We start from the raw sequence: 56691 nt of genomic DNA, 5'->3' as shown, positions 1-56691 counted from the left end.
ATCCAGCTCCAATCCCTTGAATCATGTGCGGGCCCGGTTTTTCTCCACTAATCACCGCCGAATCCGCTGGCTCCACAGCCACTATCTCTATCTCATCGATCTCTTCTTTTAAGACTTCGCCTACCCCAGTAATAGTTCCGCCAGTTCCTACTCCAGCTACAAAAGCAGCTAATTTATCTGAGCTAGCTTCCAAAATCTCTTGAGCTGTACTACGCCGATGTATCTCCGGATTAGCCTGATTCATAAACTGCTGTGGTAAAAAGTAGTCTTCATTTTCAGCGACCAACTCTTCGGCCTTCTCAATAGCTCCCAGCATTCCTTCTTCACCAGGTGTTAATATAATCTCAGCTCCGTAAGCCTTAAGTAACTTTCGCCGCTCTATACTCATAGTATCAGGCATGATAATCAGTACCTGATAACCCTTAACTGCTCCTACAAAGGCCAAGCCCACTCCAGTATTACCGCTAGTAGGCTCTACAATAGTCCCTCCCGGCTCTAAAGCACCTTCTGCTTCAGCCGCTTCAATCATGCTTAAAGCTATTCTATCCTTAACACTGCCTCCGGGATTATAAGACTCTAGCTTCAGATAAACAGTAGCACCTTCTTCAGCCACTAGTCGATTTAACTTCACCAAAGGAGTCTCCCCAATCAATTCAGCTACATCATCAACCTTCCTCATTTTATTACCTCCTCAGTAATCAACACCTAGTAAATCGCTTGATTTATATAGTCTTTATATTTTATCAAGAATTAAAGTTACTGTCAATTAGGCTCCAGCAGTTGCTAAAGCCTTAATTGCTAAGTAAAACCCACCTTGTCAATCACCTTACTTAAAGGTAGCTGAAACCTTTTGGTAGGTATCACCTCGAAAGTCACTATATAGTCTTCTCCTAAACGCTGCTTAATCCTCTCTTCCAATAAACGAAAAAAGTATTCATCGGTTCCTTCAGGAGTATAAATAAATAACTCCACCTCTATCCCGCTAGCTCTAACAGCTAATAAATCACTTTCCAAATCATCGCCCACAGTTTCTCGATAAACCTGGCGGACAATATCTTCAGGTCTTTCCTGAATCATCCGTTCATAAGTTAACCAAGACAGAGGTAAGGTCAAAAAAATCACTGCTACTATAATTATAGCTAAGCTCTTTTTAACTACTCGTTGTGCTTTAAACTTGTACCAAATCTGCGGCTTTAATCCTTTAAAATAAAAAATAGTTACAATAGCCAACATTAAAGCTAAGTAGTTACCTAATAAAAGTAGCACAGCTCCTTTAACCATAGTGAAATTACTTAAAGCAAAACCAATACCGATAGTAGCCATTACCGGAATCAAGGCCGCAGCAATAACTACTCCCACTAACTGAGCCTTTACTCCCGAAATTAAGGAGTAGGCACCAGCTCCTCCAGCAGCTAAACCTACAAATAAATCAGCTACTGTAGGAAACATTCGTACCTTAAGAGCAGAATTAACGGCCACGTTAGGAACAACCCAGCCCATTACTAAGCCTATCAAAACCCCAATCAATAGGACTACCGTTTCAGCCACAGCTCCCTTAGCTATTAGTTTAAAATCCCCCAAAACAATCCCCGTAGCCATCGCCACAATAGGGCCAAAAACAGGAGCAATTATCATCGAACCCACTATTACTGCCGTATTATCAAGAATCAAACCTAAAGAGGCAATGATAGCGGCCATAACAGCCAGAAATATAAAATGATCATTAAGTTGAGAGTTATTTTGAGCATAGGTTACTAAGGACTCTCGATTAGCTTTAAAGCTCTCTCTTGACTCCTCAGCTTTATCCCGAGGAATCACTGTCTCAGGAGTAAAAATAGCTAAACTTCGGTTTTCATTATCTTGAAAATTAAAATGTTCCTTTAAATTATCTAAAATACGATCACTATTGCCAGCTAACAAATTGATAATTAGTAAGTCCCCAGTAGGTGAAGATATTAATTTATACTCCTCTTCAGCCAAACCTAAAGTAGTTAATAACTCTACTGCTGCTTCTCCTTCGCCAGACTTAAATGTAGCTTGAACTACCTGCATAAAAAAACCTCCCTAAGCAAAAATACTAAGTCCAAGCTTAGTATACTGAATTAGGGAGAAATTTATAGCTTTTTAATCCACATCTAATTTATCAAAAACTAATTGATAACCTCCAGCTCCATAGTTCAAAAAACGCTTTACTCTACTAATAGTAGCCGTGCTAGCTCCAGTAGCTTTACCTATTTCTTCATAAGTAGCACCTTCATTAAGCAGTCTAGCTACCTCCAAACGTTGGCTTAAAGCCTTTACTTCATTAATAGTACAGACATCTTCAAAAAATTTATAAGCTTCTTCAAGGGATTCCAAAGACAGAACTGCTTTAAAAAACTGTTCAGTAAACTTATTCTGTAAATTCGAATCCACAGCAAACACCCCCTGCTTTAAACTGCTATCTATATCTATTATAAAGGATTAGCAGAGGAAATTCTAGTCCTTTAAAGCATTAAAGTAAATTAAACTACCTAGCACAGTCTTCCACTTCATCCTTAAGCAACTCTACTGCATGAGGTAAGGCCGGTAAAATAACCTCTAGACATTCTGACACAGCTTTAGGACTACCGGGTAGATTAACAATCAAAGTCTCTTCAACAACTCCGGCTACTGCTCGAGATAACATAGCTCGATTAGTAACCTTTAAACTCTCCATCCGCATCGCTTCAGCTAAACCGGGCACTTCCTTATCTATTACTTCCAAAGTAGCATCAGGAGTTACATCTCTAGGCCCTAAACCAGTACCACCAGTAGTCAAAATTAAGTCTACTCCTTGGCTGACCATTGCTAAAATTTCGGACTTAATTATTAGCTTCACATCAGGCACCACCTGATAAGCTGCTATTTCACCATCTATCTGCGCTACTAATTCTTTAATCACTTCGCCGCTCTTGTCTTCACGTTCCCCTTTAGCTCCTCTATCGCTGGCAGTAATAACTCCTACCTTAATCATCGCTACCTATCACCTCAATAGCATCGCCAGGCTTTATTTGTCCACCTTCGATCACCTTAGCAAACACTCCCTCCCGTGGCATTACACAGTCTCCAGCTTGATAGTAGATAGCACAACGGTCGTGACATTCCTTGCCGATCTGGGTTAGCTCTAAAACTACCTCCGGGCCCACTTTAAAACGAGCTCCTATCTCTAATTCTAAAAGATCTATCCCCTCAGTAGTTAAGTTTTCAGCAAAATCACCAGCCGAAACATCCAAACCCTGCTCCTTCATCTTCTGGATACTCTCTTTAGCTAATAAACTAACCTGTCGATGCCAATCGTCAGCATGAGCATCACCTACTATCCCGTGGTCTTCTTGTAAAGTAACCTGCTCTACATTCTCTTTTTGCTCCCCTTTATTTTCACTAACCGATACCGCAAATACCTTAGCCATTTTCAACACCTCTTTCTTTGGAATCACGTATAAAGTCACCGCTCTGTCCGCCACTCTTTTTAACCAATCTAATCTCCCCTAATTCCATAGCTTTATCTACGGATTTACACATATCATAAATAGTCAAAGCTGCCGTGGAAACAGCCGTTAAAGCCTCCATCTCTACTCCCGTCTGCGAGCTAATTCCTACTTCAGCTTCAATATGAATATAGTTTTGCTCTTGATTAATCTTAAAATCTAAATCTACACTAGTAATATTCAAAGGATGACACATAGGAACAATTTCACTAGTTCGTTTAGCATTCATTATCCCAGCTATTTGGGCTACTCCTAATACATCACCCTTTTTAATCCGTTGTTCCTGAATTCTGGCAATAGTTTCAGCACTGGTATAAACCTTAGCTTCAGCTACAGCTCGGCGGTGAGTAACCGGTTTTTCTCCCACATCAACCATTTTGGCCCGTCCTTTTTCATTAAAATGAGTAAACTCCTGCTGATCTTTTTTAGACATTAATTAACCTCCTATCTGTGACATCTGCCTTTGATTGAGCTCTAAATTAGTCTTAGCTTCTTGGCTTAACCCTTGCTCCGGTTTAGCCAGAATAGCCATCTCTAAAGCTTCCTTTAATTCAGCATCATTAGCTCCCGTTCGCAAAACTTCTTTTAAATTATGCTCACTATCGGCATGCAAGCAAGGCTTTACAAAGCCATCAGCCGTTAATCTAACTCGATTACAGTTACTACAAAAATGATCAGAAATAAAGCTAATAAAACCTAATTTGCCTTTAGCTCCTGCTAAGCGATAGTATTTAGCCGGGCCATTACCTTGGGGCTTATTAACCGGATTTAAAGCTGCTAACTTTCTTAAGCGCTCTTTTATTTCAAAAATAGATATATATCTATCCTGGGCCCAATCATAGCTTTCCCCTAAAGGCATTAACTCTATAAAACGCACACTAAGTTGATTATCATAAGTCAACTTAGCAAAATCCTCAATCTCCTCGTCATTAATCCCTTTAATCAAAACTACATTCAACTTTAGAGGCTCTAAACCTGCTAAGCGAGCTTCCTTAATTCCCAACAATACCTGAGATAAGGGCAGCTTAGCTCGACTAATTTCAGCAAACTTTTCTGCCTGCAAGGTATCTAAACTAATATTAACTCGATCCAAACCAGCCGCCTTTAAATCAGCAGCATACTTAGGTAATAAAGTACCATTAGTAGTTAAAGATAGATCTTTAATTCCTAAAGCCTTAATCCTTTCAATAAAATCTAGCACTCCTTTACGCACTAAAGGCTCTCCCCCGGTTAAACGTACTTTATCAATCCCCAGTTCAGTAGCTGCCTTAATTATTCTATACAACTCTTCGTAGCGTAAAATTTCTTGACAGTCCTTAGTCTGTACTCCATCTTCAGGCATACAATAAAAACAGCGAAGATTACAACGATCAGTAATCGAAACCCTTAAATAATCTATCTGCCGCCCCACTTCATCCTTCATTAATTAACACCTACTTTCTAAGTTCTGCAAATAAACTCCCATCTAGCTAAGTCCCAACTCCAACTCTATTAGCTAAGATAGCTTTTAAATCTTGACTAATTAAAAGCTCCTTTAACTTAGTTAATCTTTCTTCTTCCTGAGCAGGTATCACTAACTTATAGTCCACTTCTGCTAAAGGAATAAAGTCCAAAGCTAAAAGTTGAGCTGCTTCAGCAGTTACTAGACCTACCTGAACTAAGCCTTCTTTAATTAAATTAACCACTTCCAGTTCATTTCTAGCCTGACGAGCATAACCTTCTATTGAAGAACTATCAATCTGCAACTCCTGTAGTCTATTATCCAATAAACGACGACTACTGCTGCTTTCAGCTTGATTAATAAATGAAATATCACTTCTAAGCAGGTCTTCTAATGAAGTAATCCCCTGCGGATTATCAGCTTCCACTACTAAACCCAAACTTGAAGTTACTAACTCAACCACTGTTGCCTCTGCATAATACTCCTCAACTGCGCAAGAGGCTCCTTCTACTTGAGCTAATAAGGCTAGATTAGCAGCTTGAGAGCCTAAGTATTCTAAAGCAGCCTCCGGGCCCGCACTATGCAAATAAACATCTAAAGCAAGCCTATTAGCCTGATTCTCTAAACACTGTCCCACTACTCCCTGCTCACCAGCAACAATTAGATTCTGTTGATACTTACTCTCCTTAATCAGTTCTACTTCTACCTCTTCGCCAGCCTCTAATCCTTGGCTTAAAGCTGGAATTCTGGCAAAGCCATCCGCTTTAGCAACCGAATTAATCACCCCTGCTCCCCGTTTTAAAGAAAGAGCTCTCAACTCCCCAGCAATTTCAGCCAGCTTAACTCGTACAAACTCCTCTTGTCCTAATTTAGAAAGTAAGTTCTGCACTAATTTAGCCTTAACTGTAGAGCTTTGATTTTCATTAGCAGCTAATCCAGATAAAGCAGTAACTAAAGGCTGTGCAAAAAGCCTGCTACCTAAATAGGCAGAAACGGGATAACCGGGAACTCCAATTACCAGCTTCTCTTTAATTAAACCGACCATCAACGGTTTAGCAGGTTTAATAGCCACTCCGTGAAACAGCAGCTCTCCTAAGTCCTCTATCACCTGCGCTGTATAGTCCTCAGCTCCAGCCGAAGAACCAGCAATAATCAAAACTAAATCATGCTGAGAGCACAACTGCTCCACCTGTTGTTTAATCAACTGATAGTCATCAACTACCTTTTCTGCCTTGATAGGACGACCGCCCCACTGTTTAACCTGACTCTTAAGCACTCGTGAATTATATTCCACAATTTTACCCGGAGCTAACTTCTCCTCCGGCTCTATTAACTCAGTCCCAGTAGGCAAGATTGCTACCTCCGGCTGCTTAATGACCTCCACTTCAGTAACTCCAGCGGCCAAAAGACTGCCGATTTCAGCCGGGCCCAATTCCTGTCGAGCAGTTAAAACTAACTCCCTCGCTAAAATATCTTCACCAATCGGCCTAATATGCTGACCTGGAGTAGCAGCTTCAGTAATCTCTAAAGTCTCTTCATCGAGCTCATTTACATCCTCAATCATAATTACCCCATTACAGCCTTCAGGAATCGGCTCTCCGGTATCTACATAAAAAACCTCTTCATTTACCTTCAGTCTGTTAGGACTTCTAGAGCTAGCTCCAAAGGTCACTTCAACATCAACGGCTACTCCATCCATAGCCGAAGCATAGTAATGAGGGGTAGACTGTTGAGCATAAATCGCTTCTGCATTAACTCTACCCAAAGCTTCCTCAACAGCTACTGTTTCTGTAGCTAATTGATCATAATTACTCTCTAACTGCTGTAATACTATCTGTCGAGCTTCATTCAAAGGTACTTTATCTAAGTAAACCTTTCTCTTTCCCATACTTTCACCTCGTCAAATCATAATAATGAACCATCTTTATTAAGCTATATCGCTCTAATGTTTCAGAGGACAGATGATAGATGATAGAGGCGACGCAGAGCTAGTGCCAATGGTGATAAATTAAGATCAAAAGATAAAGTTCAAGACCTATTTGACACAGTGCCCCGTAGCGACGCCATTATTTTGGCTAGTCATTACTCTGGGAAGTGCCCTTGGGGTGACTAAGTTCTGACTAAAATCTGACTAGACCTTAAAAATCTTTAAAATCCATTGAAAACACTAATGAACATAAATTAACACTAATAAAAACATTTAAATAATTTTTTGAAATTATGTTTTAATGTTTAGTCAGAACTTAGTCAGATTTTAGTCTGCGTCAAACTGGTTTTGACTTTGAACTTTATCTATCCTCTATCATTTATCCTTTATCAACTGAACTTTATACCAATATTGCTTTAAAATCTACTCTGAAAACAAAAATAGATTAAAACAACTCAACTCTCACTACTTCCCCAGCCGCCAGTCCCTCTTTACTCCAAGGCACTTTAACTAGTCCATCGGCAGCCACCATAGTCATCATTAAGCTAGACTCTCCCTGTACCGGCTTAGCTACCCAACCTGTAGCTTCCTTCTTTAATTTAACCCTAATATAGTCCTCTCGGCCGGGATCTGAACTCAAGTTCTGGCTAAATTCAGCCTCTATATGTCTCTTTTCCTGCTCTCCCCCCATTACTGCTTCGATATAAGGAGCTACAAACTTTTTAAAGACTACCATAGCCGAAACTGGATGTCCTGGCAAACCATAAGCAGGCACTCCTTCTACTAAGTTGAAAATGGTAGGCTTGCCCGGCTTAATGGCGATCCCATGAATTAAAACTTCACTATCACCTAGTTCATTTAAAACAGTATAAGTGACATCCTTAACTCCAACTGAACTACCACCCGAAACTACAATAAAGTCTACCTGATCAACTAAATTAATTACAGCCTCTTTTAAGCTTTCCTCATTATCTTCGATAATCCCTCCGGGAACGGCAATAGCTCCTAACTCCTCTACTAAAGAGCATAGAGAGTAGGTATTGATATCTCTAGTCTGACCTAAGTGTCGCTCCTCATTTAAAGAGATAAGTTCATTACCAGTAGAAATAACTCCTACCTTGGGGCGACGATAAACACTGACTTCAGCAATTCCTAAACCAGCTAACATTCCTATATCCTGGGCCCGCAAACGATGCTCTGATGCCAATACCACCTGTCCAGTCTCAATATCACTACCTTGAGCTACTATATTCTCTCCGGGAGAAATCGAATTATAAATAGTCAACTTATCTCCTTTAAGCGCCGTCTCTTCAATCATAATTACTCCCTCAGCACCAGCAGGCAGCATTCCTCCGGTGGGAATCTTCACAGCCTGTCCGCTCTCCACTGTCACTTTCGGCTCAGCTCCCATTTCCACTTCGCCTACTAATTCTAATGTCTTGGGTTTTTCTTCACTGGCTCCAAAGCTATCTTCAGCCCGCAAAGCATACCCATCCATCACCGACTTAGTAAACGCCGGCAAATCTTCACTAGCTAAAATATCTTCAGCAGTTACTCTCCCTAAGGCTTCTGTAACCTTTATTCCTTCTGTCTTTTGTAAAGATTTAATATTAGACTTGATTATCTCCCTAGCCTTTAGCGGAGTAATCAGTTCAAAAAAAGCCATATCAATAACTCCTTCTTCTTTAATTATTAAAAACAGCCAAGTTGACAGTTCTTCAGCTTAACATCTAGCTGATTAGCAAGCTTACCTACTACTTTATTTTCAACCTCTAAATCCTCAGCAATCTGCTGAGCTACCTCACACTCTAAGGCTCCATCTTCCAGCTGCTTTTTAATTTCTGCTTTAATCTTTTCCTTTAACTCCTTCTCCACTTTAATTCCCCCTTTTTTCGATATTAACTTAAAAACAAAATTTATACCAATAATTAAAATAGCCCCCTGAAAAGGGGGGCCAGAAAACATTAAGTGCTTCTGGAAAGAAGCACTTAAAAACTATATCAGGCAATTCCTTTCCACATTGGGAGACCATAATGTTTCCATCATAATCCTATCGGCTAACAATCCCTGGGCCTAAACCTGTAGAACTGCCAGCTCGGAATTATTGAATTTTAATGATATTATGTATCTTTCATTATATAAAACATTAATAATATTGTCAAATTTACTAATACTACCAAATGGTTATTCATTATATAGCTCAAAACGTTCAACTAAATTAGCCAAATCAGCTACTAAAGCATCTAGTTCATCAGCTAAAGCCGAACTTTCTTGAGCTCCTGCTGACTGTTCTTCACTAATAGCCGAAACCTCCTCTGCCGAAGCTGAAACTTCTTCCGTAAAGCTAGCTATCTCTTCAGTAAAGTCCACCAGCTCATCTAAAGTTATTTCTAGACTATTCACCTTATCATCAATGCTCTTAAACATCTGACTAGCTTGATTAATAACTTCCAATCCTTCTTTAGCCTGACTTTGACCGGACTCCATAGTCTCAACTGTCTCCGCTGACTGCTTACGCATCTCCTTAACCAAGCCCACAATATCGCTAGCTGCTTCATTAGACTCTTCAGCTAACTCTCTAATCTCTTCAGCTACCACTGCAAAGCCCTGTCCGTGTTCCCCGGCTCTAGCCGCTTCAATACTAGCATTTAAAGCTAGCAAATTAGTCTGCTCAGCTATATCAGTAATTACACTTACAAACTCTCCAATTTTTTGAGTAAATTCATTCATCTGAGCTACTGTATCAGCAGACTGGTTAATATGCTGATTCAATTTTTCCATTTTAGTTACTGTCTGATCTAAAGTCTTCCTTCCTTCATCAGCCGATTGAGAAATCTCTGTAATTGAAGTCTGCTCACCATTTTCTACTTTCCCCCCCACAACTTGAATACTATTATTCAAGTCCTGTACTAAACTTACCTGTCGCTCAGAGCTATCAGCTACTTCTTGAATAGCCATTGCTGCCTGCTCTGCCATCTGTCCAGTTTCAGCCGAACTTTTAGCTAAATCTTTACTAATTTTATCCGTTTTTTCAGTAGTATTATTGATTCCAACTAACATTTCATTCATACTTTTCATCATCTCATTAACAGAGTTTTTCAGCTGACCAATCTCATCGCTGCGCTTTATTTCTAAGGTTTCAACATCCAGCTCTCCCTTACTTAACTTATCAGTTAAATCGATTAGCTTCTCCAAAGGCCCTATAATCAATTTAGTAGTTAAAAATAGAATCACCGCTGTAACTACAAATAGATTAATAACTGTAGCAATCCAGGCTGAAAAATCCCCCTGATAAACATAAGTATTAATTAAATCGTTCAGCCAATTAGCAATTACCGGGCTTAATAACTGTGAAAACACCACCGCTACTATAAACTTAAATTTCAAACCAAAATTTATACCTTTTAATTTTGCCTTCAACTATAACTCCTCCTTTAAAAATTCTTATCCTATTTGTTCTTATCCTATTTATATACTTATTAGTGCTCTGATTAAAAGTTCCTCCCTTAAAAAAAGATTATAATAAATTTAAAAAGAAATCATAACAAATCTATCAAAGAAAAAGAAGATACCACTTTAAAAGTGATATCTTCCCAGTTCAAAAAATATTATTCTTTAGCAAGTCAAGTTTCTTTAAAGCATGAATGCATAGCGAAGTATAAATAAAACACCTAAAATATAAATCAACGGATGAACCTTATCCCCTTTGCCAGCTACTAATTTCACTAGAGGATAAGCAATTAAACCAGCTGCAATCCCTTCGGCAATACTGAAAGCAAAAGGCATCATGGCAATAGTCATAAAGGCTGGAAAAGCTTCAGTAAAGTCCTCAAAGTCTATATCGGTAATTGCTCCCATCATCAAAACACCTACAACTACTAAAGCTGGAGCCGTAGCTGCTTCAGGAACTAAAAGCACTAAAGGAGATATCAACAAGGAAGCCAGAAATAAAATAGCAACTACTACTGCTGTTAAACCAGTTCTCCCGCCTTCTACTATTCCAGCCGTACTCTCCACATAAGTAGTTACCGTACTAGTACCCAGGATAGAACCAAAGGTAGTTCCTAAAGAGTCAGCCATTAAGGCCTGACCCGCCTTAGGTAAGTTGCCATCTTCATCTAACATTCCGGCTCGAGCTCCTGTCCCAATTAAAGTACCAATAGTGTCGAATAAATCCACAAAGGTAAAAGCAATAATAATATTCAACATGCCAAAGTTAAATAATTCAGGTATGCCCTCAGTAAAAGCACCAAAGGTCTGTAAATCAACGGTTAAGCTAAAGGGAGAAAATCCTTCCTGAATTTCAACTACTCCCATCGGAATCCCAATAATAGTGGTAATTATAATTCCGATTAAAATAGAGCCCTTAACCTTTTTAGCCATTAAAATGCCCATAATAAGTAATCCAATTAAAGCTAATAATACATTCGGATCTCCTAAGTTTTCATTTAAAGCAATTAGAGTTCCCTCATCAGCTACGATAATTTCTGCATTCTTCAAGCCGATCAGAGCTATAAAAAGACCAATTCCAGCACTAACTGCCATCTTCAAAGAAGTAGGTATCGCATTGACTATCATAGTCCTTAAGCCAGTCACAGTAATCAAAATAAAGATCAGTCCGGAAACAAAGACTGCTGCTAAAGCCGCCTGCCAACTTAAACCCATTCCGATCACAACTGTATAAGCAAAAAAAGCATTTAAGCCCATCCCCGGAGCCAGTCCAAAGGGATAGTTAGCAGAAAAAGCCATTATTAGCGTAGCAAAGGCAGCAGAAATAACTGTAGCCGCCATTACTGCTTCAAAAGGCATTCCTGCATCCTGCAAAATCATCGGATTAACAATAATAATATAGGCCATAGTCATAAAGGTAGTTAAGCCAGCAATTACTTCAGTTTTTACTGTAGTTCCGTGTTCTTCTAACTTGAATGTTCTCTCCAATATTCCTTTGTCCATGTCAAATTTCCTCCTTGATTTATTATTTTAAATATGTGTAAATGATAACATATTTATTGTAGCTTATCAAGAAAACAAATTAACTTATTCCCATTCAATAGTAGCTGGTGGTTTGGAAGTAATATCATAAACTACTCTATTTACTTCCTTGACTTCATTGGTAATTCTAGTAGAAATCTTCTCTAATATCTCTAAAGGAATTTTAGCCCAGTCGGCTGTCATGGCATCTTTGCTTTTTACGGCTCTTAAAGCAATTGTATAACTATAAGTTCGTTCATCGCCCATTACTCCTACACTGCGCATTGGCGGTAGTACCGCAAAAAACTGCCAGATTTCTCGACCTAAACCGGCTTCTTTGATCTCTTCTCTAAAGATAGCATCGGCTGCCTGTAGAACCTTAACTTTCTCCGGAGTAACCTCTCCTAAGACTCTAATCCCTAGACCCGGGCCCGGAAAAGGCTGTCGCCAAACTACTTCTTCCGGCAAACCTAACTCAGCTCCTACTTCCCTTACCTCATCCTTAAATATCTCCCGCAAGGGCTCAATTAAGCCTAGCTCCATCTCCTCCGGCAAACCCCCTACATTATGATGGCTCTTAATAGTAACTGCATCATCGCTAGCTCCGCTCTCAATTACATCAGAATAAATAGTTCCTTGCACTAAATACTCCACATCACCTAACTTACTGGCCTCTTCTTCAAAAACCTCAATAAACTCATTACCAATTATCTTCCGCTTCTCTTCCGGATCACTAACCCCGGCCAACTTAGCAAAAAATCTCTCCTGAGCCTCTATATGAATCAAGTTCATCTCAAACTGCTCAGCAAAGGTTTCCTGCACCTCTGCTCCTTCATTCTTTCTCAATAAACCATGGTCTACAAAAATACAAACTAATTGATCACCGATAGCCTCCTGTACTAAAGTAGCAGCTACCGAAGAGTCTACTCCTCCCGACAGTCCACAAACTACCTTCTTATTGCCTACTTTCTCTCGAATTTCAGCTATCTGTTCTTCAATAAAGCTAGCTGCCGTCCAACCACCTTCACAAGCACATATTTCAAATAAGAAATTATCAAGAAGCTGCTTGCCAAAAGAAGTATGTCCTACTTCAGGATGAAACTGAACTCCATAAAGGTCGAGTTCAGGATTACCAATAGCTGCTGCCGGCGAATTTTCAGTATGTCCCAAAATTTCAAATCCTTCAGGGATTTCTACTACTTTATCGCCGTGGCTCATCCAACACTGTAACTCTTCTCCTAACTTCGCTAACAGTTTTTCCTCTGAATCTATAATCAACTCAGCTTTACCATATTCCCGTTGCTGAGCTGGCTTCACCTCTCCCCCAGGCAATAAATGACTCATCAACTGCATCCCATAACAGATCCCTAAAATAGGAATCCCTAACTCAAATAGCTCCGGCTCTAGCTGAGGAGCCTCCTCACCATAAACACTAGCTGGCCCTCCAGAAAGAATAATCCCCTGCGGCTGCTTTTCTTTTATCTCCTCAATTGAAATGCTATAAGGTACTAATTCTGAATAGACATTTGCTTCCCGCACTCTACGCGCAATTAATTTACTGTATTGAGCTCCAAAATCTAATACTAAAATTAACTCTTCTTTTTTTGTAATCATCCTTTTACCTCCTAAAATTCAACTTTTACAAAAGCATTATATCATAGAGTTATTGAATTTAAAATACCTTCGGTATATTAAATTAATAAAGAGGTCTTTGGGGATATCCCCAAAGACCTCTTTAAAACAATAATCTATGTTAAATTAACTTACATCATTCCTGGCATTCCACCGGGCATTCCGCCACCGCCGGGCATTCCGCCACCAGGAGCGCCGCCATCATCTTCATCTGCATCTTCAACCACTAAAGCTTCCGTAGTTAGTAACATCGCCGCAGCACTAGCAGCATTCTGAATAGCAGAACGAGTTACCTTGGCCGGATCTACAATCCCTGCTTCGATCATATCCACAAACTCACCATTAGCAGCATCAAAACCAATACCTGCTTCCTTCTCTTTAGCTCTCTCCACAATCACTGAACCTTCATATCCAGCATTTTGAGAAATCCACCTTAAAGGAACTTGTAGAGCTTCACGGATAATATCTGCTCCTGTCGCTTCATCACCTTCTAAGTCTAGATCTTCTAATCCAGGTAGAATATCGATTAGAATTCTACCACCACCAGCTACAATACCTTCTTCTACTGCAGCTCGAGTAGCAGATAAAGCATCTTCAATTCTTTCTTTCTTTTCTTTCAGCTCAGTCTCTGTAGCAGCACCAACCTTAATTACTGCCACTCCACCAGCTAGCTTAGCTAGTCTTTCTTCTAACTTATCTCTATCAAAATCAGAGCTTGTATTTTCAATCTGGCGACGAATCTGGGCTACTCGCTGTTCAATATTTTTCTGATCGCCGGCTCCATCAACAATAGTAGTATCGTCCTTAGTAATAGTAATATTCTTTGCTTGACCTAACATATCCAAAGTAGTACTCTCTAACTGTAGTCCCTTCTCTTCACTAATTACTTGACCACCAGTTAAGATTGCTAGATCTTCCAACATAGCTTTACGACGATCTCCAAATCCAGGTGCCTTCACTGCTACACACTCAAAAGTACCTCTGATCTTATTTACAACTAGAGTAGCTAGCGCTTCTCCTTCTACATCTTCAGCTATAATTAATAGCTTTTTACCTTGCTGAGCTACCTTTTCTAGCAGCGGCAGGATATCTTGAATATTAGTAATCTTTTGGTCAGTTAATAGAATATAAGGATCGTCTAATTCAGACTTCATATCCTCAGTATCAGTTACCATATAAGGAGATAAATAACCTCTATCAAACTGCATTCCTTCTACAGTCTCTAAGCTCATATCCATTTCTCGAGAGTCTTCAACAGAAATAACTCCATCTTGACCTACCTTTTCCATAGCATCAGCAATATACTGACCTATCTCTTCATCATCAGCAGAGATAGAAGCAACCTGAGCAATAGACTCCTTATCCTGAATAGGCTTACTGATACCGCGCACCTCTTCTACTGCCTTAGCTACTGCTTTCTCAATCCCTCGCTTTAAACCCATTGGATTAGCACCAGCAGCAACATTCTTCATTCCTTCTTTAATGATAGCTTCAGCTAATACCGTAGCAGTAGTAGTTCCATCACCGGCTACATCGTTAGTCTTAGTAGCTACTTCCTTTACCGTCTGAGCACCTAAGTCTTCAAATGGATCCTTTAAGTCGATCTCCTTAGCAATACTAACTCCATCATTAGTAATCTGGGGAGAACCGAATCCTTGCTCTAAAACAACATTACGACCTTTAGGGCCCAAAGTAACTTTAACAGCTTTAGCTAGAGCATTAACTCCATCTTCCAAAGCTCTTCTTGCCTCTTCATCAAACTTTAATTTCTTTGCCATTATATACAGACCTCCTTGATATTTTATTCATCAAATTAACTATGTTCTACTTAAATACTAAGTCAAAAATGCTAAACTTACTCTATAATAGCTAAAATATCTTTTTCGCTAACTACTAAGTACTCTTCACCATCTACTTCTATTTCAGTTCCAGCATACTTTCCATAAACTACTCTATCTCCTTCACTTACTTCCACATCCATTCGTTCACCACTGTCCAACTTCTTACCAGCACCAACGGCTACTACTTCCCCTTCTTGAGGCTTTTCTTGTGCAGAATCTGGTAATACAATTCCGCTATCAGTAGTTTCTTCTTGTGCTTCAATATCTTTAATAACTACCCGATCACCTAACGGTTTAATATTCATTATTAAAATACCTCCTTCATTTATTTTAAATTTTTATTATTAGCACTCATCAAGAGTGAGTGCTAATCATTCCATTATTATGATACACAAGACCTCCCTTAAAATCAAATCCGATTTAAGGTGATCTATGCTAATTATTATCTATTATTCCATATTAAATTAATATTACTCTACTATTCTCATTTAATTAGTTAATTTGCTTATTTTTTCAATCTTGCCTCTTTTATCTCCTCAACTAATTATTTATTACCTATACTTTATTGATCCGAAATATAAAAAAAGCAGACCCTTTTATATATTTCGGATCTACTTTCCATTACTTAGCAGGATATTAAAATTTTATTTCAAACTTGTATTTACTGGTTTTGAGTATTAATATCGGGCCCGCTCAACCAAAGCCCCAAACAGTTCATTAAAACAAGGATGTAACTCAATTAAATCCTCTGGATGCCACTGAACTCCAATTATAAATTCTTTATCTACATCTTCTATCGCCTCTATAACTGCACCTTCTTCGGAAACAGCACTAATTTTAAGTCCTGGAGCAAGGTCTTTAATCGCCTGATGATGATAAGAATTAACACTTAAGTGATTAGAGCACAAAATACTAGCTAAAATAGTATTCTCAGCAATATTAACCTTATGGTACACATAGTCTAAGTCCTTATCCTGGGCCAAATGAATTAAATCATTATTATATTGATAGGCTATATCCTGGTATAAAGTCCCACCTAAAGCTACATTAATTAACTGCATCCCTCTACAAATACCCAAAATAGGTAAATCCAACTCATAAGCCCTATTAAATAACTCAAGTTCCCATTTATCACGACGAGGATTAGCTTTAGTCAGCAAGTCAATCGGTTTTTCTCCATAAAATAACGGGAAGATATCTTTACCACCGCTGAGTACTAAAGCATCTATTAAGTCAATATAGTTCTTTGCATCTTGAAGATTATCAATTAAAGGAATAAGCAGAGGTAATCCCCCCGATTCTGAAATTGCTTTAATATAGCTACAGCTAACCTTATCATAGCTCTTATGAGTTTCTTTTTTGCAGAAAGTAGTGATACCGATAACTGGTTTATTTATTTTTCTCACTCCTTTAAATAAACATCAATAAAGAAAGCATACTCCAATTTGGAATATGCTTTTAAATAATATTGCAAAATTTATAGCTTAGTTATTTTGCTTTAGCTTAATCCCGTACTCTATACTATCTACCAAAGCCTGCCAACTAGCTTCTATTATATTAGTGGAAACACCTACTGTTCCCCAAGTATTTTGACCATCTCCAGACTCAATTAATACTCTTACTTTAGCAGCTGTGCCTACCTTACCGCCATTTAAAACCCTTACCTTATAGTCGATTAACTGAATTTCTTCTAACTCTGGATAAAACTCTCTTAGCGCCTTTCTTAAGGCACAGTCCAAAGCATTAACCGGGCCCTCGCCTTGAGCAGCAGTATGCACTATCTGACCGTTAACATTAACCTTCATTGTTGCTTCAGAAGTAGGAGTTAGCCCTTCAGTTTTTTCAGTAAAGATTCTACAGCCTTCTAAATGAAAGAGCGGTTCATAGTCTCCTACAGCCTTATGAGTCAAAATCTCAAAAGAAGCTTCAGCTCCTTCAAACTGATAACCTTGATGCTCTAACTCCTTTAGCTTATCTAGAAGTTTATTTAAATCTTGGCTACCTTCTTCAAGATCAATTCCTAACTCTTCTATCTTATAAATTAAATTACTTTTTCCAGATAGCTCAGAAACTAAAACTCTACGCTGATTTCCTACTAACTCCGGCTTTAAATGCTCATAAGTCTCCGGGTTGCGCATCAAAGCGCTAACGTGAATCCCTCCCTTATGAGCAAAGGCACTATCGCCTACATAGGCCATATGACTAGGTGGGCTCAAGTTAGCCACCTCGCTGATATATCTAGAGACTTCGGTTAATTTGCTTAGCTGTTTATCACTAACACAGTCAATTCCTCTTTTTAACTTTAAATTAGGGATTATAGAACTCAAGTTAGCATTTCCACAGCGCTCTCCATAACCATTAATAGTTCCCTGCACCTGAGTAACTCCACTATCAAGGCTCAATAAAGAATTAGCAACCGCTACCTCAGAATCATTATGAGCATGAATGCCTAAAGGAGCTTCAATCTGATCCTTGACCTCTTCAATTATCTCCTTAAGCTGCAAAGGCAGAGTTCCTCCGTTAGTATCACAAAGGATCACTATTTCAGCTCCACCTTTTACTGCTGCCTGCACAGTCTCTAAAGCATAATTAGGATTAGCAGCATAAGCATCAAAGAAGTGCTCTGCATCATAAAAGACTCTCAGGCCCTGACTTTTAAGATAGCTAACTGTATCTTCAATCATAGCCAAGTTCTCTTCTAGAGTAGTCTCTAAAGCATCAGTTACATGCAAATCCCAACTCTTACCGAAAATAGTAGCTATCTCTACTCCAGAAGAAACAATAGCCTCTAGATTAGCATCATCCTTAGCCTCAATTCCTGCTCTACGGGTACTACCAAAGGCTGTTACCTTAGCATTTTCCAAGCTAAGCTCCTGCACCCTTTGAAAGTACTCAATATCTTTAGGGTTAGAACCAGGCCAGCCACCTTCGATATAATCAATACCCAATTCATCTAACTTTTTAGTTATTTTTAACTTATCCTCAGTTGAATAAGAAACTCCCTCTCTTTGTGTTCCGTCGCGCAAAGTGGTGTCATACAACTCAACCATCATTATCACCTTCCAATATTTTAAAGTAAACTACTGATATAATCACCAACCTCAGTAGTTGAAAGTTCTCCCCCCATATCGGCTGTAGTCTGATTTTCAGCTAAAGACTTTTTGATAGCAGCATCTATCTTGGCTGCTTCCTCATCATAACCTAATACTTCTACCATCATCTCCGCTGCTAAAATTGCTGCCAAGGGATTAGCTATATTCTGTCCGGCAATATCAGGAGCAGAGCCATGCACCGGCTCAAACATAGAAACTCCTTCTGGATTAATGTTACCCGAAACCGCTAAACCCATTCCACCTTGTAATTCAGCTCCTAAATCAGTAATAATATCCCCAAACATATTACAGGTAACCACTACCTCGAAATCTTCAGGATTACGCACCATTTTCATAGTCATAGCATCTACTAACATATGGTCAGCCTCTACATCCGGATATTCTTCAGCTATTTGATCAAAAGCTCGCTGCCATAATCCATGCGCATGGGTTAATACATTCCGCTTATCGCAAATCGTTAATTTCTGAGCATCCTCTTTTTGTTCTACATATTCAAAGGCATATCTAATTACCCTTTCTACACCTTTACGAGTATTAATCATCTCTTGAGTAGCTACCTCATCGGGAGTATTCTTCTTCAATACTCCTCCAGCTCCAGAATAAAGACCTTCAGTGTTTTCCCGCACTACTACAAAATCAATATCTTTAGCACCTTTATCCTTCAAAGGAGTAAACTCTTCTGCCAATAACTTAATAGGTCGGAGGTTAACGTATTGATCGAAGGAAAAACGTAAATCCAACAAAATACCTTTTTCTAAAATTCCTGGCTCTACTCTCGGATCGCCTACAGCACCTAAATAAATAGCATCAAACTCGGCTAGTTCAGACTTTACTTCTTCAGTTACTAATTCTCCTGTTTCTAAATAGTGATCGGCTCCTAAATTGAAGTATTCAAAACTAAAGTCAAGCTCTGAACTACTAGCTAAAGCCTCTAAAACCTTAACTCCTTCTTCAATTACTTCCGGGCCAATTCCATCACCTGGAATAACTGCTATCTTATTCATTACTATCCACCTTTCTGCTTACATAATTAATTAGTCCTCCGGCTGTGATCAATTCCTGCATAAACTCCGGAAATGGTTCTGCTTGATATACTTCATCTTTACTTAAATTATTAATCTCTCCTGAATCAATATCTACCTCTATTTCATCGCCTTCCTCGATCTTTTCAGCAGCCTCTACAGACTCTAAAATAGGTAGTCCAATATTAATTGCATTTCGATAAAAGATACGAGCAAAAGACTTAGCAATTACGCAAGAGACTCCAGCTGCTTTAATAGCTAAAGGAGCATGTTCTCTAGAACTACCACAGCCAAAGTTCTTAGCTGCTACTATTAGGTCTCCTTCGTTCATCTTAGTTACAAAGTCCTCATCCAAATCCTTCAAACAGTACTTAGCTAATTCAGCTGGATCAGAAGTATTTAAATATCTAGCGGGAATAATTACATCTGTATCTATATCATCACCGTATTTCCAAGCTTGGCCTTTAATTTCCATCTATATTACCTCCTCAGGACTAACGATTTTACCTTTAATAGCCGAAGCAGCTGCTACTGCTGGATTAGAAAGATAGACTTCACTTTCGGGGTCTCCCATCCGACCTACGAAGTTACGATTAGTAGTAGCAATAGCTCTTTCTCCCTTAGCTAAGATACCCATATGACCGCCTAAGCAGGGCCCGCAGGTAGGAGTACTAACTGCAGCTCCAGCATCAATAAAGATCTCAAAAAGTCCTTCTCGCATAGCTTGCTTAGAAATTTCCTGAGTTCCAGGTAAAATAATTAACCTCAAATTATCAGCCACCTGCTTACCTTCCAGCACTTCAGCAGCTATCCTTAAATCTTCAATTCGCCCATTAGTACAAGAACCAATTACAGCCTGGTCGATCTCTACCTCACCGACTTCACTAATTCCCTTAGTATTTTCGGGCAAATGAGGAAAGGCTACCTGAGGCTCAATCTCACTTACATCATACTCTATTACCTCTTCATACTCAGCATCTGCATCGCTCTCGTAAAGAGTATAGTCTCGTTCTGCTCGCTCCTCTACATAATCAATAGTAGTCTGATCAGGAGCAATTAAACCACACTTACCGCCAGCTTCAATAGCCATGTTGGACATAGTAAAGCGCTGATCCATAGATAAGTTCTCAATTACCTCACCGGTAAACTCCATAGCCTTATATAAAGCTCCGTCAACTCCAATATCACCGATAGTATATAAGATTAAGTCCTTACCGCTAACCCACGGATTGAGCTCACCTTGATAAATAAACTTAATACTCTCCGGCACCTTAAACCAAGCTTCACCAGTAGCCATTCCAGCAGCCATATCGGTACTCCCGACTCCAGTAGCAAATGCTCCTAAAGCACCATAGGTACATGTATGCGAATCAGCTCCAATAATTACATCACCGGGTAAAACCAGACCTTGCTCTGGTAATAAACAGTGTTCAATTCCCATCTTACCTATTTCAAAGTAGTTAACTAACTCCTGCGCTTCCGCAAACTCGCGAATAAACTTAGCCTGATTAGCCGAATTTATATCCTTATTAGGAGTAAAGTGATCCGGAACAATAACTACCTTTTCTTTATCAAACACCTCAGTCAGGCCAATCTTATTAAACTCCTTAATAGCCACCGGAGTAGTCACATCATTACCTAATACAATATCCAATTGAGCATTAATTAATTCTCCTGCTTTAACCTCATCTTTTTCGGTATGAGCAGCTAATATTTTTTCTGCTATAGTCATTCCCATAATTATAATTAAACCTCCTTTTGATCTGCAATCAAGTCTCCATTTTCGTATACTATCTTATTTACAGCATTGAGATAGGCTTTAGCACTAGCCTCAATAATATCTACACTAACACCTCGCCCAATAAATAATCTATCTCGGTACTTTAACTTAATCGTTACTTCACCCAAAGCATCCTTACCACTAGTAATAGCATCTATAGCGTAATCATCTAATTCACAGTTAAAACCGGTAATTTGATCAATAGTTACATATACCGCATCGATAGGACCACCTTCACAGTAAGCTGACTCAGTCACTACTCCCTCTTCAGTCTCTAATCTAAGTGTAGCTGTAGGTAGGGCCCGATCCCCGCTAATAACCTGCACATTAACTAGTTCATAAGCCTGGGGAATAGTATTAATCTCATCCTCTACCAATGCTTCTAAGTCTCGATCAGTAAATGTTTTTTTACGATCAGCTAAGTCTTTAAAACGCTTAAAGAGTTGATTAAGATTATCATCATCTAATTCATAACCTAGCTCCATTAATCTATCTTTAAAAGCATGACGACCGGAATGTTTACCTAAGACTATCTTATTTTCACTTAAACCAATAGTCTCAGCTTCCATAATCTCATAGGTAGTTCTTTCCTTAATCACTCCATCTTGATGGATACCTGATTCATGAGCAAATGCATTTTCACCGACAATAGCCTTATTAGCCTGCACTGACATTCCAGTCATAGAACTAACCAGCTTACTAGTCTTATAGATCTCCTTTAAATTAATATCAGTTAACTTAGTATAGTAGTCCTGACGAGTATTAAGGGCCATTACCACCTCTTCAAGAGCAGTATTTCCAGCTCGCTCTCCAATTCCATTAATGGTACATTCAATCTGTTGGGCCCCATTCTCCATAGCTGCTAAAGAGTTAGCCACAGCTAATCCTAAATCATTATGACAGTGAACACTAATTATAGCCTCTTCGATATTAGGCACATTATCTTTGATATACTTAATCAGTGCTCCATACTCCTGAGGCGTAGCATAACCTACTGTATCAGGAATATTAACTGTGGTAGCTCCTGCTTCAATTACAGCCTCCACTACTCGACACAAAAAGTCCTTATCACTCCTAAAGGAATCTTCGGCCGAAAACTCCACATCGTCAGTATAACTTTTAGCCAACTCTACGGCTTTTACTGCCGATTCCAAAACTTCATCTTGGGTCTTATTTAGCTTATATTCCAAATGAATATTAGAAGTAGCTATAAATGTATGAATCCGCGGCTGTTCAGCAAACTGCAAAGCCTCCCAAGCTCGTTCAATATCTCGCTCAGTAGCTCGGGCTAAAGCAGCAATCACTGGCCCTTCTACCTCCTGAGCAATAGCTTTAACCGCTTCAAAATCACCCGTGGAAGCTATAGGAAAACCGGCCTCTATAATATCAACATTCAGCCTAGCTAACTGATGGGCAATCTCCAATTTTTCCTCAAAGTTTAAACTGACACCAGGAGACTGCTCTCCATCTCTCAATGTAGTGTCAAACACTCTAATTTCACCCATCTTGGTACTCCCTCCAATCCTGATCTAGCTATGAGTATTGAGTCGTGAGCTATGAGCCTAGAGTTTTTAAAGTCTTTTAGCTCATAACTCTTGGCTCACAACTCATAGCTACTTAGTCTTCAATCCAATCCATCATATCTCTTAATTTTTGACCTACCTGTTCTATTTGGTGCTCAGCATCGATCTCTTTTCTCTTCAAATAAGATGGACGACCAGCTTGATTTTCTAATAACCAGCGTTTAGCAAACTCTCCATTCTGTATATTTTCCAATAACTCCTGCATCGCCTGACGTGACTCCTCGTTAATCACCTTAGGACCAGCAATTAAATCTCCATACTCCGCAGTATCGGAAATAGAGTCCCGCATAGTAGCAATTCCACCTTCATACATTAAATCAACGATCAACTTCAACTCGTGAAGACATTCAAAATAAGCTATTTCCGGCTTATAACCAGCTTCAACTAAGGTATCAAAACCAGCTCTAACTAACTCTGTCGCTCCTCCACAAAGTACTGCTTGCTCACCAAAGAGATCCGTTTCCGTCTCTTCCTTAAAGGTAGTCTCAATAACTCCAGCTCTAGTACCACCGACTCCTTTAGCATGAGCTAAAGCTAAGTCCTTAGCCTGACCACTAGCATCCTGATAAATTGCAATCAAACTCGGCACTCCAGCTCCTTCAGTATAGACTCTTCTTACTAAATGACCTGGACTCTTAGGAGCAACCATGTAAACATCAACATCTTCCGGAGGTACTATCTGATCGTAATGAATATTAAATCCATGCGAAAAGACCAATGCATTGCCTGCTTCCAAATTAGGCTCTATATCATTATAATAAATTTTTCTCTGCACTTCATCAGGTAATAAAATCTGAACTACATCAGCTTTTTCAGCTGCTTCAGCTGCACTTACAGGTTCAAATCCATCCTCTAGTGCCTGCTCATAACTGGAACCACCCTTTCTCTGACCTACAATTACATCTAAACCAGAATCTCTTAAGTTTTGGGCCTGAGCATGGCCTTGGCTACCATAGCCAATTACTGCAATCTTTTTTCCTTCTAAGTACTTTAAATCAGCATCTTGATCGTAATACATTTTCATTTACACCAACTCCTTATTATTTTAGTCTTATATTTAAAGTATAAAATATTTTACAACTTATATACTTAATCTATGTTAAGTTTAACCTACTTATCCCCTCTCACCATAGCTATCTTTCCTGTTCTCACCATCTCTAAAATTCCAAAAGGCCTCAGTAACTCCTCAATAGCACTTATCTTCTCTTCATCACCAGTAATTTCAATTACCAATGATTCAGAAGCTACATCTACCACCTTACCTCTGAAGACATCCACGATCTGCATAATTTCAGATCTATTATTTAAGCTAGCCTTTACTTTAATCAAGGCTAAATTTCTATCTATAGAAGGGTCATCGCTAATATTACTTACCTTATAGATATCTACTAATTTATTTAACTGTTTAGTGACCTGCTCTACAATACCTTCATCGCCTTCAACCACCACTGTAATTCGAGAAACATCTGGATCATCAGTAGTGCCTACCGAAAGACTCTCTATATTATAGCCTCTGCGACTAAACAGACTAGCAACTCTAACCAAAACTCCCGATCTGTTGGCTACTAAAATCGAAACTGTATGCCTCATTAGTTATCCTCTCCTAATATCATATTATCAATAGCTCCACCGGCCGGCACCATAGGAAAGACATTCTCTTCTTCTACAATAATAAAGTCCAATACCACTGGCTTAGGACTAGCAATAGCCTTTTCTAAAGCCGGTTTTATTTCTTCAGGTTTAGTAACTCTAATTCCTAAAGCTCCAAAAGATTCAGCTAACTTAACAAAATCAGGAGTCATCTCTGGACAGTCTTCACCAGGTTCACAGCAATCATCGGGGCAGCTTTTTCGCTTTCTTAAACAAGTAGCAGAATAACGTTTTTCATAAAATAAACCTTGCCACTGCCTAACCATACCTAAGTAATGGTTATTTAAAATAGCTATATTAACCGGTAATTCACAGCTAACAGCAGTAGCTAATTCCTGTAAATTCATCTGAAAGCTACCATCACCTGCTATGCAAAAAACTGTCTCCTCAAGATTCCCAGCTTGCACTCCTAAAGCAGCCGGAAATCCATAACCCATAGTTCCTAAACCACCAGAAGACATGAAGCTTCTTGGTTTGCTATATTGATAGTACTGAGCAGCCCACATCTGATTCTGACCTACCTCAGTAGTAATCAGCGCTTCACCGTTAGTTAACTCACAAATCTGACTAATTACCTCTCCTGGAGTTAAAATACCTTCAGGAAAATCCTGATTAAGCACTGACTCTTGCTTCCAAGTTCTTATTTTATCCATCCAGTCATCATGTCTTTTTTGATCAACCATATCTTCAACCATCGGGTTTAACTTACTTAATACCTGCTTAACATCACCAACTATAGGCACATCTACCACTACTCTTTTAGAAACCTCAGCTGGATCGATATCAATATGAACTATCTCAGCTTCTGGAACAAAAGTATCCAGTTTACCGGTAACTCGGTCGTCAAACCTAGTTCCAATAGCAATCAACAGATCAGCCTCTGACAACGCATAATTAGCATATTCGGTACCGTGCATTCCGGGCATTCCTAAAGATAATTCATCGCTTTCAGGAAAAGATCCTAGCCCCATTAAACTGGTAGTTACCGGAATTTGAGCTTTATAAGCCAATTCTCTTAACTCTTCAGCAGCTCCACTAGCAATTACTCCTCCGCCAGCATAAATAACCGGCTTTTCAGCTTCCTCTATCTTTTGAGTAGCTAATTCAATCTGTTTATAATGACCTGAGTAATGTGGTTTATAACCTGGCAAGTCTACTTTATCTGGATAATCAAACTCAGCTTCTTCTATCTGTATATCCTTAGGTAAATCGATCAACACCGGGCCCGGCCTACCAGTAGTAGCAATATGAAAAGCCTCCTTGATTATTCTGGCTAAGTCTTCTACATCTTGAACTAAATAGTTATGCTTAGTAATAGGTAAAGTAATCCCAGTAGTATCAGCTTCCTGAAAAGCATCAGTTCCTAGCATATTAGTAGGAACCTGTCCGGTAATAGCAACTATCGGAATAGAGTCCATATAAGCAGTAGCCAAGCCAGTAACTAAATTAGTAGCTCCCGGACCTGAAGTAGCAATACAGACTCCCGGCTTACCAGTACTACGCGCATAACCATCAGCAGCATGAACTGCTCCCTGTTCGTGTCTAGTTAAGATATGTTCTATATTCTGCTCATCATAAAGCACATCGTAAATTGGAATTACAGCTCCGCCTGGATATCCAAATATTTTGTCAACGTCTTCCTCCAATAACGACTTTACAAATATTTCTGCACCTGTAATCTTCATCCCCTCTTGCTCACCCCTTTTAAATATTCTTTTAAACCTAAAAAACCCCTCATCCTGACTAATCTACATTAGCCGGGACGAGAGGTCTTAATTTCCTCACGTGGTACCACCCTGCTTCACTGCTACCTTACAATAACAGTCTTATAGGTACTTACATATCAAAGTATGTTTTATACCTCAGCATTGATAACGGATGCTGCACCCGGCACAACCTACTCGAACTCAAAATTCTTGAGACCATTTCAATTTGCAGCTCCAAAAAGTAGTATAAATGATAGAGTTATTTTTGTCAAGAATTTGAAAAGTTATACTTTCAGTCAGCGATTCAGGGAGGAGAAAAATAATTAATTTTGACCTCGGTTTTCAGCTACCCCGAGTCTCTGTAGTCAAATTAATTATTTTAGTTCCCATCACCATCTTTAAAGCTATATAATTATTTAGTTAGAGAGTAGTATACCAAACTTTATTTTTTTTGTCAAGCACTTTTCGCTTACTTTTTAGGCAAAGATTGCTCCTTTACTAGCCGAGCTAACCAGCTTAGCATAACGAGATAAATAGCCAGTCTTAATTTTAGGCTCTGGTGCTGTCCATTTTTCCAAACGTGTTTCTAACTCCTCAGCACTTAATTTTACATTCAATTCTCCCTGCGGAATATCTATTTCAATTATATCGCCCTCTTCAACTACAGCAATTGCTCCCCCTTGCATAGCCTCAGGAGAAACATGGCCGATAGCAGCTCCTCTAGTAGCTCCCGAAAAACGTCCATCGGTAATTAAGGCCACCTCTTTATCCAGTCCAGCTCCAGCTACAGCCGAAGTAGGAGTTAACATTTCTCGCATTCCTGGACCACCTTTAGGACCTTCATAACGAATTACTACTACATCCCCAGACTTAATCTTTCCCTCATGGATAGCAGCTACTGCTGCTTCTTCGGAATCAAAAACCCTAGCCGGGCCCGAATGAACCAGCATCTCCTCCGCTACTGCTGACTGCTTAACCACAGCTCCCGCGGGAGCCAAGTTGCCCTTTAAAGCTGCTAAACCACCAGTAGCATGATAGGCAGTATCGAAGTCTCTAATCACCTGCTCATCCAAGACTTCCACTCCTGCTAAATTATCAGCCACCGACTGAGTAGTAACGGTAAGCAGCTCCTCCGCTAATATTCCTTCCTGACTTAAAACCTTCATCACTGCCGGAATACCTCCCGCTCGATCTAAATCCTCAATATGGTATTCTCCGGCTGGACTTAAACTACACAGGTGAGGTACCTGCTCTTTAATTTCATTAATTATCTCTATATCTAACTCTATCCCAGCTTCATAAGCAATAGCCGGCAGATGCAAAGCAGTATTAGTAGAACAGCCTAAAGCCATATCCACCTTTAAAGCATTCCGAAAAGTTTCTTCAGTTAAAATATCTAAAGGCTTAATATCCTCTTCCCAAAGCTTCATTATCTGTTGGCCGGCCTTCTTAGCTAAACGTCTTCTTCTAGCATCTACTGCCGGAATAGTTCCGTTACCAGGTAAGCCTAAGCCTAAAACCTCCGTTAAGCAGTTCATAGAATTAGCAGTAAACATTCCCGAACAAGAACCACAGCCGGGGCAAGCACTATCTTCAACTTCAGTTAACTCTGCTGAGGATAGTTTACCTGCTTTAACAGCAGCTACACTTTCAAAGACTGTTTTTAAATCTATCTTCTCTCCGCGATGCTGACCAGCTAACATCGGGCCGCCACTAACTACAATAGCCGGTATATTCAACCTAGCAGACGCCATCAACATTCCCGGTACTATCTTATCGCAGTTAGGAATTAAGACTAAAGCATCCAAAGAATGGGCCCGCACCATAATTTCCACTGAATCAGCAATTACTTCTCGACTAGCTAAAGAATAATGCATTCCCTCATGGCCCATAGCTATTCCATCACAGACTCCAATAGCTCCAAACTCAATCGGCGTACCGCCGGCCATTCTGACTCCACTTTTAACAGCCTCAGCAACACCATCTAAGTGAAAATGTCCCGGAATCACTTCATTTTTAGCATTAGCAATCCCTATTAAAGGTCTATTAATCTCTTCATCGGTATATCCCATAGCCTTAAACAAAGAACGATGGGGAGCCTTATCAATCCCACTAGTTACTTTATCGCTTTTCATTTTTAACACTCCTCTTCATTAATTACTTCTTAATAGCTTGCCGCTAAAACCTCTATTGAATGCACAAGCTGTTCTTCATTTTCTTGAGTTAACTGCATCTTACAAGCATCACAATCAGTTACTAGTTGCTCATACTCCAAAGTAGCTAATTCTTCAAAAATCCCCTCAGCAATCTGCAAAGAAAGCTGGTAATTATCACTTTTCATTCCAAAAGTACCAGCAATTCCACAGCAACCAGCCTCTAAAATCTCCACTTCCACCCCGGGAATTAACTCCAGTAGCTCCTTACTTAAGTCTTCCAAACCTTGAGCTTTCAAATGACAAGGAGGATGGTAAGCATAATTGCTTCGATTATCAGCAAAACTCAAATTTAACTTACCCTTATTCATTAAATTAAAAAGATACTCATTAATATAATAGGTATGCTCAGCCACTAGCTCGGCTGCTGCACTATCTATAACCTCTAAATATTCATCTTTTAGACTCAAACTACAGCTAGGACAGTCCACTACTATATCTATTCCTTCTTTAGCTAACTCCGCTAAAGAATCGATATTATAAGCTATATTCTCTCGAGCCGATTCCAAATCTCCATAGCTCAGCTTAGCCACATTACAGCATTTTTGTTTAGGCACTAAAACCTGATAACCATTTTTCTCCAACACCTTAACTACACTCTTACCTACTTCCGGATTATAGTAGTTAGTAGAGCAGCCCACAAAATAAGCTATTTTTTTAGACCTAGTAACTGTTTTCCGTTTTTTGAACCATTTCTTAAAAGTACGTTTAGCAAACTCCGGTAGCTCTCTATCGCTAGCCAAACCTATTGTGCTTTCCATTAGCTGTCGAGCAGGCCCGATATTTAAAAATGTATTGGTAATTCTAGGAGTAATGCTACCTAACCTACCCATTACTTCACTATTACCCAATACCTTATTAGCTACAGGCTGTTCTCCAGTTCTTTCATAATACTGAATCCTAGCTTCCAAAACCAATTTAGGAATATCTACTTGTGAAGGACATTCCAAATAACAGTTTTTACAGTTAAGACAAAGATCAAAGATTTCTTTAAACTCTTTAGACTCCAAGTAGCTAATATCTAAATCACCAGTAATAACTGCCCTTAAAAGATTAGCTTTGGACTTCGGAGCAAACTTTTCATCACCTACCACTTTAAAGACGGGACACATATCGCTATTAACTAAAGAACGACACTTAGAACAACCATGACACTTTTCTACTTCACTTTGCCAATCAGCAAAATCAATATTCAGTTTAGGTTCTATTTTTGTAGTTCGATAACCTCCACCATAACGCAGATTTTTAGTCATTAAAGAAGAATCTTCGTTAATGATTTTTCCCGGATTTAATATGTTTTGGGGGTCAAAAACCTGCTTTACTTCCTTAAATAAATCATAAAGCGGGCCGTAAATTTGATCCAAAAACTGAGTCCGAACTAAACCATCACCGTGTTCACCACTGATAGTCCCATCTAATTCTTCTACTAAAGCATAGACTTCCTCTGCAATAGCTTCCATTTTTCTAATATCAGCTCTATTCTTTAAATTTAACAAAGGACGAGGATGAGTATTACCATGGCCCGCGTGTCCATAGATAATTGCTTTTACCTGATACTTATCCATAATCTCCTTAAAACCGCGAATATAATCAGGTAATTTAGTCGGTTCCACTGCTACATCTTCTACAAAACCTACAATTCTCTTAGGGCCCTTTAACTTATTTAAAATCGGTACCGCTGATTTGCGAATCGACCACAACTGCTGTTGTTCTTCCTCTTCATAAGCAACATCTAGTCCAAAAGCTAATTCCAGTTGATGATATATCTTAGACTCCAATTCAGCAATCTTTTCTTTAATCTCTAAGTCATTATCACCTTCCACTTCAACTAACAAAGCCGTCTCTATTTCAGCCGGTAACCTAGCATCGATATCAGCATAGTTCTCTCTCACTAATTTCAAAAACTGATCATCCATAATTTCAATAGCACTAGGATTAAAGGCCAAAATTTCACTTACAGCTCGACCTGCCTTATCTAAGTCATCAAAGTGCAATAAAGCAATAGCCTGCTTTTGAGGTAGTTCCTCAATCCTCAAGGTAGCCTCGGTAATAACTGCCAAAGTACCTTCAGAGCCTACTATTAAATTAGCTAAATTAAGATTTTCACCATCAAAGGCTTCATCTAATCTATAACCACTACAGTTTTTAGGTGCTGACGGATTATGTTCAGCAATTAAGTCCTGATTTTCAATTAACAGCTTCTTCAGCTGGCTATATATTTTCCCTTCCCAGCCTTCAGCATTTAATTTTTCTTCCAACTCTGCACTAGCTAATTTCAAGTTTTTAAAGTTAACCTCTTCTCCATTAGCTAAAATTACTTCCAGTTCCACAGCATAATCCAAAGTACTTCCATACTTAACCGAATGACCTCCAGAAGCATTATTAGCTAACATGCCCCCGATAGTACAGTAATCCCCACTAGAAGGATCCGGAGGAAAAAACTTATTATCCTCAGCCAGTTTTTGATTTAAAACCCCTAAAGTAACTCCCGGGCCCACCGTAACCCGAGACTCTGCCAAATCTATATCTTTAATCTGATTCATATACTTAGTAAAATCCAATACTATTCCTCGCCCTAACACCTGCCCTGTTAAACCTGAACCGCCTCCTCGAGGTAAAACAGCTAATTGATGTCGATGAGCGTACTCAAGCACCGCCTTAACATCTTCCTTACCTTTAGGAACTACCACTCCTAAAGGCTTGATTTGATAAATACTAGCATCAGTACTATAAAGAACTCTGCTTATTTCATCAAATAAAACTTCGCCTGTTATTATTTTCTCAAGTTCAAGCTTAATCTCCTTTACTTCTAATTTCGACAAAAAAATCCCTCCTTACTTAGAACCTTTTTAAATTTTTAAATAATTATAACACACCCACTCTACTTACACAAGTATTAGCTTTATAGAAGATGACAGTCTTAACAAATATAGTTATATTAATTTATTGCAGTTAATAGTAAATGATCAAATTCAAAAAAGCATTATCGATCTATTGTTTCGTTCAAACGAAGTCTGAGTACCCCCAGGGGTGTTTATAAGCGATATTAAAGTTTATTTTTCCATAAATCCACCCAAATACTTGCAGGTAATATTTATTTTATATGGAAATAAAATACAAAGAACTTAAAGGAGCCTTAAATAATGATCAAAGAACTAATCACTAACCAAAAAAAAGAGCATAATTGGAATAAAAAAGAGTTATTGAAGCTACAGCTGATCTGGTACCTCAGCCTATTACTGCTTTCAATAACTGAATACTACCACCTTCCAAATATGCCTGAACTGGAAAGCTTTTTTCACTTTTTAGCAGGAATCAGTATTAAATTACTATTAATTGCTTACTTAATTTATACACTGCTTTTCAAACAAAATTTTTCTTTAAAGCAAATAGGATTAAGCTCCCAAAACCTTTTTACTGGCTGTAAACTAGGTATTAAAGTCAGTCTACCTTTGTTAGTTATGATTTTATTGTTAATCCACCTCCCTCAAGAACATTTAAACCTTAATCAAAAGTTTCAACCCTTAATCACAGTAAGTTCTTTAGAAGATTTAATAAACAGTTTTTTTTACTTTTTAACTCTGCTTTTATTGACTATAGTTCCTGCCTTAGCCACTGAATTATTTTATAGAGTAGTAATTTATCAATTTTTCAAAGAACGTCTAGGAGTTTTACTCGGTGGAATAGTAGCTGCTATTTACTACGCTATTACTCTACTAAACTTCGACCCTAATTTATTGCTGGCTCATTTCCTAGTCGGCGGAATTTCTATTTATCTATACGAAAGAAGTAGCAGCTTGATAGCAGCTATAATCTGGCAAGCTATCTATCAAGCTACAATTATACTATACATCTTTGGCTTTTAGAGTTCAATTTAGCCATTTCCTCAGTTATTACCCCACCTAATCTGGAGATTCCTTCATCTATCTCTGCTAAGCAAGGTTGACTAAAGGAAATTCGAAAAGCATTCTGTCCTCCGCCATTAGGACTAAAAGCTGCTCCATTGACAAAGGCTACATCTTTTTCAATTGCTTTTACTAAAAGATCTCTAGAATTCATAGTCTTTGGTAGTTTTACCCAACAGTAAAAGCCTCCTTTAGGCTCTGTCCAGCTTACCTCTTCTGGACAGTATTTCTCCAAAGCTGCTAAAATTCTATCTCTTTTCTGACGATAAAGCTTTCGCAGTTTGATAATATGCTTATCAATAATTCCTCTTTCTCCACAAACAGTAATTAACCGCTGGCCAATAGCATTAGTACACAAATCAGTAGACTGTTTAGCTAAAATTAACTTATCGATGATTTCTTTATGAGCTACTACCCAACCAATTCTCAATCCTGGTACAAATATTTTAGAAAAAGAACCTAAGTAGACTACATAGCCTTGCTTATCAAAGCTTTTAATTAAAGGCTTAGCCTCTCCTTCATAAATTAATTCGCTATAAGGATCATCCTCTAAAATTAAGAACTCATACTGTTCAGCTAACTCCACCAATTTCCTGCGGCGTTCAGTGGAAATAGTTAGGCCGGTAGGATTGTTGAAGTCAGCCACTAAATAAATAAACTTAGGTAAACTATTTTCAGCAGCTAAATTTTTCAACTTTTTTTCCAATAAATCAGTTCTTAATCCATTCTCGTCAACCTTAATTCCTAATACTTCTCCTTGATAATTATTAATAGCTCCTAAACCACCTACATAGCTAGGTGATTCTGTTAATATTAAATCATCTGGATCAACGAATATCTTATTAACTAAGTCTAATCCCTGTTGCGAACCACTAGTTATTAATACATTATCAACATCTATTTCTACTCCTTTATTAGCCATAAACTTAACTATATATTCTCTTAACTTCTGCTGTCCTTCCGTCGGTGTATATTGAAGCATAGCTTCCTGTTCTGTAGCTAACAGTTCTTCAGTCAACTTCTGTACCTCTTCGCAAGGTAAGCAGTTTTCATTAGGAAAACCACCACCAAAAGAAATAACTTCCGGTCTTTCTGTCAATTCAAAAAATTCCCTAATCTCCGAAGCCTGCATATTACACGCATTTTCTGAAAAATGATTTTCAAACATAGTTAGCTCCTCCTAATTTTAGTTGTAAAATATAAAAAGCTCTCATCTCTAATAAATTAGAGACGAGAGCTGTATATCCCGCGGTACCACTCTAGTAGCTAAGGATAGTCCTTAACCACTCTCAAACCTTAACGCAGTTTAGACGTTAGAACCTACTAGTATTTCAGCTCTACCACTCCAGGGCGGCAACTGAACGGGAATTAATCGAAGTCCTTGCAACCTTTGGGAAACTTCTCTCTATTGATTAATTCCAATTCTTAACCCTTTCTTAGTGTTAAGTCCATAATTTTATTGGTGTCTTTATTATATGCAAGTTCAATCAATTTGTCAAGACTTTTAACAAATATTTAATCTTTAATTCTCAATCTGGTCATATCTTCCAATTCAACCTCGGTTTTAGGCATTCTAATTTCTAATACACCGTGTTCAGCCGAAGCAGTAGCTTCTTCATGCTTAACCCTAGCCGGTAAAGTCACTGATCTACTAAAATTACCTAGGTATCTCTCTACTCTATGATAGCCATCCTCAACCTCTACTTCAACTTCCTCTTCTTCTTTAGCTTCTCCCTGAATTACTAAATTATTTTCCCCCACCATAATTTCTACTTCAGTAGGATCAATTCCTGGAAGATTGGATTTAACTACTACTTCGTCTTTGCTTTCATAGATATCAATTGAAGGCTTACGACCAAGTGTAGCTGCATTCTGCAACTTGGCTGCTAAGAAATTACTTATCTGTTCTCGCAATTTTTTCATCTCCCTTAAGGGGTTCCAAGTAGTAGACTTCACATCAAATTACCTCCTTGCCTACTACTTATTATAGGACTTTATTAATTATTTAATTCAAAAATTATTATATGTTAAAAAATAACATTTATTTTTGTTCCACATTGAAAGCAACTGCTTTCCTTTAAATTAAGCTTAATTCGGGCCCGACTCCTATCAATCACCAACTCACCACACTGATAACAATAAGTATTTCTATGCTCACTAGCCGATACATTACCTAAGTAAACATAGTTAAGCTTCTCTTCAGCAATCTGCTTAGCTTGCAGTAAAGTATCCATTGGCGTTGGCGGAGCTTGTAACTTATACTTAGGAAAATAGCGTGAAAAATGTAAAGGAATTTCTTGATCTATTTTAGCTAGCCAGTCAACTAATTCTCTTATCTCCGTTTCGGAATCATTAAATCCAGGAATTAATAGAGTAGTTACTTCTACTAAAGCCGGTTTATTAGCTAATTTTATTGTTTGCTTAACCTCGGTTAAATGACCATTACATTGCTCCTGATAAAACTGCTCTCTAAAGGACTTTAAATCTATGTTCAGAGCATCTATATAGGGTAAAAGCTCTTCTAAAGGCTCTCGATTAATGGTTCCATTAGTTACTAGTACATTTTTCATGCCTGCTTCTTTAATTAACTTAGCCGTATCTAAGATATACTCAAAGCAAATAATAGGCTCAGAATAGGTATAAGCTACCCCGATAGAATTATATTTTTTAGCCAACTCAACTACTGCTTGAGAAGGCATTGACTCTTTACTGCCCCGATGCTGATGAGCTAATTGGTAATTTTGACAAAACTTACAACTTAAATTACAACCCACCGTACCCAAAGAAAGAATATCACTGCCCGGATAAAAGTGAAAAAGCGGTTTCTTTTCAATCGGATCTACTGCTACAGCACTTACCTGAGCATAAGTTTCCGTCATCAATTTTCCCTCTTTATTAATTCGGACTTGACAAGCACCACTTTGGTCTATAGCTAAAGTACAGTTATGAGGACACAAAAGACACTCTACTAATCCCTGCTCTAAACTCTGATACCATTTAGCTTCCTGCATAATCTACCTCCTCATTATAGCTATTGATAACGTTTAACTTCAAAGCGCATTATCTCTATATCTTCTTCTTGAGGAGCTAAGCCAGCCTTTCGTTTAGCAATTTCTAACTGCTTTTCTACACTGTCCACTCCATCTAAGCGCGGCAACAACAAACCTCTTTTTGAACCTTTTTTGATAATTACTCCGTATTTCTGAGGATCCAGTTCTTCTATATCTTCCACCTTTTCTGCTTCACCCAACACATCAACTGAATAAGTCAGTTCAGCTAATTCATTAGCATCAACCTTAGGAAAACGTGGATCCTTAAAAGCCGCGTTAAGAGCATTGCGGATTATCTCCTGAGCTACATTCTCTTCAGTTGCTTCAGTAGTACCAATACAGCCCCGCAGTTGACCATTCTTTTTAATAGATACAAAGACCCCAGCCTCTTTCTCCATTTCAGGAGTTAAGCTTTCAGGTGCTTCTATAATCTCCTTATTAAGCGCATACTCTTCTACAGTTTTACGGGCTAGTTTAACTAAAACACTTTCAGTAGCTCGCTGCTGCCTTAACTGTAGATTTTGTCCAGCTAAAAGCTGATCCAAAAGTTCTCTGCTTTCATCTCGTCCCGTTATCCGATAGCTGGCCACTGCATAACCTACCCCAAAGGGCCCTTCATAAGCAAGAAACTTATTATCTACTGCTAAACCATCTAAAGCTCCTAACATCATCACAATTGGCCTCAGGCCACATTCGCCAGCCTTTTCAATTAAGCTCTGCTCCAAATCGAAAATCTCAGCTACTTTATCTTCTTTTAAGATTTCAACTATTTTTTGATCGAACTCCTTTCCTTGGGGACTAAAACCAGCCGGCGCATCAGCAGTCAAACGATGAGAAAGATCACCACTAGCAATCAAAGCTATTCTATAGTCCCACTGTTCACTCAATAACTGAAGTATCTTACCAAACTTATAAAGTTCAGTATAAGGTAGCATTCCCATAGTAAGCGGTAATAATGGTACCTCCTTAACCCCTGCTTCTCTTAAATAATAAAGTGGCACTAACACTCCGTGATCTAACTTAGAACTAACATTAAACTTATTAGTACTTGCTTTATCGATTCTAGCTACAGTAATCTCTTCCTCTTTGGCAAAACGAACTATATCTTCAATAACATCTTCAGCTAAATCATAGCTAAGTTCCAAGTCAGGAAAACCAAACTGAGCAAAATCACCCTTCAGTTGCGAAATATTCAAAATACTGATTGCATCAGAAAATACCGGGCCATGAGGACTAATAGTAATTACTAAATCAGGCTCCACTTGAGCCACCTGCTTGGCAAAGCTTTGCATAGCTAACTGAGTATCCTGTATTTCCTTTAACCTTCGACCTCCAATTTCAGGTACCAATAGCGGAGGATGAGGACTCAAACCAGCAAACTTCAATCCACTCATCATATCAGCTCCCTTCATTTAAATATATTCTTTACTTAAAGCAGCTATTAAATTCTTACTTATTAGTTAATCAATCTCAAAATCTTTACAGAAAATAAAAAAGAAAGAGCAATCATACACACTCTTTCTTTAAACAATAAATAATTATCTTTTAGAAAACTGAGATGACTTACGCGCTTTCTTACGACCATACTTCTTCCGCTCTTTCATTCGCGGATCTCTAGTTAAGAAACCAGCCTTTTTCAGTACAGCCCGATAGTTCTCTTCTACCTCTAACAACGCTCTAGCTACACCAAGCCTGATAGCCTCTGCCTGTCCAGACAGACCGCCACCCTCTACACTAACTAATACATCAAACTCTCCTAAAGTCTCAGTAAGCTTTAGCGGCTGTTTAACAATCATCTGTGAAAAATCACGAGCAAAATATTCAGCTAAAGGTTTATCATTAACCACAACCTGACCATTACCAGGTCGTAATCTAACTCTGGCAGTAGCAGTCTTTCTTCTTCCAGTTCCTAAGTATTCAACCTGTGCCATATTATAATAGTCCTCCTTTCCTAAACACTAAATTTATAGTTCTAATTCTTGCGGCTGCTGAGCAGCATGTGGATGTTCAGCTTCCGCATAAACTTTTAATCTTTTCAGCATTCTACTACCTAACTTATTTTTAGGCAACATACCCTTAACAGCTATCTCAATTACCTTTTCCGGCTGCTTATCCAGTAATTCACCATAGCTAACAGACTTTAAACCACCTGGATATTCTGAATGTTGATGATGCATCTTCTGCTCCATTTTATTACCTGTTAACTTAACCTGAGCAGCATTAACTACAATTACAAAGTCACCTGTATCTACATGAGGAGTATAAGTCGGCTTATGTTTACCATTTAAAATAGTAGCAATTTTACTAGCTAATCTTCCTAAAGTTTTACCCTTAGCGTCAACTACAAACCATTCTCTCTCAACTTCTTCGGCTTTAGCCATATAAGTAGTCATTTTCAAGTATCCCTCCCTTATCAAAATTTAATATATATTAAATTACTCCGGGGCAGTTAATTACCATCTATAGTATTAAAAAACCTCACGGTTAATTTTATTATACTAGACTAAAAGTGTCAAGACCTTTTAGTACTTAACTTTAATTAAGCGCAAACCACAAGCTGGAGCAGTAGGGCCAGCTACAGTTCTATCCTTGGCGGCTAAAATCTCAACTAAGTTATCCTTATTTAATTTTCCTTGCCCAATTTCAATCAAAGTGCCTACTATATTTCTTACCATTTTATACAAAAAAGCATCACCTTCAATGCGGAATATCAGCTTAGAGTCTATCCCTTGAACTGTTAAGCTATTAATAGTTCTAACGGTAGTATTAGCTCCACAACCAGCAGCTTGAAAAGAAGTAAAATCATAAGTTCCAACTAAGTAATCAGCAGCTTCAACCAAATCTTTATAGTTTAGCTTTTTTTTAATATGATGTGTATAGTTGCGCTCAAAAACTGAAGGTAACCGTTGATTTAAAATATGATATTCATATATTTTTCCGGTAGCAAAATAACGAGCATGAAAGTCCCAGCTTACTTTTTCTACCTTTTTAATCAAAATATCGTCCGGTAAGACATTAGTCCAGGCAAAAGCAAACTTCTCGATTGGAATTGGAGATTCAGTTTTAAAGTTCACTACCTGAGCTAAAGCATGGACTCCACTATCAGTTCTACTAGCTCCAATTATCTCTAAATCTTCTCCTGTTAAGTCCGCTAAGCTAGTCTCTAAAACTTCCTGAATAGTTATTGCATTAGGCTGTCTTTGAAATCCGTGATAATTAGTGCCATCATACTCCACCAACGCCCTTAAGTTACGCATTATCTCCATCCACCTCAATAGCTTCTTACATTTCTTAACTTAAAATAACTATCGTTAATAAAAAAACAGTAACTAAAATACCTATTACATAGTCTTTAGCAGCTAGATGTAGTTCATTCATTCGAGTTCTACCTTTTCCACCTCGATAACAACGAGCCTCCATTGCCAGAGCTAAATCATCAGCTCTCCGAAAAGCACTTACAAAAAGTGGCACTAATAAAGGAATCAAACTTTTAGCCTTTTGAATCAAATTCCCACTTTCAAAATCAGCCCCTCTAGCCTTTTGAGCTTTCAAAATCTTTTCAGCCTCTGATAACAAAGTAGGAATAAATCTTAAGGCAATAGTCATCATCATAGCCAGTTCATGAGCCGGAACACCAACTTTTCTAAAAGGCTCTAATAACCTTTCCAAACCATCGGTAAGTTCCAAAGGAGAAGTAGTTAAGGTTAATAAAGAAGTAAAAGTAATTAGAAATATTAATCGAACTGCCATAAAAAGTCCTAAATTTAACCCCTCTTCTTCAATACTTAAAAATCTCCACTGCCAGAGCACCTCTCCACCTTTGGTTAAAAAAAGGTGAATAATCAAAGTAAAGCTAATAATAAATATTAAAGGCTTTAGACTTCTCAAAATATATCTAAACTCAATTTTAGCTAGCAAAGTACTAACTATAATAAAAATCCCCAAAAGAGAGTAAGCAATCAAGGTAGTACTAATAAATAAACTAATTACAAATAAGATCACTAATAAAATCTTAACTCTAGGATCTAGAGCATGGACTATAGAATTTCTATCCAAGTACTGACCTATCATAATATCATTTAACATAACTTTTGACCGCCCTCTCTAAAAGTAGATGCCGTCATTATCTTTCCTTTAGTTATTAGTAGCTTAACTTTTCAATATTCCGGGCTTTATTAATGTCTTAACGATTTCTTCCTTAATCTCTGCAACTTCAAATAAATCAGTTCTTAAATCATAGCCTCTTTCTTTTAAAGCAAACAACACCTTAGTTACCTCGGGAATGCTTAAACCTAACTCGATTAATCTTTGTTGTTCCTTAATCAGCTCTGCTGGAGTGCAATCGAAGATTAACTCACCTTGCTCTAACACTAAAATCCGATCAGCTAATTGAAAGACTTGCTCCATTCGATGAGAAATCAAAATAATAGTTAGGTTAAACTGTTTTTTGAACTTAACTATCTCTTCAATAACCTCATTTCTGGTTTTAGGATCTAAGCCAGCAGTAGGTTCATCTAAAATCAAAACTTCAGGTCGCATAGCCAATACTCCAGCAATTGCCACCCGTCTCTGCTGTCCACCACTTAATTTAAAAGGAGAACGCTCCTTAAATCTTTGATAATCTAAATTTACCGAAGCTAAAGTTTGTTTAACTCTCTCCTCTATCACCTGTTCACTTAAACCTAGATTTTTAGGACCAAAAGCTATATCATCATAAACAGTTTCCTCAAACAGCTGATGCTCAGGATACTGAAATACCAAACCCACTTGTTCTCTAATTGATTTTAAGTTTATTTCCTTAGCAGTTATATCCTCACCAGATATGTAAACCTGGCCAGCAGTAGGAGTAATCAAACCGTTCAAAAGTTGAACTAAGGTAGATTTCCCCGAACCAGTATGGCCAATTAAACCTATAAACTCGCCTCTCTCAATTTTAAAGCTGATATCATTCAAAACCATTTCTTCTTCTTGGCTATAACGATGGCAAACAGAATCTACTTCAATAAGCATAGCTCTTCCACCAACTCAGTTGAGGTAAATATATTAGTATCAATATCAAGCCCAGACTCACTTAACTGATAAGCCAGCTCCGTTATCTGCGGAATATCCAAGGCTAAATCTCTCAACTTATCCACCTTAGTAAATAGTTCTTTTGGAGTAGCTGCTAGTTCAACTTTGCCATCAGCAAAAACCAAAATTCGATCAGCATTAATTATCTCTTCCATAAAATGAGTGATATAGATAACTGTTAAACCTTCCTGGCGATTCAGATGTTCTACCGTCTCAACTACTTCTTGTCTGCCTTGAGGATCTAACATAGCAGTTGGTTCATCAAATACTAAGCAGTCCGGACGCATAGCAATAACTCCCGCAATAGCTACTCGCTGTTTTTGCCCACCAGATAACTTATGTGGGGCTGCTCTAGCAAAATCAGTCATCCCCACTAGTCTTAAGGCTTCATCAACCCGTTTTCTAATTTCTGCTGATGGAAGTCCTAAGTTTTCAGGACCAAAAGCTACATCTTCTTCTACTATATTAGCTACTAATTGATTATCAGGATTCTGAAAAACAATTCCTAACTGCTGTCTAAGCTGCCATAAGTCCTCTTGCTCAGTAGTAACTTTACCGCCAACTCGAACTTCACCTTGAGTAGGTAGTAAAATTCCATTTAATAGCTTAGCTAAAGTAGACTTACCAGAACCATTATGACCAACAATAGCTATAAACTCACCAGCAGTTATCTCTAAATCAATGTTTTCCAGAACCCAATCTTCATCTTCCTGCTCTTGATAGCGATAGTAAACATCCTTTAATTCTATTAAAGATTCCATATAACCATCCACCTTTAATTCACCTAAAAAACAATCCCTATAAAATTGGGCTACGGCCGAAAGTAATCTAGAGCGCTCGGCCGTAAATTAAATTACTTAATCTACTAACTCTAAAATAACCATTGGCGCTCCATCACCGCGGCGTGGCCCTAGCTTCAATCTTCTAGTATAACCACCTGGCCGCTCTTCAAATCTAGGTGCTACCTCATCAAAAAGTCTGGTTACAGCTGCTTTATCATTTAAAGTTTGCATTACTTTTTTACGGGCTTGTTGAGTATCATCTTTAGCAGTAGTAATTAACTTTTCAGCAGAACGCTGAACTTCCTTAGCTTTCGCTTCAGTAGTTTCAATTCTATCATTTTCAAAAAGTGCAATCATTAAGCTCCTTAATAAAGCTTTACGTTCAGCACTCTTTCGACTCAGCTTTCTCCGTCCCATACTATCCCTCCTTTACTTTATAGCTTTCTATTTATATTTCAGGCTGTTTTAATGAAAGCTCCAATTCCTCTAACTTATCTTTAATTTCCTGCAAAGACTTCTTTCCTAAATTTCTAACCTTCATTAGGTCATCCTCTGTTTTTTCTATCAGTTCTTCTACAGAATTGATTCCCGCTCTCTTTAAGCAATTAGAAGATCGAACTGAAAGATCTAACTCTTCAATTGTAGTCTCTAAGATCTTATCCTTCTCTTCTTCTTCTTTTTCTACCATAATATCTACATCAGTGATCTCTTCAGTTAAGTTAATAAAGAGATCTAAGTGCTCACCTAATACCTTAGCAGCTAAACTAATAGCTTCTTCAGGAGTCAAACTTCCATCGGTATTAACCTCTAAACTCAGTTTATCAAAGTCAGTTACCTGACCAACTCGAGTATCTTCTACATCAAAGTTAACCCTTTTTATAGGAGAAAACACTGAATCAACAGGAATTAATCCAATTATATGCTCTTCATCGCTCTTATTCTCTTCAGCTGAAACATAACCTCTTCCTTTTTCTACTGTTACCTCTAAGTTAAGCTCACCTTCGTCATTCAAAGTAGCAATATGAAGATCTGGATTTAAAACTTCCACATTACCGCTTACAGTGAAATCATCAGCAGTCACTTCCTTAGCTCCAGTAGCATTAATTCTTAACACTTCCGGCTCCTCATCTTCCATTCTAACTACTAATTCCTTCAAATTGAGAATAATATCTGTCACATCTTCTACTGCTCCAGGAACAGTAGAAAATTCATGTTCTACTCCCTCAATCTTAACTGAAGTAACGGCAGCTCCAGGTAAAGAAGATAACATAATCCTGCGCAAAGAATTACCTAAAGTAATTCCATATCCTCTTTCTAAAGGAGTGATAATAAATTTGCCATAGGTATCATCTGATTCAACTCTTTCAATCTTAGGTTTTTTAAACTCTATCATTAATTAAACCCTCCCTAATTAAAATGGAGAAATTACTACAGATCACTGAGGGTACTAAAGAGCTTCTCCAAGTCTCATTATCTAGAGTAAAACTCAACAATCAGCTGCTCGCGAATTGGTAAATCTATATCTTCTCTCAGCGGCTCACTCAGTACTTTACCAGTTCTTTTTTCTAAATTAACCTCTAACCATTCTGGAGTATTTTGTTGAGCACTAAACTCAATAATCTCCTTCATTCTAGTCATATCCTTACTGGATTCCTTAACTTCTATTACGTCACCTTCCTCGACTGAATAAGAAGGAATATCAACTCGATGTCCATTAACTAAAAAATGTCCATGGCGAACTAACTGCCTAGCTTCATTACGTGAAGCAGCAAAACCTAATCTATAAACTGTATTGTCCAGTCTTCTTTCCAATAATTTCAAAAATTCTTCTCCAGTAATTCCAGGTTGATTATCGGCCTTTGCAAAGTAATTTCTAAACTGCTTTTCTAAAACTCCATAGATTCGCTTTACCTTCTGCTTTTCTCTTAGCTGAACTCCAAACTCTGATAACTTTTGTCTTCCCTGACCGTGCTCACCTGGCACATAAGGACGACGTTCAACACCACACTTATCAGAGTAACATCTTTCACCTTTCAAAAATAACTTTTCGCCTTCTCTTCTACATTGACGACAAACTGCTCCTGTATATCTTGCCATTTATCAATTACACCTCCAAATTTCTTAAAAATATGATTTTCTATACTCTACGACGTTTCGGGGGCCGACATCCATTATGCGGAATAGGAGTTACATCCTTAATCAAATCAACTTCTAATCCCGTGGCCTGCAAGGCTCGAATAGCTGCTTCTCTTCCAGCTCCTGGGCCCTTAACATATACTTCTACCTGTTTCAAACCGTGCTCCATAGCCTCTTTAGCAGCATCTTCAGCAGCCATCTGCGCAGCATAAGGAGTACTCTTCCTAGTTCCTTCAAAACCCAAATTCCCAGCACTACACCAAGAAATAGCATTTCCTTTTAAGTCAGTTAAAGTCACAATAGTATTATTAAAGGTAGAGCGAATATGCGCCTGACCTTTTGTTACGTGCTTTTGCTTTTTCTTATTTTTACGACGTGCCATTAATATCCCTCCTTTTTAGTAGCTTATTTAGTTACCTACAGTTCGCTTAGGGCCTTTGCGAGTCCGAGCATTAGTTCTAGTTCGTTGCCCTCTTACCGGCAGACCTTTTCTGTGCCTTAGCCCTCGATAAGAACCAATATCCTTTAATCGCTTAATATCACTGCGAATCTCTCGTCGCAACTCACCTTCAACAGTATAATTTTCATCAATAATATTTCTTAATTTAGCAATCTCCTGCTCAGTTAAATCTCTAATTCTAGTATCAACATCAATTTCTGCTTCAGCTAAAATATCCTGAGCAGTTGAACGACCAATTCCGTATATATAAGTCAAACCAATCTCCACTCTCTTATTACGGGGCAAATCTACACCTTCAATACGAGCCATTCTTTTACACCTCCATTTTCTTTATAATTAACCCTGCCTCTGTTTATGCTTAGGATTTTCACAGATAACAAATACTCTACCCTTTCTTCGAACCACTTTACACTTATCACAAATAGGCTTAACCGACGGTCGAACCTTCATAACATACCCTCCTTAATCCAAACTAATTAATCATCAATCCACCAGCTTACGACTTATGTCGATAAGTAATTCGACCTCGACTTAAATCGTAAGGCGATAACTCAACTGTAACCTTATCACCTGGTAAAATTCTGATAAAGTTCATACGCATCTTTCCCGATACATGAGCCAAAACCTTATGACCGTTCTCCAACTCTACTCTAAACTTGGCATTAGGCAACGGTTCCACTACAGTACCTTCCACTTCAATAGGATCCTCTTTAGACATTAGGTAATCACACCTTCCTTAAATTTAATTCTAAACTACGCCTCAATGGATTATTATACCACCATTACCAAAAAAATATACTTTAAACCTGCGTTAAAATTTCCGGGCCCGACTCCAAAATTACAATAGTATGCTCAAAATGAGCCGATAACTGGCGATCTTTAGTAACCACAGTCCAGCCATCCTCTAAAGTCTCAACTTGATAGTCACCCATATTAACCATAGGCTCTATAGCCAAAGTCATCCCCGCTTTTAAACGAGGGCCTCGACCAGCTGCTCCAAAATTAGGTACTTGCGGTGGTTCATGCATCTCGCTACCAATTCCGTGACCAACAAACTTCCTCACTACAGAATAACCAGCAGCTTCGGCGTGACTTTGAACAGCATTGGAAATATCCGATAATCGATTACCAACTAAGGCCGCTTCAATCCCCTTAAATAAAGAATCCTCCGTTACTTTCAATAATCTTTGAGCTTGAGCAGAAATCTCACCAACGGCTAAAGTTCGAGCAGCATCTCCATAGTAACCATTCTTAATCACTCCAATATCAAGACCAACTATATCTCCTTCCTCTAAAGAACGAGAATCAGGAATTCCGTGTACTACTCCTTCATTAATTGCTACACAGACTGTGCTCGGAAAGCCTTGATATCCCTTAAAAGCAGGTTCAGCATCATTATTGAGTATAAACTCTTCGGCTAAACTATCAATTTGAGCTGTGGTAATTCCAGGTGCAATTCTCTCCTTCAAAAACTCATGAGTTTTAGCTACTATTCTGCCGGCCTGACGCATTAAGTCTATTTCTCGTTCCGATTTACAAACAATCATTAGCACAGCGCCTGCTTAATATTATTAAATACTTCCTCAAAACCGGCTTCGCCCTCAATTTCCTTTAGCAAGTTTAAGTCCTGATAGTAGCTAATTAAAGGTGAAGTCTGCTCTTTATAAACCGCTACTCTTTCCTTAATAGTTTCCGGCTGGTCATCTTCTCTTTGGTAGAGCTCAGCACCACAGCCATCACAAGCATTATCCTCTTCAGGAGGATTAAACTCAATATGATAGCTAGCTCCACATTCACAAACTCGCCTACCTGAAAGTCGCCTAACCACTTCTTCTTCGCTAACTTTGATATTTAAAACAGCATCTAACTCAATATCTAAGTCAGCTAAGATATCCTGTAAAGCATCAGCTTGAGCAATAGTTCGTGGAAATCCATCCAAAATAAAGCCTTTTTGACAGTCATCTTCAGCTAATCTCTCCCGAACTATGCCAATAGTAACCTCATCTGGAACTAACTTTCCTTGATCTATAAACTGCTTAGCTTTTTTACCTAAAGGCGTTTTATTTTTAATAGCACTTCTAAAAATATCGCCTGTAGCAATATGAGGAACCTCAAACTCCTCTACTAATTTAGCAGCCTGGGTACCCTTTCCAGCACCTGGAGGACCTACTAAAATAATATGCATTTATAAATACCTCCTTTAAAATCTTCCTACTCCATAAAGCCTTCATAATGACGCTGTAGGAGCTGAGTTTCAATCTGCTTCATAGTCTCTAAGGTTACTCCAATTACAATCAATAAGGCAGTTCCCCCAAACATAATCTCTACTCCTGTCAAAGGCATCATAAAGTCCGGTAAAATAGCAACAAAGGCTAAAAAGATAGCTCCAGCTAAAGTAATTCGAGTTAATATTTTATCTAAATATTCTGCTGTCGGCCGGCCCGGTCTTCTACCCGGTATAAACCCACCGTGCTTTTTTAAGTTTTCAGCCACATCTCGCGGATTAAACTGAATCGCTGTATAAAAATAAGTGAAAAAGATAATGGCCAAAGCATAGGTAACAGTATATAAAATAGAACCCGGACTTAATATTTCGGATATCCTTTGCGCAAAACCAAAAGGTAATACCCTAGCAATAGTAGCTGGGAATAACAAGACAGAGGAAGCAAAGATTACCGGCATTACTCCCGCTTGATTAACCTTCATTGGAATATGAGTACTCTGTCCTCCGTATACCTTACGACCAACCACTCTTTTAGAATACTGAACTGGAATCTTTCGTTCACCTTGTTGAATATAAACAATACCAGCTATAATCAGTACAGCAAATACTGCAAATACAATTACATTAAAGAAATTGATAGTTCCCGCGCGCAGCATAGTAAACATATTCGCTGCTCCTGAGGGAAAACGAGCTAGAATAGAAACAGAAATCAAGATAGAAATTCCATTTCCAATCCCCTTTTCATTAATCTGTTCTCCTACCCACATTAAAAAGGCAGTACCAGCAGTTAAAGTAATTATGATAGTAAACAGATTAAAAATACTGGGATTAGCAATCGCTCCCATATTATTAATCCAGAGCGTAATTCCAAAACCCTGAACTAAAGCTAGGCCAATAGTTCCGTATCTAGTATATTGAGCAATCTTTTTCTGTCCTTCTCTACCCTGTTGAGATAGCTCTTCTAACTTAGGAATTACCACTGTTAATAGCTGCATAATAATTGAAGCAGTAATATAAGGATTAATACTCATAGCAAAAATAGAGAATCTGCTTAAAGCTCCTCCAGCAAACATATCTAAAAATCCTAAAAGTCCTTCGCCTTCGAATAGCTCAGCTAAAGCAGCCGGATCTACTCCAGGCACTGGAATATGAGCTCCAACTCTATATACAGCTATCATAGCTAGCACAAACAATATCTTATTTCGTAATTCTTCAACTTTTAAAGAATTACTCAAAGCTGATAACATTTATTCATTCACCTCTATTTTTCCACCAGCAGCTTCAATCTTCTGCACTGCTGACTTAGTAAATCCATCTGCTTTTACTGTTAAGGCTACTTCTAATTCACCATAACCTAAGATTTTAACTCCATCCTTAACTTGCTTTATTAATCCAGCTTCGACTAATACCTCCGGAGTAACCTCGCTATCTTCTTCAAAGCGATTTAAGCTCTTAACATTAACTTCAGCGTATTCTTTCTTAAATCTATTATTATTAAAACCTCGTTTAGGAAAGCGCTTAAAATAAGGAGTCTGACCGCCTTCAAAGCCTAGTCTTACTCCTCCGCCACTACGAGCATTCTGTCCTTTTGTTCCCCGACCACAGGTCTTACCCTTACCAGAACCAATACCTCTACCTACTCGACTACGCTTCTTTTTGGCTCCTTCAGCCGGCTTTAGATCGTGTAACTTCATCAGCTTCACCTCCCTACAAATTTATAAGTTTCATTAATTTAGTAGCTCTTCTACTGACTTACCTCTTAGCTCAGCTACCTTCTCTACGTCTTTCATATCCTTTAATCCTTGTATCGTTGCGTTAACCATATTTAAAGGATTATCAGTGCCTAAGGACTTAGTCAAAATATCATTAATTCCAGCTAATTCCACTACAGCTCTAACAGCTCCCCCAGCAATTACTCCTGTACCTTCTGAGGCTGGCTTTAATAAAACTCTTCCTGCTCCAAAGACTCCTGTCATTTCATGAGGAACCGTTGTTCCTGATAAAGGCACCTTGATTAACTCCTTCTTAGCAGCATCTATCCCTTTCCGAATGGCTGCTGGGACTTCATTAGCCTTGCCAATTCCAGCTCCAACATGGCCATTTCCATCGCCAACTACTACTAAAGCGCTAAAGCTAAATCGTCTACCGCCTTTAACTACTTTAGACACCCGATTAATATTTACTACTCTTTCATCTAAATCCAATCCATCAGGATCAATCATACTATTCCTACTCATCTTTTTCCTCCTTCTCTAAAACTTTAACCCGTTCTCTCTAGCAGCTTCAGCTAAAGCCTTGATTCTACCATGGTAATTATTGCCACCTCGATCAAATACAACCTTCTCAATACCTGCTTCTAAAGCTCTCTCAGCAATTAGTTTACCTACTTCTTCCGCTGCTTCTACATTACCACCGTAATCAATCTGATCTCTAATTACAGAATCCTGAGTGGAAGCTGCCACTAAAGTCTCCCCAGCTAAATCATCAATTAGCTGAGCATAGATATTCTTTAAACTACGATATACATTTAAACGCGGCCTCCAAGGAGTTCCACTGATCTTATTTCGAATTCTCTGATGTCGCTTCTTTCTACCTGCACTCATACTAAGTCACTCCTTCCCTTGACAGTAATTCAAAAAGCTCAATTATTAGCCAGTCTTACCTTCTTTTCTTCTAATATGCTCATCAACATACTTGATTCCTTTAGCATTATAGGGCTCAGGCTCACGAATTGATCTAATATTAGCCGCTACCTCGCCTACCTTTTGTTTATCAATACCGCTTATTGTAATCTTATTATCCTCAACTTCCAAATCAATATCATCCTCTGATTCTATCAACACTGGATGAGAATAACCTACCTGCAACTCCAATTTTTTACCTTTCTTTTGGGCCCGATACCCAATCCCATTCAACTCCAGCTCTTTTTTAAAACCGTTAGTTACTCCTTCGATCATATTCACAACCAAGCTTCTACTTAAACCATGGATGGATCTATCCTGCTTAACATTAGTAGGTCTTTCAATTACAACAGCATTATCCTTCAACTGTACATCTAAACGTTCATTAATCTCTTCTTTTAACTCTCCTTTAGGCCCTTTAACAGTAACTAAGTTTCCGTCTATAGAAACTTCTACCTGTTCAGGAATTTCTACAGGATTATTACCTATTCGAGACATAATTACACCTCCTCTAAATTCAAATTACCAAACATAACAGAGAACTTCTCCACCAACACCCTGCTTTCTAGCTTCTTTGTCGGTTAGCACTCCGTAAGACGTAGAAATAATAGCAGTTCCTAAGCCGCCTAATACCTTAGGAATTTCATCCTTATTAGCATAAACTCGCAAGCCAGGCTTGCTGATTCTTTTCAAACCAGTAATTACTTTTTCTCCCTCAGGTCCGTACTTAAGATATAACTTTAGCAAACCTTGGCCATTATTTTCAATTCGTTCATAACCTCTAATAAATCCCTCTTTTTTTAATACTTTAGCAAGCTCTTCTTTTAAATTAGAAGCCGGAATTTCAACCTTATCTTTAGTAGCTACATTAGCATTTCTAGTCCGGGTCAACATATCAGCTATTGGATCAGTCATAGACATAAAATCAACCTCCCTTCTATACTAAATAATTACCAGCTAGCTTTCTTAACTCCTGGAAGTACGCCCTGATGAGCCAGCTCCCTAAAACAGATTCTACATAGTTCAAATTTGCGTAAAACACCTCGCACTCGACCACAACGACGACAACGAATCACTTCGCGAGTAGAATACTTAGGCTCTTTTTTAGCTTTTTCTACTTTAGCTTTTCTAGCCACTCTATTACCTCCTTTAAAATTGAGATTTATCGTAACTTAATTCTTAAAAGGCATCTTCATTAAAGCCAAAAGTTCCTTGGCCTCTTCATCACTTTCAGCACTAGTCACAATAGTAATATCCATTCCTAAAGTTCTATCTATTTTATCAACCTCTATTTCCGGAAAAACTACCTGGCTATCGAGTCCTATAGAATAGTTACCTCGACCATCAAAAGACTTAGTCGATAACCCTCTAAAGTCTCGTACTCGGGGTAGGGCTACATTGATCAACTTATATAGGAATTCATACATCTGTGCTCCGCGCAAAGTCACCTTGCAACCTACCGGCATTCCTTCCCGAATTTTGAAGTTAGCAATAGACTTTTTAGCTCTAGTAACTACTGGTCTTTGTCCAGTAATTTGTTCTAATTCTTCCACTGCCGTATCCAACAATTGAGCATCTTCAGCAGCATCACCAAGCCCCATATTAACAACTACCTTTTCCACTTTAGGAGCCTGCATTACACTCTGATAATCAAACTTTTCCATTAAAGAGTCAACAATGCTATCTTGATACTGCTCTTTTAATACCGCCATTAGCTCTCGTCCTCCTTTCTACAATCATTAATCCACAATCTCTCCACATTTTTTACAAACTCTAACCTTTTCTCCAGAATCTAAAAACTCTTTACCCGTTCTAGCACCTTGGTCACAGTGCTTACAGACTAACATTACATTTGAACTATCTATAGGAGCTTCTATCTCCATAATTCCGCCTTGTTGCATCTCTTGAGTAGGCTGTTGATGCTTATGCACCACGTTAATCCCCTCTACAACTACTCTGCCCTCTCTGGGCAAAGTCTTAAGAACTTTACCTCGTTTACCTCTATCTTTACCAGCAATAACTATTACTTGATCATCTTTTCTTACGTGCAACTTAGGAACAGTCAATCCTACTACCTCCTTCCAAAAAACTTATAAGTTACTTTTTAAACTACAGCACTTCAGGAGCTAAAGAAATAATCCGAGTAAACTTATTTTCCCGTAGTTCTCTAGAAACCGGGCCGAAAATTCTAGTTCCTTCAGGATTATTATTTTTATCCACAATTACGGCTGCATTTTCATCAAAGCTAATATAAGAACCATCGGCTCTCCTGTATTCTTTTTTAGTTCTGACCACAACCGCTCTAACAACTTCACCTTTATTTACCATTCCGTCTGGAATAGCTTCTTTAACGGTAGCTACAATAGTATCGCCAATGGAAGCATATCGTTTTTTGGAGCCACCTAAAACCTTAATACATAGTAGCTTTCTAGCTCCAGAATTATCAGCTACATTCAACGTTGACTCTACCTGAATCATTACTGCCTCCTCCTTTCTCGAACAGATCCTTTCTATTTAGCTTTACGTAGGATCTCCGTTACTCTCCACCGTTTCTGTTTACTAATAGGTCTAGTTTCAGTAATCTCTACTACATCGCCTTCGTTACATTCATTTTCTTCATCATGAGCTTTAAACCTAGAAGTTCGATTAATAACTCGCTTATACAGCTTGTGCTGCTGTTTACGTTCTACTTCAACTACTACCGTCTTATCCATCTTATCGCTAACTACTTTTCCTTTTCTAACCTTTTTTTCTTTTCCAGACACTCGATAATCCCTCCTTTTAGCAGATAATTCAAAATTAACCTTGAGCAATCCCTAAGTTACGTTCATGGAGAATAGTCTTAGCTCGAGCAATACTTCGCTTTACCTCTCGAATTCGAACTGGATTATCCAGTTGAGCCGTTGCATTTTGAAATCTTAAATTAAACAGCTCCTCTTTCAAATCATCTATTTTAAACTCCAACTCTTCCGAAGTCATTTCTCTTAATTCTTTAGCTTTCATCATTCTCACCATCCATTCCTTCTCGCTTAGCAAACTTAGTATTAATCGGCAGTTTATGAGAAGCTAAGCGCATTGCCTCTTTAGCTATTTCTTCTTCTACCCCGGCAACTTCAAACATCATTCTGCCCGGCTTAACTACAGCTACCCACTTTTCAGTAGCACCTTTTCCAGCTCCCATTCTAGTTTCAGCTGGTTGAGCAGTAACTGGTTTATCAGGAAAGATATTAACCCATACCTTACCTCCTCGCTTCAAATAACGAGTAATAGCTATTCTGGCTGCCTCAATCTGCCGGTTAGTAATCCAAGCCGGCTCCAAAGCCTGTAGTCCGTACTCACCAAAACTTACCGTGTTTCCTCGTTGGGCTTTTCCTTTCAATCTACCTCGATGTTGCTTTCTATGCTTAACCCGTTTCGGCATTAACATAATTTAGCCTCCCTTCGTCCAAATTACTCTGGTTTATCTTCTTCCTTAACTTCAGGTAAAATCTCTCCTTTATTAATCCAAACCTTAACTCCAATCTTACCGTAAGTGGTATAGGCCTCAGTAAAACCGTAATCGATATCAGCCCTTAAGGTATGAAGTGGTACACTTCCTTCATTATATCCTTCCTTACGAGCCATTTCAGCTCCGCCTAAACGACCACTACACTCAATCCTAAAACCCTCTACACCTTGCTGGCGCAAAGTACGATTCATTGCTTGCTTCATAGCTCTTCTAAAAGAAACTCTATTTTCTATCTGATTAGCTACACTTTCAGCCACTAGTTGAGCATTCTTTTCTGGATTTTTAACTTCAACTACATTGATCTGCACCTGCTTCTCGGTTAAATCCTGCAATTCATTACGCAAAGCATCAACCTCAGAACCACCTTTACCAATTACCATACCTGGTCTAGCTGTATGCACATCAACCTTTATTCTATCGGCAGCCCTCTCAATTACAATCCGGGCAATCCCAGCATTATACATTTTATCTTTAATATGATTTCTGATCTCTAAGTCTTCATGTAGCAGATCAGCATAATCATCTTTATCTGCATACCATTTTGCATCCCAATCCTTAATTACTCCAACTCTTAAACCGTGTGGATTTACTTTCTGTCCCACTAATTATCCCTCCTTCTTTTCTTTCACTTTAATAGTAATATGGCTAGTTCGTTTATTGATAGGGCTAGCCTGGCCCATAGCTCGCGGTCGAAATCTTTTCATTGTCGGCCCTTCATCAACATAGGCCTCTGATATATATAGTTCGTGGGGAATTAAGTCATGGTTATGCTCAGCATTAGCCACAGCAGAATTAAGTACTTTTTCTATAATTCCAGCTGCTTTTTTAGGTGTATGCCGTAAAATACCAGTAGCTTCCCCAACCTCTTTTCCTCTTACTAAGTCAATTACCTGTCTAGCCTTTCTAGGAGAAATACGTACTTCTTTAGCAATAGCTTTTGCTTCTTCCAACTTGCAAACCTCCTCTCTATCTACTTAAGAGCTGTTGATCTCTCAGTAAAACTTCCGTGTTCTCTAAAAATTCTTGTGGGAGCAAACTCTCCCAACTTATGTCCTACCATCTCTTCCTCAATATAAATAGGTACATGCTTTCTACCGTCATAAACCGCTATAGTATGCCCTACCATTTGCGGAAAGATAGTAGAACTTCTAGACCAAGTTCTAATTACCTCTTTTTCATTATCTTCATTTAATTCCTCAATCTTAGCTAGTAGTTTCTGATCTACAAAAGGTCCTTTCTTAACTGAACGACCCAAATTAGTTACCTCCTTTCAAAGTCTTACTTTTTAAAACCTATTTCTTCTTCTCATTCCGACGACGAATGATTAACTTATCAGACTTCTTGGGCTTGCGAGTCTTCTTACCAATAGTTCGCTGTCCCCAAGGAGTAACCGGATGTCTACCAGCTGCTTTCTTTCCTTCACCACCACCGTGAGGATGATCGTGAGGGTTCATAGCAGTACCACGCACACTAGGTCGACGCCCTAACCAACGACTACGTCCTGCTTTACCTAAAGCAATGTTTTCGTGTTCAATATTCCCTAATTGACCTACAGTAGCTCTACATTCTGCTCCAATCAGTCTCACTTCTCCGGAAGGTAACTGTACGTGAGCATAGTCCCCTTCTTTAGCCATTAACTGGGCCTGTGCTCCAGCAGAACGAACTAACTGACCGCCTTTACCAGGCTTTAATTCAACATTGTGAATTAAAGTTCCGATAGGCATATCTTTTAGTTGCATAGCATTTCCAGGCTTAATATCAGCTTCCGGGCCCGACATAATCTGATCTCCTACTTCAACTCCTTTAGGAGCTAAGATATATCGTTTCTCTCCGTCAGCATAATGTAATAAAGCAATTCTAGCTGAACGATTAGGATCATACTCAATAGTAGCTACCTTAGCCGGAACTCCATCCTTATCTCTCTTAAAATCAATAATTCTATATCTCCGCTTATGACCGCCGCCGCGATGTCTAACAGTAATTCGACCGTTAGCATTTCGACCGCCGCTCTTTTTTAGCGGAGCTAACAAAGACTTCTCAGGTTCACTCGTAGTAATCTCCTCAAAGGAGTCTACAGTCATATATCTTCTAGCCGGTGATGTCGGCTTAAAAGTCTTAATTGCCATCATATTTCCCTCCTTTTTCTCTCAAATTACATACCTTCAAAAATTTCGATTCTATCGCCTTCAGCCAACTTAACTCTAGCCTTTTTCCAGTCAGGTCTTCTTCCTTCGTGAACACCCATCCTTCTTTTCTTACCAGGCATTCGACAGGTAGTTACCTTCTCCACCTTTACATTAAAAAGCTCTTGTACTGCCTTTTTAATTTCTGGCTTATTAGCCTGTAAAGCAACCTTAAAAGTATAGCAGTTTTGATCTTCAATATCCTCCATAGCTCTTTCAGAGATATGAGGCTGGATAATTACATCCTCTGCATTCTTCATTATTAGCCCAGCACCTCCTCTACTTTCTTAAGCGCATCTTTAGTAATTATTAACTTTTCATTATTCAAAATATCGTATACATTAATAGCAGCAGCAACTAATACCTTAACTCCGGGGATATTCCGAGCCGACTTATAAAGATTTTCATCCTTATTAGCAGTTACAATTAAAACTTTTTTATCTTGAGCTTCTAAAGCTGCTAAAACATTAACCATATCTTTAGTCTTAGGAATATCAAACTCCAGTTTATCTACTACTAATAGTTCATCTTCCTCTACCTTAGCCGTCAAAGCCGATTTAACAGCTAACTTCTTAACTTTTTTAGGTATCTTTTTTCTATAACTTCTAGGTTTAGGGCCAAAAGTAGTTCCTCCACCTACCCAGATTGGAGAGCGGATACTACCGTGACGCGCTCGACCAGTTCCCTTCTGACGCCAAGGCTTACGCCCTCCACCTTTAACTTCAGCTCTAGTCTTAGTAGAGGCAGTTCCACGACGCTTAGCAGCTAATTGAGCAGTAACTGCTTCGTGAACTACGTGCTCGTTGATTTCAACCCCAAATATATCTGAATTTAGTTCTAAATCATCTATCTGTTTTCCTTCAGCATTATATAGTGATAATTCAGGCATTCTTTATCCTCCTTCCGTTCCAGTCCAAATTAGAATTCCTTCGCACCTTTAATAACCAATAATCCTTTTTTAGGCCCCGGGACAGCTCCCTTAACCGCTAGTATATTCTGTTCAGGATCAACTTTTATTACCTCTAAATTCTCAATAGTAACCTGTTCTCCACCCATACGACCAGGCATCTTCTTCCCTTTGAATACTCTAGCCGGATCAGTACCAGCACTAATGGCACCTGGCTTGCGAACATTTCTAGAGCCGTGACTTTTAGGGCCAGTAGTAAAGTTCCAGCGTTTAATAGTACCAGCAAAGCCTTTACCCTTAGAAGTTCCAGTTACATTAACCAGCTCTCCTTCAGTAAATATATCGGCCAAGACTTCATCTCCTACTTCATAGTCCTCTTGCTGACCATTTTTAAACTCTTTAATATATTTTTTAGGAGCAACACCATACTTTTCAAAATGTCCCTGCAAAGGCTTATTCAGTTTATGTTCATCAACTTCACCAAAGCCTAATTGAATAGCATTATAGCCATCGACCTCTTCAGTCTTTTTCTGTACCACTGAACAGGGCCCGGCTTTAATCACAGTTACCGGTATAGCATCTCCTTCATCATTAAAAATCTGAGTCATACCAACCTTTTTTCCTAGAATTCCTTTTGACATCTTTCTTACACCTCCTCATAATCCCATAAAATACCTCAAAATTTATAGCTTAATTTCAATATCTACACCGGCTGGTAAGTCCAAACGCATTAAAGAATCAACAGTTTTCGGTGTAGGTTGCACAATATCTATTAATCTCTTATGAGTTCTCATCTCAAACTGCTCCCGAGCATCCTTATGCACGTGCGGTGATCTAAGAACAGTAAACACTTCTTTTTTAGTCGGTAAAGGTACAGGGCCCGAAACATCAGCTCCAGTTCTCTTAGCAGTCTCCACAATCTTAGTAGCCGATTTATCTAAAACCTGATGTTCATAGGCCTTTAGGCGAATTCTAATTTTCTCTTTGGCTTGAGCCATATTTCCCACCTCCATTACAAAAAATATTAGCCAGAAAAAAAGAAGAGGAGAACAGAATTAAGCTCCTCATTCTCTTTTCTAACTCCAGTTTTCTAAGCGCTACTACTCAATAATTTCAGTAATAACTCCTGCTCCTACAGTCTTACCACCTTCACGAATAGCAAAACGTAGTCCTTCTTCCATCGCTATTGGAGTTATTAGCTTCACTTCCATCTCAATATTATCTCCCGGCATTACCATCTCTACTCCCTCTGGCAGCTCAATATCTCCTGTTACATCTGTAGTTCTGAAGTAAAACTGCGGTCTATATCCATCAAAGAAAGGAGTATGTCTTCCTCCTTCGTCTTTGCTCAGTACATAAACCTCAGCGTTAAACTTTGTATGAGGCGTTATTGAACC

Annotated in this window: 68 protein-coding genes, 1 pseudogene, 1 riboswitch and 1 other annotated feature (1 of these 71 only partly in view); of the genes and pseudogenes, 1 reads left to right on the top strand and 68 read right to left on the bottom strand. The window is 38.5% G+C overall.

Going from position 1 to position 56691, the window contains the following annotated elements:
• The 27 genes and pseudogenes from cysK to MWH30_RS14030 form a co-directional block, all read right to left on the bottom strand.
• On the bottom strand, window positions 1-679 hold the 5' portion of the coding sequence (gene cysK, locus MWH30_RS04975; protein WP_248662954.1) for a cysteine synthase A. It extends 251 nt beyond the left edge of the window; 679 of the gene's 930 nt are visible here — the first part of the coding sequence; its start codon is at window positions 677-679; its stop codon lies off the left edge, out of view.
• A gap of 119 nt (window positions 680-798) precedes the next feature.
• Complete coding sequence (locus tag MWH30_RS04970) at window positions 799-2052, bottom strand: TIGR00341 family protein (RefSeq protein ID WP_248662953.1); 1254 nt, start codon at window positions 2050-2052, stop codon at window positions 799-801.
• A 72-nt stretch (window positions 2053-2124) separates the two neighbouring features.
• A complete protein-coding gene (locus MWH30_RS04965) occupies window positions 2125-2415 on the bottom strand; it encodes a YerC/YecD family TrpR-related protein (RefSeq protein ID WP_248662952.1) in 291 nt (96 codons plus the stop codon).
• A gap of 94 nt (window positions 2416-2509) precedes the next feature.
• Window positions 2510-2995 carry a MogA/MoaB family molybdenum cofactor biosynthesis protein gene (locus tag MWH30_RS04960; RefSeq protein WP_248662951.1) on the bottom strand — a complete coding sequence of 162 codons (486 nt, stop codon included), beginning with the start codon at window positions 2993-2995 and terminating at the stop codon, window positions 2510-2512.
• On the bottom strand, window positions 2988-3431 hold the full coding sequence (locus tag MWH30_RS04955) for an MOSC domain-containing protein (protein WP_248662950.1): 444 nt from the start codon (window positions 3429-3431) through the stop codon (window positions 2988-2990). The genes MWH30_RS04960 and MWH30_RS04955 overlap by 8 nt, the downstream gene beginning before the upstream one ends.
• A complete protein-coding gene (gene moaC, locus MWH30_RS04950; RefSeq protein WP_248662949.1) occupies window positions 3424-3942 on the bottom strand; it encodes a cyclic pyranopterin monophosphate synthase MoaC in 519 nt (172 codons plus the stop codon). The genes MWH30_RS04955 and moaC overlap by 8 nt, the downstream gene beginning before the upstream one ends.
• 3 nt (window positions 3943-3945) lie before the next feature.
• Complete coding sequence (moaA, locus tag MWH30_RS04945) at window positions 3946-4932, bottom strand: GTP 3',8-cyclase MoaA (RefSeq protein ID WP_248662948.1); 987 nt, start codon at window positions 4930-4932, stop codon at window positions 3946-3948.
• A 46-nt stretch (window positions 4933-4978) separates the two neighbouring features.
• On the bottom strand, window positions 4979-6838 hold the full coding sequence (locus tag MWH30_RS04940) for a molybdopterin biosynthesis protein (RefSeq protein ID WP_248662947.1): 1860 nt from the start codon (window positions 6836-6838) through the stop codon (window positions 4979-4981).
• Between the two features lie 484 nt (window positions 6839-7322).
• Window positions 7323-8543: a molybdopterin molybdotransferase MoeA gene (locus MWH30_RS04935; protein ID WP_248662946.1), complete on the bottom strand. Its 1221-nt coding sequence runs from the start codon at window positions 8541-8543 to the stop codon at window positions 7323-7325.
• Between the two features lie 26 nt (window positions 8544-8569).
• On the bottom strand, window positions 8570-8752 hold the full coding sequence (locus MWH30_RS04930; RefSeq protein WP_248662945.1) for a hypothetical protein: 183 nt from the start codon (window positions 8750-8752) through the stop codon (window positions 8570-8572).
• A gap of 117 nt (window positions 8753-8869) precedes the next feature.
• Window positions 8870-8990: riboswitch (molybdenum cofactor riboswitch) on the bottom strand.
• 71 nt (window positions 8991-9061) lie between these two features.
• Window positions 9062-10297 (bottom strand): methyl-accepting chemotaxis protein, encoded by a 1236-nt coding sequence (locus tag MWH30_RS04925; protein ID WP_248662944.1) that lies wholly within the window; start codon window positions 10295-10297, stop codon window positions 9062-9064.
• 213 nt (window positions 10298-10510) lie between these two features.
• Window positions 10511-11830: an NCS2 family permease gene (locus tag MWH30_RS04920; RefSeq protein WP_248662943.1), complete on the bottom strand. Its 1320-nt coding sequence runs from the start codon at window positions 11828-11830 to the stop codon at window positions 10511-10513.
• Window positions 11831-11914: 84 nt separating this feature from the next.
• Window positions 11915-13462 (bottom strand): glutamine-hydrolyzing GMP synthase, encoded by a 1548-nt coding sequence (gene guaA / locus MWH30_RS04915; protein WP_248662942.1) that lies wholly within the window; start codon window positions 13460-13462, stop codon window positions 11915-11917.
• 149 nt (window positions 13463-13611) lie between these two features.
• Window positions 13612-15258, bottom strand: coding sequence for a chaperonin GroEL (gene groL / locus MWH30_RS04910; RefSeq protein WP_282706196.1), 1647 nt, complete (start codon window positions 15256-15258; stop codon window positions 13612-13614).
• Between the two features lie 77 nt (window positions 15259-15335).
• A complete protein-coding gene (gene groES, locus MWH30_RS04905; protein WP_248662941.1) occupies window positions 15336-15626 on the bottom strand; it encodes a co-chaperone GroES in 291 nt (96 codons plus the stop codon).
• Window positions 15627-15998: 372 nt separating this feature from the next.
• Window positions 15999-16727: a gamma-glutamyl-gamma-aminobutyrate hydrolase family protein gene (locus MWH30_RS04900; RefSeq protein WP_248662940.1), complete on the bottom strand. Its 729-nt coding sequence runs from the start codon at window positions 16725-16727 to the stop codon at window positions 15999-16001.
• A gap of 78 nt (window positions 16728-16805) precedes the next feature.
• Window positions 16806-18371, bottom strand: coding sequence for a citramalate synthase (gene cimA, locus MWH30_RS04895; protein WP_248662939.1), 1566 nt, complete (start codon window positions 18369-18371; stop codon window positions 16806-16808).
• A 20-nt stretch (window positions 18372-18391) separates the two neighbouring features.
• A complete protein-coding gene (locus tag MWH30_RS04890; protein WP_248662938.1) occupies window positions 18392-19438 on the bottom strand; it encodes a 3-isopropylmalate dehydrogenase in 1047 nt (348 codons plus the stop codon).
• Complete coding sequence (gene leuD, locus MWH30_RS04885) at window positions 19431-19931, bottom strand: 3-isopropylmalate dehydratase small subunit (protein ID WP_248662937.1); 501 nt, start codon at window positions 19929-19931, stop codon at window positions 19431-19433. The genes MWH30_RS04890 and leuD overlap by 8 nt, the downstream gene beginning before the upstream one ends.
• Window positions 19932-21194: a 3-isopropylmalate dehydratase large subunit gene (gene leuC, locus MWH30_RS04880; RefSeq protein ID WP_248662936.1), complete on the bottom strand. Its 1263-nt coding sequence runs from the start codon at window positions 21192-21194 to the stop codon at window positions 19932-19934.
• Between the two features lie 8 nt (window positions 21195-21202).
• A complete protein-coding gene (locus MWH30_RS04875) occupies window positions 21203-22741 on the bottom strand; it encodes a 2-isopropylmalate synthase (RefSeq protein ID WP_248662935.1) in 1539 nt (512 codons plus the stop codon).
• 112 nt (window positions 22742-22853) lie between these two features.
• Window positions 22854-23843, bottom strand: coding sequence for a ketol-acid reductoisomerase (gene ilvC / locus MWH30_RS04870; protein WP_248662934.1), 990 nt, complete (start codon window positions 23841-23843; stop codon window positions 22854-22856).
• An 86-nt stretch (window positions 23844-23929) separates the two neighbouring features.
• Window positions 23930-24409, bottom strand: coding sequence for an acetolactate synthase small subunit (gene ilvN, locus MWH30_RS04865; RefSeq protein ID WP_248662933.1), 480 nt, complete (start codon window positions 24407-24409; stop codon window positions 23930-23932).
• The gene (ilvB, locus tag MWH30_RS04860) at window positions 24409-26154 is read right to left on the bottom strand and encodes a biosynthetic-type acetolactate synthase large subunit (protein ID WP_248662932.1); all 1746 of its coding nucleotides are present in this window, start codon (window positions 26152-26154) and stop codon (window positions 24409-24411) included. The genes ilvN and ilvB overlap by 1 nt, the downstream gene beginning before the upstream one ends.
• Window positions 26155-26651: 497 nt before the next feature.
• Complete coding sequence (gene ilvD, locus MWH30_RS04855) at window positions 26652-28310, bottom strand: dihydroxy-acid dehydratase (RefSeq protein WP_248662931.1); 1659 nt, start codon at window positions 28308-28310, stop codon at window positions 26652-26654.
• A 29-nt stretch (window positions 28311-28339) separates the two neighbouring features.
• The gene (locus MWH30_RS04850; RefSeq protein ID WP_443670014.1) at window positions 28340-30424 is read right to left on the bottom strand and encodes an anaerobic glycerol-3-phosphate dehydrogenase subunit C; all 2085 of its coding nucleotides are present in this window, start codon (window positions 30422-30424) and stop codon (window positions 28340-28342) included.
• Between the two features lie 264 nt (window positions 30425-30688).
• Window positions 30689-31078: pseudogene (locus tag MWH30_RS14030) on the bottom strand (FAD-binding oxidoreductase); the annotation flags it as partial.
• 453 nt (window positions 31079-31531) lie between these two features.
• Between MWH30_RS14030 and MWH30_RS04845 the strand changes: the two are divergent.
• Window positions 31532-32254, top strand: coding sequence for a CPBP family glutamic-type intramembrane protease (locus MWH30_RS04845; protein ID WP_248662929.1), 723 nt, complete (start codon window positions 31532-31534; stop codon window positions 32252-32254).
• Here MWH30_RS04845 and MWH30_RS04840 read toward each other — a convergent pair.
• The 41 genes from MWH30_RS04840 to MWH30_RS04640 form a co-directional block, all read right to left on the bottom strand.
• Complete coding sequence (locus MWH30_RS04840) at window positions 32229-33461, bottom strand: aminotransferase-like domain-containing protein (protein ID WP_248662928.1); 1233 nt, start codon at window positions 33459-33461, stop codon at window positions 32229-32231. The genes MWH30_RS04845 and MWH30_RS04840 overlap by 26 nt on opposite strands.
• Window positions 33462-33516: 55 nt before the next feature.
• Window positions 33517-33740, bottom strand: a binding site (T-box leader).
• 68 nt (window positions 33741-33808) lie between these two features.
• The gene (locus MWH30_RS04835; RefSeq protein WP_248662927.1) at window positions 33809-34249 is read right to left on the bottom strand and encodes an Hsp20/alpha crystallin family protein; all 441 of its coding nucleotides are present in this window, start codon (window positions 34247-34249) and stop codon (window positions 33809-33811) included.
• A gap of 71 nt (window positions 34250-34320) precedes the next feature.
• Window positions 34321-35304, bottom strand: a complete 984-nt coding sequence (gene amrS / locus MWH30_RS04830; RefSeq protein ID WP_248662926.1) for an AmmeMemoRadiSam system radical SAM enzyme — start codon at window positions 35302-35304, stop codon at window positions 34321-34323.
• A gap of 20 nt (window positions 35305-35324) precedes the next feature.
• A complete protein-coding gene (gene amrA, locus MWH30_RS04825; protein ID WP_248662925.1) occupies window positions 35325-36737 on the bottom strand; it encodes an AmmeMemoRadiSam system protein A in 1413 nt (470 codons plus the stop codon).
• 144 nt (window positions 36738-36881) lie between these two features.
• Entirely contained in the window at window positions 36882-37274 is a 393-nt protein-coding gene (rpsI, locus tag MWH30_RS04820) for a 30S ribosomal protein S9 (RefSeq protein ID WP_248662924.1), read from the bottom strand.
• Between the two features lie 33 nt (window positions 37275-37307).
• On the bottom strand, window positions 37308-37736 hold the full coding sequence (rplM, locus tag MWH30_RS04815) for a 50S ribosomal protein L13 (protein ID WP_248662923.1): 429 nt from the start codon (window positions 37734-37736) through the stop codon (window positions 37308-37310).
• A 129-nt stretch (window positions 37737-37865) separates the two neighbouring features.
• The gene (truA, locus tag MWH30_RS04810; RefSeq protein ID WP_248662922.1) at window positions 37866-38600 is read right to left on the bottom strand and encodes a tRNA pseudouridine(38-40) synthase TruA; all 735 of its coding nucleotides are present in this window, start codon (window positions 38598-38600) and stop codon (window positions 37866-37868) included.
• 34 nt (window positions 38601-38634) lie between these two features.
• A complete protein-coding gene (locus MWH30_RS04805) occupies window positions 38635-39429 on the bottom strand; it encodes an energy-coupling factor transporter transmembrane component T family protein (RefSeq protein ID WP_248662921.1) in 795 nt (264 codons plus the stop codon).
• 63 nt (window positions 39430-39492) lie between these two features.
• A complete protein-coding gene (locus MWH30_RS04800) occupies window positions 39493-40353 on the bottom strand; it encodes an energy-coupling factor transporter ATPase (RefSeq protein WP_248662920.1) in 861 nt (286 codons plus the stop codon).
• A complete protein-coding gene (locus tag MWH30_RS04795; RefSeq protein ID WP_248662919.1) occupies window positions 40338-41174 on the bottom strand; it encodes an energy-coupling factor transporter ATPase in 837 nt (278 codons plus the stop codon). The genes MWH30_RS04800 and MWH30_RS04795 overlap by 16 nt, the downstream gene beginning before the upstream one ends.
• A gap of 96 nt (window positions 41175-41270) precedes the next feature.
• Window positions 41271-41612, bottom strand: coding sequence for a 50S ribosomal protein L17 (rplQ, locus tag MWH30_RS04790; protein ID WP_248662918.1), 342 nt, complete (start codon window positions 41610-41612; stop codon window positions 41271-41273).
• Between the two features lie 31 nt (window positions 41613-41643).
• Window positions 41644-42588: a DNA-directed RNA polymerase subunit alpha gene (locus MWH30_RS04785; protein ID WP_248662917.1), complete on the bottom strand. Its 945-nt coding sequence runs from the start codon at window positions 42586-42588 to the stop codon at window positions 41644-41646.
• 77 nt (window positions 42589-42665) lie between these two features.
• Window positions 42666-43292, bottom strand: a complete 627-nt coding sequence (gene rpsD, locus MWH30_RS04780) for a 30S ribosomal protein S4 (RefSeq protein WP_248662916.1) — start codon at window positions 43290-43292, stop codon at window positions 42666-42668.
• A gap of 40 nt (window positions 43293-43332) precedes the next feature.
• Window positions 43333-43713 (bottom strand): 30S ribosomal protein S11, encoded by a 381-nt coding sequence (rpsK, locus tag MWH30_RS04775; protein ID WP_248662915.1) that lies wholly within the window; start codon window positions 43711-43713, stop codon window positions 43333-43335.
• Window positions 43714-43740: 27 nt separating this feature from the next.
• Entirely contained in the window at window positions 43741-44100 is a 360-nt protein-coding gene (gene rpsM, locus MWH30_RS04770) for a 30S ribosomal protein S13 (protein WP_248662914.1), read from the bottom strand.
• 27 nt (window positions 44101-44127) lie between these two features.
• Entirely contained in the window at window positions 44128-44241 is a 114-nt protein-coding gene (gene rpmJ, locus MWH30_RS04765; protein ID WP_248662913.1) for a 50S ribosomal protein L36, read from the bottom strand.
• Between the two features lie 46 nt (window positions 44242-44287).
• Complete coding sequence (gene infA / locus MWH30_RS04760; protein ID WP_248662912.1) at window positions 44288-44509, bottom strand: translation initiation factor IF-1; 222 nt, start codon at window positions 44507-44509, stop codon at window positions 44288-44290.
• Between the two features lie 82 nt (window positions 44510-44591).
• Entirely contained in the window at window positions 44592-45338 is a 747-nt protein-coding gene (gene map / locus MWH30_RS04755) for a type I methionyl aminopeptidase (protein ID WP_248662911.1), read from the bottom strand.
• The gene (locus tag MWH30_RS04750; protein ID WP_248662910.1) at window positions 45338-45976 is read right to left on the bottom strand and encodes an adenylate kinase; all 639 of its coding nucleotides are present in this window, start codon (window positions 45974-45976) and stop codon (window positions 45338-45340) included. Before MWH30_RS04750 ends, map begins: the two co-directional genes overlap by 1 nt.
• A gap of 26 nt (window positions 45977-46002) precedes the next feature.
• A complete protein-coding gene (gene secY, locus MWH30_RS04745) occupies window positions 46003-47262 on the bottom strand; it encodes a preprotein translocase subunit SecY (RefSeq protein WP_248662909.1) in 1260 nt (419 codons plus the stop codon).
• Window positions 47263-47709 carry a 50S ribosomal protein L15 gene (gene rplO, locus MWH30_RS04740; protein ID WP_248662908.1) on the bottom strand — a complete coding sequence of 149 codons (447 nt, stop codon included), beginning with the start codon at window positions 47707-47709 and terminating at the stop codon, window positions 47263-47265.
• A gap of 33 nt (window positions 47710-47742) precedes the next feature.
• Window positions 47743-48252, bottom strand: a complete 510-nt coding sequence (gene rpsE, locus MWH30_RS04735; protein ID WP_282706195.1) for a 30S ribosomal protein S5 — start codon at window positions 48250-48252, stop codon at window positions 47743-47745.
• A gap of 15 nt (window positions 48253-48267) precedes the next feature.
• Window positions 48268-48618 carry a 50S ribosomal protein L18 gene (gene rplR / locus MWH30_RS04730; protein ID WP_248662907.1) on the bottom strand — a complete coding sequence of 117 codons (351 nt, stop codon included), beginning with the start codon at window positions 48616-48618 and terminating at the stop codon, window positions 48268-48270.
• A 45-nt stretch (window positions 48619-48663) separates the two neighbouring features.
• On the bottom strand, window positions 48664-49194 hold the full coding sequence (gene rplF, locus MWH30_RS04725) for a 50S ribosomal protein L6 (protein WP_248662906.1): 531 nt from the start codon (window positions 49192-49194) through the stop codon (window positions 48664-48666).
• A gap of 24 nt (window positions 49195-49218) precedes the next feature.
• Window positions 49219-49617: a 30S ribosomal protein S8 gene (gene rpsH / locus MWH30_RS04720; RefSeq protein WP_248662905.1), complete on the bottom strand. Its 399-nt coding sequence runs from the start codon at window positions 49615-49617 to the stop codon at window positions 49219-49221.
• Between the two features lie 29 nt (window positions 49618-49646).
• Window positions 49647-49832, bottom strand: coding sequence for a type Z 30S ribosomal protein S14 (locus MWH30_RS04715; protein ID WP_248662904.1), 186 nt, complete (start codon window positions 49830-49832; stop codon window positions 49647-49649).
• Between the two features lie 36 nt (window positions 49833-49868).
• On the bottom strand, window positions 49869-50408 hold the full coding sequence (gene rplE / locus MWH30_RS04710) for a 50S ribosomal protein L5 (protein ID WP_248662903.1): 540 nt from the start codon (window positions 50406-50408) through the stop codon (window positions 49869-49871).
• A 27-nt stretch (window positions 50409-50435) separates the two neighbouring features.
• Window positions 50436-50762, bottom strand: coding sequence for a 50S ribosomal protein L24 (rplX, locus tag MWH30_RS04705; RefSeq protein ID WP_372494131.1), 327 nt, complete (start codon window positions 50760-50762; stop codon window positions 50436-50438).
• 43 nt (window positions 50763-50805) lie between these two features.
• Window positions 50806-51174, bottom strand: a complete 369-nt coding sequence (rplN, locus tag MWH30_RS04700) for a 50S ribosomal protein L14 (protein ID WP_248662902.1) — start codon at window positions 51172-51174, stop codon at window positions 50806-50808.
• 32 nt (window positions 51175-51206) lie between these two features.
• Window positions 51207-51461, bottom strand: a complete 255-nt coding sequence (rpsQ, locus tag MWH30_RS04695; protein ID WP_308221599.1) for a 30S ribosomal protein S17 — start codon at window positions 51459-51461, stop codon at window positions 51207-51209.
• A 34-nt stretch (window positions 51462-51495) separates the two neighbouring features.
• Entirely contained in the window at window positions 51496-51699 is a 204-nt protein-coding gene (gene rpmC, locus MWH30_RS04690; RefSeq protein WP_248662901.1) for a 50S ribosomal protein L29, read from the bottom strand.
• Window positions 51689-52123, bottom strand: coding sequence for a 50S ribosomal protein L16 (gene rplP, locus MWH30_RS04685; RefSeq protein ID WP_248662900.1), 435 nt, complete (start codon window positions 52121-52123; stop codon window positions 51689-51691). Before rplP ends, rpmC begins: the two co-directional genes overlap by 11 nt.
• Before the next feature lie 23 nt (window positions 52124-52146).
• Window positions 52147-52806 (bottom strand): 30S ribosomal protein S3, encoded by a 660-nt coding sequence (rpsC, locus tag MWH30_RS04680; RefSeq protein WP_248662899.1) that lies wholly within the window; start codon window positions 52804-52806, stop codon window positions 52147-52149.
• A gap of 3 nt (window positions 52807-52809) precedes the next feature.
• Window positions 52810-53154 carry a 50S ribosomal protein L22 gene (gene rplV, locus MWH30_RS04675; protein ID WP_248662898.1) on the bottom strand — a complete coding sequence of 115 codons (345 nt, stop codon included), beginning with the start codon at window positions 53152-53154 and terminating at the stop codon, window positions 52810-52812.
• 20 nt (window positions 53155-53174) lie between these two features.
• The gene (rpsS, locus tag MWH30_RS04670) at window positions 53175-53459 is read right to left on the bottom strand and encodes a 30S ribosomal protein S19 (RefSeq protein ID WP_248662897.1); all 285 of its coding nucleotides are present in this window, start codon (window positions 53457-53459) and stop codon (window positions 53175-53177) included.
• 37 nt (window positions 53460-53496) lie between these two features.
• Window positions 53497-54330, bottom strand: a complete 834-nt coding sequence (gene rplB, locus MWH30_RS04665; RefSeq protein WP_248662896.1) for a 50S ribosomal protein L2 — start codon at window positions 54328-54330, stop codon at window positions 53497-53499.
• Window positions 54331-54356: 26 nt separating this feature from the next.
• Window positions 54357-54647, bottom strand: coding sequence for a 50S ribosomal protein L23 (gene rplW, locus MWH30_RS04660; RefSeq protein WP_248662895.1), 291 nt, complete (start codon window positions 54645-54647; stop codon window positions 54357-54359).
• Between the two features lie 2 nt (window positions 54648-54649).
• A complete protein-coding gene (rplD, locus tag MWH30_RS04655; protein WP_248662894.1) occupies window positions 54650-55276 on the bottom strand; it encodes a 50S ribosomal protein L4 in 627 nt (208 codons plus the stop codon).
• A gap of 29 nt (window positions 55277-55305) precedes the next feature.
• Entirely contained in the window at window positions 55306-55935 is a 630-nt protein-coding gene (rplC, locus tag MWH30_RS04650) for a 50S ribosomal protein L3 (protein WP_248662893.1), read from the bottom strand.
• A 42-nt stretch (window positions 55936-55977) separates the two neighbouring features.
• Window positions 55978-56292, bottom strand: coding sequence for a 30S ribosomal protein S10 (gene rpsJ, locus MWH30_RS04645; protein ID WP_248662892.1), 315 nt, complete (start codon window positions 56290-56292; stop codon window positions 55978-55980).
• Window positions 56293-56394: 102 nt separating this feature from the next.
• Window positions 56395-56691, bottom strand: a 297-nt coding sequence (locus MWH30_RS04640) for an EF-Tu C-terminal domain-related protein (RefSeq protein ID WP_504925959.1), incomplete at its 5' end; no start/stop codon positions are given.

Source organism: Fuchsiella alkaliacetigena, assembly GCF_023227765.1.
GTDB lineage: Bacteria > Bacillota > Halanaerobiia > Halobacteroidales > Acetohalobiaceae > Fuchsiella > Fuchsiella alkaliacetigena.
This window is presented reverse-complemented; position numbering and strand designations above follow the sequence as displayed.

Excerpts from the sequence above, each read along its gene's own strand:
- MWH30_RS04890 (WP_248662938.1), bottom strand. The coding sequence starts at position 19,438 with ATGAATAAGATAGCAGTTATTCCAGGTGATGGAATTGGCCCGGAAGTA.
- amrA (WP_248662925.1), bottom strand. The coding sequence starts at position 36,737 with ATGAGTGGATTGAAGTTTGCTGGTTTGAGTCCTCATCCTCCGCTATTG.
- MWH30_RS04750 (WP_248662910.1), bottom strand. The coding sequence starts at position 45,976 with ATGCATATTATTTTAGTAGGTCCTCCAGGTGCTGGAAAGGGTACCCAG.
- ilvD (WP_248662931.1), bottom strand. The coding sequence starts at position 28,310 with ATGAAAAGCGATAAAGTAACTAGTGGGATTGATAAGGCTCCCCATCGT.
- rplM (WP_248662923.1), bottom strand. The coding sequence starts at position 37,736 with ATGACTACTTATATGGCTAAAGCCGAAGAAGTTGAGAGAGAATGGTTT.
- MWH30_RS04875 (WP_248662935.1), bottom strand. The coding sequence starts at position 22,741 with ATGGGTGAAATTAGAGTGTTTGACACTACATTGAGAGATGGAGAGCAG.
- infA (WP_248662912.1), bottom strand. The coding sequence starts at position 44,509 with ATGTCTAAAGAGGATCCTATTGAAGTGGAAGGTACTGTAGTGGAACCG.
- MWH30_RS04935 (WP_248662946.1), bottom strand. The coding sequence starts at position 8,543 with ATGGCTTTTTTTGAACTGATTACTCCGCTAAAGGCTAGGGAGATAATC.
- MWH30_RS04805 (WP_248662921.1), bottom strand. The coding sequence starts at position 39,429 with ATGTTAAATGATATTATGATAGGTCAGTACTTGGATAGAAATTCTATA.
- rplE (WP_248662903.1), bottom strand. The coding sequence starts at position 50,408 with ATGGCGGTATTAAAAGAGCAGTATCAAGATAGCATTGTTGACTCTTTA.
- MWH30_RS04795 (WP_248662919.1), bottom strand. The coding sequence starts at position 41,174 with ATGGAATCTTTAATAGAATTAAAGGATGTTTACTATCGCTATCAAGAG.
- rplB (WP_248662896.1), bottom strand. The coding sequence starts at position 54,330 with ATGGCAATTAAGACTTTTAAGCCGACATCACCGGCTAGAAGATATATG.
- amrS (WP_248662926.1), bottom strand. The coding sequence starts at position 35,304 with ATGCAGGAAGCTAAATGGTATCAGAGTTTAGAGCAGGGATTAGTAGAG.
- rpsH (WP_248662905.1), bottom strand. The coding sequence starts at position 49,617 with ATGTCTATGACTGATCCAATAGCTGATATGTTGACCCGGACTAGAAAT.
- rplC (WP_248662893.1), bottom strand. The coding sequence starts at position 55,935 with ATGTCAAAAGGAATTCTAGGAAAAAAGGTTGGTATGACTCAGATTTTT.
- moaA (WP_248662948.1), bottom strand. The coding sequence starts at position 4,932 with ATGAAGGATGAAGTGGGGCGGCAGATAGATTATTTAAGGGTTTCGATT.
- ilvC (WP_248662934.1), bottom strand. The coding sequence starts at position 23,843 with ATGAAAATGTATTACGATCAAGATGCTGATTTAAAGTACTTAGAAGGA.
- rplF (WP_248662906.1), bottom strand. The coding sequence starts at position 49,194 with ATGTCTCGAATAGGTAATAATCCTGTAGAAATTCCTGAACAGGTAGAA.
- rpsD (WP_248662916.1), bottom strand. The coding sequence starts at position 43,292 with ATGGCAAGATATACAGGAGCAGTTTGTCGTCAATGTAGAAGAGAAGGC.
- ilvN (WP_248662933.1), bottom strand. The coding sequence starts at position 24,409 with ATGAGGCATACAGTTTCGATTTTAGTAGCCAACAGATCGGGAGTTTTG.
- leuD (WP_248662937.1), bottom strand. The coding sequence starts at position 19,931 with ATGGAAATTAAAGGCCAAGCTTGGAAATACGGTGATGATATAGATACA.
- rplN (WP_248662902.1), bottom strand. The coding sequence starts at position 51,174 with ATGATTCAGGTAGAGTCAACGTTGAATGTAGCTGATAATTCTGGAGCT.
- MWH30_RS04920 (WP_248662943.1), bottom strand. The coding sequence starts at position 11,830 with ATGGACAAAGGAATATTGGAGAGAACATTCAAGTTAGAAGAACACGGA.
- MWH30_RS04960 (WP_248662951.1), bottom strand. The coding sequence starts at position 2,995 with ATGATTAAGGTAGGAGTTATTACTGCCAGCGATAGAGGAGCTAAAGGG.
- rpsM (WP_248662914.1), bottom strand. The coding sequence starts at position 44,100 with ATGGCTCGTATTGAAGGTGTAGATTTGCCCCGTAATAAGAGAGTGGAG.
- MWH30_RS04800 (WP_248662920.1), bottom strand. The coding sequence starts at position 40,353 with ATGCTTATTGAAGTAGATTCTGTTTGCCATCGTTATAGCCAAGAAGAA.
- truA (WP_248662922.1), bottom strand. The coding sequence starts at position 38,600 with ATGCGTAACTTAAGGGCGTTGGTGGAGTATGATGGCACTAATTATCAC.
- cimA (WP_248662939.1), bottom strand. The coding sequence starts at position 18,371 with ATGGTTGAGTTGTATGACACCACTTTGCGCGACGGAACACAAAGAGAG.
- rplQ (WP_248662918.1), bottom strand. The coding sequence starts at position 41,612 with ATGGGACGGAGAAAGCTGAGTCGAAAGAGTGCTGAACGTAAAGCTTTA.
- secY (WP_248662909.1), bottom strand. The coding sequence starts at position 47,262 with ATGTTATCAGCTTTGAGTAATTCTTTAAAAGTTGAAGAATTACGAAAT.
- ilvB (WP_248662932.1), bottom strand. The coding sequence starts at position 26,154 with ATGAAGATTACAGGTGCAGAAATATTTGTAAAGTCGTTATTGGAGGAA.
- rpsE (WP_282706195.1), bottom strand. The coding sequence starts at position 48,252 with ATGAGTAGGAATAGTATGATTGATCCTGATGGATTGGATTTAGATGAA.
- groL (WP_282706196.1), bottom strand. The coding sequence starts at position 15,258 with ATGGCAAAGAAATTAAAGTTTGATGAAGAGGCAAGAAGAGCTTTGGAA.
- MWH30_RS04785 (WP_248662917.1), bottom strand. The coding sequence starts at position 42,588 with ATGATAGAGTTTAAAAAACCTAAGATTGAAAGAGTTGAATCAGATGAT.
- MWH30_RS04940 (WP_248662947.1), bottom strand. The coding sequence starts at position 6,838 with ATGGGAAAGAGAAAGGTTTACTTAGATAAAGTACCTTTGAATGAAGCT.
- rplW (WP_248662895.1), bottom strand. The coding sequence starts at position 54,647 with ATGAAGAATGCAGAGGATGTAATTATCCAGCCTCATATCTCTGAAAGA.
- rpmJ (WP_248662913.1), bottom strand. The coding sequence starts at position 44,241 with ATGAAGGTTCGACCGTCGGTTAAGCCTATTTGTGATAAGTGTAAAGTG.
- rplO (WP_248662908.1), bottom strand. The coding sequence starts at position 47,709 with ATGAAGTTACACGATCTAAAGCCGGCTGAAGGAGCCAAAAAGAAGCGT.
- map (WP_248662911.1), bottom strand. The coding sequence starts at position 45,338 with ATGATTGTTTGTAAATCGGAACGAGAAATAGACTTAATGCGTCAGGCC.
- rpsI (WP_248662924.1), bottom strand. The coding sequence starts at position 37,274 with ATGGCACAGGTTGAATACTTAGGAACTGGAAGAAGAAAGACTGCTACT.
- MWH30_RS04955 (WP_248662950.1), bottom strand. The coding sequence starts at position 3,431 with ATGGCTAAGGTATTTGCGGTATCGGTTAGTGAAAATAAAGGGGAGCAA.
- MWH30_RS04845 (WP_248662929.1), top strand. The coding sequence starts at position 31,532 with ATGATCAAAGAACTAATCACTAACCAAAAAAAAGAGCATAATTGGAAT.
- rpsJ (WP_248662892.1), bottom strand. The coding sequence starts at position 56,292 with ATGGCTCAAGCCAAAGAGAAAATTAGAATTCGCCTAAAGGCCTATGAA.
- rplD (WP_248662894.1), bottom strand. The coding sequence starts at position 55,276 with ATGCCTGAATTATCACTATATAATGCTGAAGGAAAACAGATAGATGAT.
- moaC (WP_248662949.1), bottom strand. The coding sequence starts at position 3,942 with ATGTCTAAAAAAGATCAGCAGGAGTTTACTCATTTTAATGAAAAAGGA.
- rplR (WP_248662907.1), bottom strand. The coding sequence starts at position 48,618 with ATGAGTGCAGGTAGAAAGAAGCGACATCAGAGAATTCGAAATAAGATC.
- guaA (WP_248662942.1), bottom strand. The coding sequence starts at position 13,462 with ATGATTACAAAAAAAGAAGAGTTAATTTTAGTATTAGATTTTGGAGCT.
- MWH30_RS04970 (WP_248662953.1), bottom strand. The coding sequence starts at position 2,052 with ATGCAGGTAGTTCAAGCTACATTTAAGTCTGGCGAAGGAGAAGCAGCA.
- rpmC (WP_248662901.1), bottom strand. The coding sequence starts at position 51,699 with ATGAAAGCTAAAGAATTAAGAGAAATGACTTCGGAAGAGTTGGAGTTT.
- groES (WP_248662941.1), bottom strand. The coding sequence starts at position 15,626 with ATGAATATTAAACCGTTAGGTGATCGGGTAGTTATTAAAGATATTGAA.
- rplP (WP_248662900.1), bottom strand. The coding sequence starts at position 52,123 with ATGTTAATGCCGAAACGGGTTAAGCATAGAAAGCAACATCGAGGTAGA.
- MWH30_RS04840 (WP_248662928.1), bottom strand. The coding sequence starts at position 33,461 with ATGTTTGAAAATCATTTTTCAGAAAATGCGTGTAATATGCAGGCTTCG.
- leuC (WP_248662936.1), bottom strand. The coding sequence starts at position 21,194 with ATGGGAATGACTATAGCAGAAAAAATATTAGCTGCTCATACCGAAAAA.
- rpsK (WP_248662915.1), bottom strand. The coding sequence starts at position 43,713 with ATGGCACGTCGTAAAAATAAGAAAAAGCAAAAGCACGTAACAAAAGGT.